The organism is Skermania sp. ID1734, assembly GCF_007489285.1.
In the GTDB taxonomy this organism is placed as follows: domain Bacteria; phylum Actinomycetota; class Actinomycetes; order Mycobacteriales; family Mycobacteriaceae; genus ID1734.
The window spans coordinates 1-56,542 of record NZ_VLIY01000008.1 but is presented as its reverse complement, the minus strand read 5'-3'; the positions used below and the strand labels follow the sequence as shown (position 1 = coordinate 56,542).

Below are 56,542 nucleotides of genomic sequence, written 5' to 3'. Positions count from 1 at the left end.
GGCCGACCGATTCCACGTACGCGCGGACTCCCGCCTCGATCTTCGGGCCGATGCGCGGCGCCGACTGCGCGTCCATTGCCGCCAAAACTGCGTCGCGCGAAGAGTTTTCGATCCGGTCGCACAACTCGATGAGCAGCGCCTCACGACCGGTGAATTCCTCGTAGAACTGGCGCGACGACAACCCGGCGTCTTTACAGATAGCGCCGACGGAACTGCTTGCATAGCCGTCCCGGGCAAAAACGTTCAGGCCGGACTCCAGAAAGCGTTCGCGGCGCTCTCGCTGTCGGTCCTCGATTAATTGCCCGCCGTAGGTCCGGGAACTCACCACCTGCGTCATTGGCGTAGATGGTACCCAAAGTCGCATTAAACGCCATAGTCGAGACCGGCGTTTTGTTTATTCAGCGTGTCGCGGTCGGAGTGGCTGACCCATCGCGCTTCCACACCTCGACCGTCCCGTCGGTCCATACCGGGGTGTAGGTAGCCCGAACCCATTGCTGGCTGGCGGCCGGAATCTCGAACACTTTGTTGAGCGGTTGGTGGACAACCCAGTAGTCCGGGCGATCGCGCGCCAACCACGACACCACGTCACCGCGTCGCAAATCCTGGACAGAGTTGGCAGAGAGCAGACCCAGATAGTCGACCATGTCGCGATGGCTTTCCCAGCCGAGAATTCCAATCTCCATGCACGCGACGGTTGCGTCCGAGCGAGTGTTCGCCGCGATCCATTGACCGGCGTCCACATAGCTCGGCGACCCCGTCCCGTGCGGTGTCTGTCGCCACCCCAACCAAAGAACTGGAATCGTTGCCGCCAGCGCTACCGACGCACCGATCGTCAGGCCGGACGAAGCGTTCATCAACCGCGAAACTCGGGTGGCGAGCCAATCCACGCTGACCCCAGCGCAGAGGGCTATGGCAACCAATTGCGGGCCGAAGTACCAATGATATGCAGGTGGTCTGATGACGACCGCATACGCAATCGAAACGCCCACCGTACTGACAAAGAATGGAAACAAGGGCCGCCATAGCGAGTGATTTCGCCACTTAGCACAGAGCACTGCGAGCCCCGCCAGACCGAGCAGGCCGGACACCACCGCCCACGCGGTGAAACCCAGCCAGACGGGCATTGCAAAGAATCCGCGAACATAATTCGAGTGCGCCCAGAACCCCGAACGACCCTGCGCAATTTTTGCCTCTAGCGTGCCCGGTAAGAGCGGAATGTCGATCCACAGCGAAATCGCCGCCCACACTGCGGCAACAAACAGCGTGCCGACCGTGAATCGCGTGGGAAAGCGTCGCTCACGCCACACCACGATGGCAGCTGCGACAGACAGGAACACGAGTCCATCTGCGCGCACCAAGGTTGCAGCAGCGAACAACCCCGCCGCTAGCAGCGAATTTCCGCGGTCGAGCAACACGGTTCCGGCAAGCAGCAGACACACAAAGAGCGACGTCTCCATTCCCTCCGTCGCCAGCAACCACGGATTTATCACAAGCAAAGCAGCTGCCGCGACAGCTCCAGCCAGCAGTCCGCAGCGACGCAATAGGGCAAACGCCAAGTAACCGGAAATCGCCGTTGTCGCGAGAAAGAGCAGAATGGCACCGAGCTTTACATTTCCGATAATCAGACCGATCCCGGCGAGTGCGAGCGTGTAAAGCGGTGCCGATGCGGCGTCGGTGGTCGGATGAGCATAGTTGTATATCCAGCCGAACCCATCTACAAGGTTCTGCGCATAGCGCAACGTGATGAATCCGTCGTCGGGAATATAACCGTCGAGGCGGATAACAACTGCAATAGCACCGAGTAGACAAGCCGCGGCAGCGACAAGGTGACCGACCGGCCCGGCCATGACGCCGGCCGGCAATTGCCGAATCGATTGTTTCTTGGTCGCCGAGTAGCTCACTCAACGGATGCTACGGGAGGCAGCGCACCGGCCCCGCCACTCATTGGGCAGGCGGCCCATATCCCGGCGGCGGCCCGTAACCCTGCGCCGCCGCTGGCTTGCGCCGCCCGCGAAGGATCAGAAACACGATCGCCAGCACGCAGATCGCGGCGACGACAACCGCCAGCACAATCCAGTACCAATTGTCTTGCAGCCACGACACCGGTCCGCTGTCGCTCGTCGCACCCGCTACGGCGTCGATCTTCGCCTTGCCGTTTTTGTCGGTAGTGAACTTCACGGTGTGGTCATCATTGCTCAGGGTTCCGGTCGTCGACTCGATCTTGCCGGGGAAGGTGAACGTCAGCCGCACATCGGAATCGGCCAGCGCGGCACCGAAGTCCGGCGTGTCCTGGTCCGTCTGTTCGCTCCCGCGCGACAGGTCGATCGACCCCCGGAGCACGAACTTGTCACCCTCGCGCGTCAGCGAGAGCGGGTCCTCTTCGGATTTGGCGGCCTTGGTGAAGTCGGCCAGCGAAACGTTGCTGAATTCGCATTTCAGTCCGGTGTAACCGTCCTGGTCGTAGGGTGTTTGCTTGGCCCCTGGGATATCGCAGCCGCCTTGCGACGTGGTGCTTTTGAAGAATGCGTCCCGGCCTCCCGGCATCATCGATATCAGGTTCTTGTCGACGCCGATCACGATCGAACCAGTCACTGTGTTGTCGCTGTCGACGTCCGCATCGACAACGAGTCGCAGGCAACCCGAAAGCAGCAAAGGGAGCAAGGCGATCAGCGCCGCCAGCGCGGCCCGCCGTCCCCGTCGAGACCTGGTATTCATCGGACAATTCTGGCAGTCGGTTGCGCACATTACGGACGAATCGGCAGCAAAAAGACCGGCCACCCGCACTCGGGTGACCGGTCTTTTTATTTGAAGCGCGGACTTAGAAGTCCATGCCGCCCATGCCACCGGTCGGGTCGCCGGCGGGTGCGGCGGCCTTCTCCGGCTTGTCGGCGACAACGGCCTCGGTGGTGAGGAACAGCGCCGCGATGGACGCCGCGTTCTGCAGCGCCGAGCGGGTGACCTTGACCGGGTCGGCAACGCCGGCGGCCAGCAGGTCCTCGTACTCACCCGTCGCGGCGTTCAGGCCCTCGGTCAGGCCCAGGCCGCGCACCTTCTCCGCGACGACGCCGGGCTCAAGGCCGGCGTTGAACGCGATCTGCTTCAGCGGAGCCTCGAGCGCCACGCGGACAATGTTGGCACCGGTGGCCTCGTCGCCCGACACGGTCAGGTCGTCCAGCGCAGGAGCCGCGTGCAGCAGAGCCACGCCACCACCGGCGACGATGCCCTCCTCAACCGCAGCCTTGGCGTTGCGGACGGCGTCCTCGATGCGGTGCTTGCGCTCCTTGAGCTCGACCTCGGTGGCGGCGCCGGCCTTGATCACCGCAACACCGCCGGCCAGCTTGGCCAGACGCTCCTGCAGCTTCTCGCGGTCGTAGTCGCTGTCGCTGGCCTCTATCTCGGCGCGAATCTGGTTGACCCGGCCCTTGATGGCCTCGGGGTCACCAGCGCCCTCGACGATGGTGGTCTCGTCCTTGGTGACGACGACCTTGCGGGCCTGGCCGAGCAGCTCGAGGGTCGCGTTCTCCAGGGTGAGGCCGACCTCCTCGCTGATGACCTCGCCACCGGTGAGGATGGCCATGTCGGCGAGCTGGGCCTTGCGGCGGTCACCGAAGCCGGGGGCCTTGACGGCAACCGACTTGAAGGTGCCGCGGATCTTGTTGACCACCAGGGTGGACAGGGCCTCGCCCTCGACGTCCTCGGCGATGATCAGCAGCGGCTTACCGGCCTGAATGACCTTCTCCAGCAGCGGCAGCAGGTCCTTGATGGCCGACGCCTTGGAGCTGACCAGCAGGATGTACGGCTCCTCGAGCACGGCTTCCTGACGCTCGGGGTCGGTGACGAAGTAACCCGAGATGTAGCCCTTGTCGAAGCGCATACCCTCGGTGAGCTCGAGCTGCAGGCCGAAGGTGTTGGACTCCTCGACGGTGATGACGCCTTCCTTGCCGACCTTGTCCATGGCCTCGGCGATCAGGTCACCGATGGACTGGTCGCCGGCGGAGATGGCCGCGGTGGCAGCGATCTGCTCCTTGGTCTCGACCTCCTTGGCGACGTCGAGCAGGCGGGTAACGACGGCCTCGACGGCCTTCTCGATGCCGCGCTTGAGACCCAGCGGGTTCGCGCCCGCGGCGACGTTGCGCAGACCCTCGCGAACGAGCGCCTGGGCGAGCACGGTGGCGGTGGTGGTGCCGTCGCCAGCGACGTCGTCCGTCTTCTTGGCGACTTCCTTGACCAGCTCAGCGCCGATCTTCTCGTAGGGGTCCTCGAGCTCGATCTCCTTGGCGATGGAAACACCATCGTTGGTGATCGTCGGGGCGCCCCACTTCTTCTCCAGAACGACGTTGCGACCCTTGGGTCCCAACGTCACCTTTACTGCGTCGGCGAGGCTGTTGAGGCCCCGCTCGAGGCCGCGGCGGGCCTCTTCGTCGAACGCGATGATCTTGGCCATTGCGAAGTGATCCTCCGGATATGGGGGTGAGTTGCGCTGCTGGCCAGGCTCGGTGCCCGCGACGGACGACCGGGTGTGGACCCGTTCTCACCGTCCCGACCTGGCACTCAATGGTTCCGAGTGCCAAGTGCCTTTTTAGCACTCGAGGGTGGTGAGTGCAAGGTTGGATCGGTGGAGTTCAAAGAAGGCTGTAGCGCGCACCGATCGCGTCGTACGCCGGTCGGGCCCTGCGGTCCCGGGTAATCAGGTTGAACCCGTGATACATAGCGCTTGCCGCGACCAATCCGTCGTAAACGGCGCCGCCACGAATTCCGGCCTGCGCCAACTTCGCGATCAGCGGCCGGTATTCGTCGGGTGGCAATGCGCAGGTCTGCAAGGCGATGCCCGCGACCACCTCGGCGGCGGTGTGCGGGGCGAGCCGGTGCGGAGACGGCAGGCGCGTCAAGACGCTGTAGGTCTCCAGCAGGACGTGAACAGGAATCGTCGCCACTCGTTCCCGGACCGCCCGGCGCGAGGAGTTATGCGCTGGGTGCCACGACAGCACGGCCGGGACCAGGACGCTGGTGTCGCACGTTTCGCTAGCCGTCACCGTCGCGTCGAATCGAGCGTGTCGCGAACCTGATCGTCTGTCAGTTGCGGGAGGTCATCGGTCGGGGTAACGAGCGGTAAGCCGCCCTCGATTGCCACGGCGACCTCCGCGGGCGCGAGTTCTATTTCGATTCGCCCATCCACATAGACCACGTCGATAGCCCTCCCCGCCTCCAGACCCATCGCCTCGCGCACGGCCTTCGGGACGACGATGCGGCCGGCAGAATCGATGGTAGTTCGCATGGTAGAAAAATACCATTCATGTCGGCGAGTTCCATGGATCTACGAGTTGGATGCCAGTTCCTTCGAAGTGCCGCGTATTGCGAGTCGCGAGGGTTGCGCGGCGGCAAGCCACAATGCCAGCGATCTGCACATCGCGAATCTCGACCGTTCGCCCGGCACGTTGGCGGCTTGCGGCGATGGTCCCAGCCGCCAGTGCGGCCGAGATGTCGAACGACTGCACACGACCGTCCAAATCGTCGGCCAACAACTGCGAAAACATCTCATCGAGTTGCTTGCGTCGACGGCCGCGCTCCAAAAGACCGATGCCAGTGCGGATCTCGAAGACGGTTATCGACGTAGTCCAGATCGACTCGACCGGCTGGTTGTCGAGCCACGCGACCACGGCCGGATCAGGCACTTTCCCCATCAACGCGGAAAGCACATTCGTATCCAGCAAGATCATGATTCGAACTGCGCAGGCCGGACAGACTGACCTCGCAGTTCGGGAATCTCACTTTCGAGCCCGACCTCGGCGAACCGCGAGGCGATGCGCGAACCCAGGCGTTGCGGCGGATCGTCGACATTCCGCACGGCGCTGCGCAAGATTTCACGCACTTCTTCCTCGGTGCTGCGGCCGTGCTGACGGGCCAGTCGTTGCAGCTTGCTTTTCGTGTCGTCGTCGAGTTGTCGGATCAGTATTTGCGCCACACGTGAATGATATCGTGCTATCACTCAGGGAGTCTGCTTCGTTATGCATCAACTAGGTATGGCTGGCGGTCAGGACCGCACCGTCTCCTGCAGCCGAAAAAGGCGGTCCCCCAATTCGGTTCGGTCGGCACCGCCGCCGGACAACTCAGCCCAACACTGCGCAAGCAGGTCGTATCCCCACTGCAGGACCTCGGCATGACGGGTCCACTGCTGCCTGGCCCACGGCCGCTCGTTGTGCGCCGCGTCAGACCCGCTCAACGCACATCCGATCAACTCGAACTGCAGATCGCGTCGCAACACCATCGCCGCCGGGTGGTCGGCCGGAACATCCAAAGCCATGAGTCGACGTCCCGCGCGCAGCACCCGTGCCTCCGTCCACCCGAACGTCCGCCGGTGCGAGCGCGGCAGGACGCCCCACAACGCGGCCAGTGCAACGGCTATGCCGAGCAGTGTTTCGACGAAACGATCACGAACCACCGGCCCCACCGGCGATCCGGGATGCGCGCCGACAATGATCAACAGCGCCAACGGCGTAATGAAGATGACCGCGAGCCCGTAATTGCGTGCGACAAACAATTCGACCAGGAATTGCAGCACCATTAGCACCAGGACCAGCACATATCCGGTCGGCGAAAACGCGTGAATCAACGCAAACAAACCCAGCCCGATCACTGTGCCGATAAACCGGTGCAGCCCACGCACCGTCCCCTGCACCCGGTCGAGTCCTTGATGCAACACCAGCACGGAGGCAACCACTGCCCAGTCCGGACGGTCCAGCGACAGCGCCAGACTGATGGCGCCCGTCGCCGCAACAGCCACGCCGATGCGGACGGCGATCGCGCTGGCATGGGAATGCACCGAAAACGACCGGCGCAAGCGATACCACACCGTGGGACGCGCCAGCGGCATCTGCGGCCGGGGCAAGAGCACCTCCCGGTCGACGGCGGCCCACCGATCGTCGACCTGCACGCCGGCGAACCGCTTGTGCGCCGCGAGCAACTCGCTTACCAGCCCGGATTCGGGTGCGCGCTCGGGCAGTCCGGCGTCGTACACAGCGGACCAGCCGTCCCAGATCGCTGCACCAGCGGCATGCCGTGCCTCCACGGTCGTCGAATCCGACAACTGTGCATAGTCCTCGACGGCCTGCACGGCCGCGCGCACCACCATTCGCTCCGGCTTACTGCGGTCGCGCACGATGCCGGCCATCGACACCAGCACCGACGAGCAAACGCCGATCGCGGTACAGATCAGCACGGTTCCCAATGGCACCCCGGAGCGGGCCAGCACCATCGAGACACCCGTAACGAGCACAAAGAAAAACGCACCCGGCGGCCCCAGCCGCGCCGCATCGACCGAATAGGCACCGACCATCGCGACGACGGTCAGCAATGCCACCTCGACGACGCCGGATTCATCGATGGTTTCGACCCACCCGCCGAGCGCGACAGCCACGACCAGGCCGGCACCGGCGGTGAGCACCACCCGCCAGCGGACCCGATACGGCCGGCGCTCCCCGTAGAGCACGGCGAACCCGCCGACGGTCATGAGCAGCGCTTCCTGCGAATACCCGAGTCCCACGGCAATCAGTGCGGGAATGCCCGGCGCGAGCGCCGCGCGCAAGGCACGACTCCATCGACGATCCGTCGGGCTCAGGCCGAAAAGCAGCTTCCGCCACTGCTGCAGGTGCCTGATCAGATCGCTAGGCAAGCGCGGCCTCACCAGTTCCGCGAGCGAGCGCGACGGCCGCAACCACCATGGCGACAAGCGCGGCCAGCAGCAGCGCCGTCAGTTCCTTATCCACGTCCAGATATTCGCCGAGCACCAGAAAGCCCAGCATGCTCGCCACCACTGGCTCCGCGACTGTCGACGCCGGCAACGATGCCTGCAGATCACCGGCTTGATACGCGCTCTGCTGCAAGCACAATGCAGCTACGCCGACCACCACAAGCGCCCACGTTTCCGGCGACAGCAATACTGCCAATCCACCATGGCGGGCGGTTGCCATCACCCCCTTGGTGAGCACCGCGGCGACCCCGAACAGCGCGCCGGCGACGACGCCGAGCAGCAATGCGCGCCGATGACCCGGCCACGCGCGAGCCGCGAGCAGGCAGGCCCCCAGCGCAGGTACTCCGAACGCGGCGACCAGGGCCCAGTGCAAGGCCTCCGCATGCTCGGCACCGTGTCGTGGATCGCCCACCACCACCAGAATCGCCACGGCAACGGTGAGCGTTGCAGCCCAGGCCCATTCGCGCGGCTTGATCATCCGGTCGCCGTACCAGGCGCCGATCGGCAGCGCGAAAAGCAACGACAGCACCAGCAGAGGTTGCACCAGTAGCAGTGACCCGCGCGCGAGCGCGGCCGCCTGAAACGCGTAGCCCGCCACCCCGACAGTGATGCCGAGCCACCAGGCCGGTTGCCGTGCAACAGTACTCATCACGTCGGCGACTTCGCTGACCGGAACGGCGGCGGCCGCACGCTGACGCACGACTGCACCCACCGCGATGCACAGCGCCGACAACAGCGCCAGGCAGATGGGCAGCAGATGATGGGGCATCAGTGGATCCGGCGCTGCCAGTCGGCCGGCACCCGGCCGGCCGGCCCGGGAACCGGTTGCTCGATCGGATGGTGGGTGGGAGCCGCCAGCTCCGGACCCGAAACCGCTTGCTGGGTCTGAAAGTTCCAGAACCAGTCCTCGCCGGGTTCGTAGCTCTGAATGAACGGGTGGCCGGTCTCGGCTGCGTGCGCGCTCGCATGCCGGCTCGGTGAGGAATCACAGCAGCCCACGTGGCCGCACTGCGCGCAGCGGCGCAGATGTACCCACCAACCGCCGGCGGCGTCACACTCCACGCAGCCGGGGCCGCTGGGCGGCACTGACGGGTCAATCCCCGGAATCGGCTGGATCATCGCGCTGCTCCTTCGGCGGGGTGAGCGGTATGCGGACAATGAATCGGGTGTTGCCGGGCTCGGATTCGACACGAATGTCGCCGTGGTGCTTGTTCACGACGATGCGGAACGAGATGTCCAGTCCCAGCCCGGTGCCTTCGCCCACCGGCTTGGTGGTGAAGAACGGCTCGAAGACCCGGTCGCGCACCGCTTCCGGTACACCCGGACCGGTGTCGCACACTTCAATTGCCACACAATAGTTTTCGCGATAGGTCCGTAGGGTCAGCGTGCCGCGACCGGCCATCGCGGAAACCGCGTTGTCGATCAGGTTGGTCCACACCTGATTGAGTTCGGCTGCGTAGCACGGCAGGTCAGGCAGGCTGCGGTCGTAGTCCTTGACCACCTCGATGTTGTCGCCGATCTTTCGCGCGAGCATGACGAGCGTGCTGTCCAGTAACTCATGCACATCGACCACCTGGAACGGTGCCCGGTCCATCTGCGAGTACTGTTTGGCCGCGCCCACCAACGTCAAGATGCGCGCGGTGGAGTCGGCGATCTCGTTCATCAGCAGCTCGGTCTCGACCGTGTAGTTCAGCCACCGGATCGCGCCTTCCAACACTTCCGGGGTCGTCTCCCCCACTGTGCCGGACACCTTTTCCAGCCAGTCGATGTCGATACCGGCTTGCACGAAGTTGGGGGCCAGATCCCAGCTGCCGTTTATGCCATGGTCGTCGAGCCAGTCACCGATCTCGTCTTCGCGCTCGGATTCCTCCATCGGCGTCAACGTCGGGGCCTTGGCCACTAGAGCGACCGCCTCCTCTTGGAACAGAATCAACGTCTCGAGGGTGGCCGCGTCGAACTTGCCCTTGGCGACCATGGCCAGCTTGTGCCGCATCCCGGCCACCCGTTCGCGCAGCGACGCCGTCGCCCGAACGGCTGCGGCCGCAGGGTTGTTCAGCTCGTGGGTGAGTCCGGCGGACAGCGATCCGAGGGCCAGCAACCGCTCACGCTGGTCGATGATCTGCCGGGCATTGCGATTACCGTAGAAGACGCCCTCGAGCAGATGCACGGCCATCGGAAACCACTCGTTGATCATCCGGGCGAACGTGCCGCCGTCGAGCACGAAGAACCGCGACGGCTTGGTCACATACATCGACGCGCCATAGTTTTGTTCGACGCGGTCACCGAGGTAGCTCTGCCAGGCGCCCGCGTAGGCGCCCTTGTGATCGCTTCGGGTGGTTTCGATTTCCTCGCCGCCAGAGAGCTTGGTCAACACCACCTCGCCATCCATCAGGACGTAGAAGCAGGTGGCCGGCTCGCCCTCGGCATAGACCTTTCCGGGTTCGAGCACTTGGATCCGGCCGTCCCGGCACAGCCAGGCGAGCTGGTCGTCATCGAGTTTCTCGAAGAGGAACAGTTCCCGCAGTTCGGCCGGGTCGCAAAGAATTTCGGAACTCATCGCGGTGTCCTCCTAACTCCGCGCCAAGTATCGGTGCACCAACATCACTGCCATCGCTCCCTCTCCCACTGCGGAGGCGACCCGCTTGGCCGATTCGGCGTGTACGTCACCGGCCACGAACACCCCGGGCACGCTGGTTTCCAGATGGTGCGGCGGGCGGTCGAGCGACCATCCCCGCGGCTTCGCCCCGTCGAGCATGAGGTCGGGGCCGGCGAGCACGAAACCGCGCTCGTCCCGTTGCACCACGCCGTCGAGCCAGTCGGTGTTCGGCGCGGCGCCGATGAACAGAAAGAGCCAGCTGGCATCAACGCTGTCGGTCGAGCCAGATGCATTGTCGCGCAAGGTGATCCGGTCGAGGTGGTCGCCGCCCTCGACGCCGATCACCTCGCTGCAGGCACGCACGCGAATGTTCGGGATCTCGGCGATCTGCTGAATCAGGTAGTGCGACATGGATTGCTGCAGCGACGGTGCGCGCACCACGATCGTCACCGACCGGGCGTGCCGCGAGAGGTACACGGCCGCCTGCCCTGCCGAGTTCGCGCCACCGACGATGTAGACATCCTCGTTCGCGCAACGCGGCGCCTCTGTCATCGCAGAGCCGTAAAACACACCGCGCCCGGTGAATTCGTCGATCCCCGGGGCCGAGTGCTGCCGGTACATCACCCCGGTGGCAACGATCACCGTGTGCGCGTCGAGGGTGTCGCCGTCGGCGAAGCGGACGGTCCGCGCCGACCCGTTGACCTCCAGCCCGATCACGTCGCGGGTGGTGATCAGTTCGGCGCCGAACTTGGTCGCCTGCCGACGCGCGCGATCGGCTAATTGCGAGCCCGAAACGCCATCGGGGAAACCGAGGTAGTTCTCGATCCGCGAACTTTGGCCGGCCTGGCCGCCGGTGGCCGTGCGCTCGACCAGCACGGTGCGCAACCCTTCGGATGCGCCGTACACGGCCGCGCCGAGGCCGGCCGGGCCGCCACCGATGACGATCAGATCGTAAAAGTCTTGGGCGGGGGTGGTATTCAAACCGACGTGGGCGGCCAGTTCGGCGTCCGTCGGCTGGATCAGGGCTTGGCCTTCGGTGGTGATGACCACCGGGCAATGGTCGGCGTTGGTCCCGGCGGCCTCCAGCAGGCGCGCGCCCTCGGCCTCGTCGGAGACGTACCAGCGATACGGAAGCTGGTTGCGCGCCAGAAACTCCCGCACCTGCGAGGACCGCGCCGACCAGCGGTGTCCGACGATCTTGGTTTCGGTCACCGGACGGTGGTCCGCCGACAACCACGCCGCGAGTAGGTCGTCGATCACCGGGTACAGTTTTTCCTCGGGCGGATCCCACGGCTTGAGCAGGTAGTGGTCGAGGTCCACCACGTTGATGGCATCGATCGCCGCATTGGTGTCCGCATATGCGGTGAGCAAGACCCGGCGCGCGAACGGGTGCAGATCCATGGCCTGCTCGAGGAATTCGATGCCGTCCATGCCGGGCATTCGGTAATCGGCGACGATCACGGCCACCGGCTGGCCACGCAGCTTGATGTCACGGAGCACTTCGAGCGCTTGATCGCCGGATTCGGCTCGGACGATTCGGTATTCGCCGCCGAACCGCCGTCGCAGATCACGCACCACCGCGCGGGACACACCGGGATCGTCGTCCACGCTGAGGATGACTGGCTTGATCGACGCGGGAGCGGCTGAGGTCACCCCTCAAAGTATGCCCACCCGCGGGCCGCACCGTCAGACGCGGTGATGCAGCACCATGTCCATCTCGCGCGGTGTCAGCAGTCGCTCGAGCTTCTCGCTGGACCACGACTTCGGGTTGCCACGCATGCGGGCGGATTCGAGCAGCGGGACGGGTTGTCCGTGGCCGCGACGCAGGATCGAATGTAGTTTCATGACCGATCGCTCCGTGTCAGGTTTTCACTACTTTCATCGCTGATGATGCCTGCTCGGTTACCTGTTGCCCGTGAGACTCGCGGGAAGATTGTTAATTCACGCAAGAAGTACGATGCGGAAATGACGAACACCCTTGAAGCGAGCATCGACATCGACGCCAGTCCCGAGAAGGTTTGGGCGGTGGTTTCCGACCTGCGGCGCATGCCGGAATGGAGCCCCCAGTGCCGCAAAATGTTCATCCCCGGTCAGGTACGCGAGGGTGCGCGCACCCTGAACATCAACCGGGACGGCTGGAAATTCTGGCCGACGACGGCCCAGGTTGTCCGGTTCGACCCGAACAAGGCGGTGGCCTTCAAGGTCGACACGAACCGCTCGATCTGGTCCTACGAACTGGAACCCACCGCGACCGGGACGAAACTGATCGAACGGCGCGAGACCCCCAACGGGTTGTCCTGGATCTCCACCTTCACCGTCGAGAAGACGCTGGGGGGCGAGGAACGCTTCGAAAAGATGCTGGTGCAGGGCATGAACGAGTCGCTCGCCAAGATCAAGCAATCGGTCGAAGCGGCGGTGTGATTCCGCCCGATCAGTTCGAGATCGGCGGCAGCTTGACCACCTGCCCGGCATAGGCCAGGCCAGCACCGAAGCCCATCAGCAACGCGGTCTGGCCCGGCTTGGCCTGCCCACTGGCGAGGAGTTGTTCCATCGCCATCGGGATCGAGGCGGCCGAGGCGTTGCCGGACTCGATGATGTCCTTGGCCACGATGATGTTCGGCGGCAATTTCAGCGCCCGGACCAGCACATCGGTGATGCGCAGGTTCGCCTGGTGCGGAACGAGCACGTCGAGGTCTTCCATGGTCAGCCCGGCCTTGTCGACGGCCGCGTGACACGCCTTCTCCAGGAACGACACGACCCAGCGGAAGACAGCGGTGCCTTCCATCCGAATGTAGGGCCGTTCCGGCCGCTCGGCGTTGTTGGCGACCTCGTCGAAGTAGGTGCCGAAGTCTTTGTCCTGGCGGATCGCGTGCCACTGACTGCCGTCGGAACCCCAGGCGACCGGGCCGATGCCGACCTCGTCCGACGGTCCGACCACGACCGCACCCGCACCGTCGGCGAAGATGAACGCACACGTCCGGTCCGCGCGATCGAGCAGATCAGACAGCCGTTCGACCCCGATCACCAGCACGTGGCGGGCGGTCCCGGCCCGGATCATGTCCGAGCCAACCGCGAGCGCGTGATCGAACCCGGAGCACCCCGCCGCGAGGTCGAATCCAGCGCAATCGTTCATCCCCAGCTGGGTGGCGACCTGCGGCGCCGCCGCCGGCCCGAGGACCAGTCGCGACGAGGTGGCCACGATGACGCAGTCGATCTGGTCCGGCGCGAGTCCCGCGGCGTCCAGCGCTCGGCGGCTCGCCTCGACGCTCATGCCGATGATCGTCTCGTCTTCCTCGGCGAAGCGCCTCGTCTCGATGCCCGACCGCGTCTTGATCCACTCGTCACTCGAATTGATCGCGTCGACGATCTCCGAGTTCGGCACGACACGGCGGGGGCGATAGACGCCCAAACCCAGCATCCGCGTGTGCTCGACTCCCTGAGTTGACGCGATCTGAGCTGGCATGGGGTGTCTCCTTCGAGGCGATGACCGATCCGAATGCAGCCTACCGAGACGGCCCACAGACCGAGAACTGAGCCACCCTCATATTTTAGGGTGTATGGCTGCGGTGTCGCTACAAACCGGCGCATCCGCCTTTCTCTGCAGAACCTGCTTAGGGCGCGCTCGGGGGTCGGTCAGTTCCCGTAAGGTGTGAACGATCAAGCCGCTATATCTCGACGCCAAGAGGAGCCTGTGGCCCGCCGACCAATCCCTCCCGGCACTCCCGAGCACTCGGGTGTCGGGCACGTTGTCGAACTCGTCCGCGAACACATCCCGCCGCTGCACCGGGCGGGTGTGCCGTTCGTCGCCGCGCCGCTCGCCGTCGCGGTCTTAGGCCGTCGACGCAAGTGGATTCGGCGCGCCGCGCTGCTCGCTGCGGGAGCTTCGGCGGGGTTCTTCCGGCACCCAAACCGCGTTCCGCCGACCCGGCCGAACGTGGTGGTTGCCCCGGCCGACGGCCAGATCGCGCTGGTCGACAGTGCCGTTCCGCCGCCGGAGATCGGCCTCGGTGACACGCCGCTGCCGCGGGTCAGCATTTTTCTGTCGGTCCTCGACGTGCACGTCCAGCGTTCGCCGGTCACCGCAACCGTCCGCGCTGTTGCGTACGAGCGCGGCCAGTTCCTCTCCGCCGACCTCGCCGAGGCTAGTGCCGTCAACGAGCGAAACAGCATGCTGCTGCAGACGCCGACCGGCCACCAACTGGTCGTCGTCCAAATTGCCGGCCTGCTCGCGCGACGGATCGTGTGCGAGGCCACCGTAGGCGACCGGCTGCCGATCGGGGCAACCTACGGGCTGATCAGATTCGGCTCGCGGGTGGATACCTACTTTCCCGCCGGCACCACGCTGCTGGTGGAACGGGGGCAACGAGCGGTCGGCGCGGAAACCGTGTTGGCCGAGTTGCCGTGATCACCAGAGCAACGACTTCCAAGCCGATGACGCCGAAGACCATGAGTTCCAAATCCGTGACATCCAAGGGCATGACCACCAAGACCGGATCGCCGAAGCCGTCGATCAAGACGGCCGGCGAGAAGTCGTTGCGTTATCGGCCGGTACGACTGCTGCCGAGCATGGTCACCATCCTCGCGTTGTGCGGCGGACTCTCGGCGGTCAAGTTCGCGCTCGACAATCAGCTCGGCCTGGCGGTGGCGATGATCGCCGCTACGGCAATTCTGGACACTCTCGACGGCCGCCTCGCGCGGCTGCTCGACGCCACCAGCCGGATGGGCGCCGAACTCGACTCGCTCGCGGATGCCATCTCGTTCGGCGTTGCGCCGGCTCTCGTGCTTTACACGACTCTGCTGCACGGCAGTAGCGGCGGCTGGATCATCGCGCTGGTCTACGCCGTGAGCATCGTGTTGCGACTGGCCCGGTTCAATGCGCTTCTCGACGACGACACCCGGCCGAGCTACGCCCGCGACTATTTCGTGGGCGTTCCGGCACCCGCTGGCGCGCTGACCGCGTTGCTGCCGATCGCGCTGGTGCAGCAATGGGGCGATGGCTGGTGGTCGTCGTTCTATGCCGTGGCCGGGTGGATGCTGTTCGCGGCCGCGCTGATCGTGAGCACGGTCCCAACCCTGGCAATGAAGTCGGTGTCGGTGCCACCGCAGGCGGCCGCGGGATTGTTGGTGTTGGTCGCGCTGGCAGCGGCCGCGCTGGTCACCTATCCCTTCACCCTGCTGATCGTGCTGGTGCTGCTCTATCTCGCACACATTCCGTTCGCCGTTCGGTCGCAGCGGTGGGTGGCCGCTCGCCCGGAGACCTGGGATTACAAGCCGTCGGAACGGCGCGCGGAGCGGCGCGCGACCCGACGTCAACCGGGTCGGCGCTCCGCCGCGCGGCTGGGTCTGCGCCGGCCCGGAGCCCCCCGCTCGCGACGGCCAACCGACATTCCCGCCGCCTGAGCGGCCCATGCCCGAACTTGCCCTGACAGCCCGGCTGAATTCCTTGGCCGCCGACACCCGGCGCGGGGTTGTGCGGCTACACCCGGAAGCGCTCACCGCGCTCGGCCTGCGCGAATGGGACGGCATCGCACTCATCGGCGCGCGCCGCACTGCCGCCGTCGCTGCCCTCGCGCCGCCCGGAACGCCGACCGGCGTCGCCTTGCTCGATGACGTCACGCTGTCCAACGCCGCCATCAAAGAGGACGCGACCGTGGTGGTGACCCCGGTGACCGTGTACGGCGGGCGGTCGGTGACCGTATCCGGCTCCGCCCTTGCTACCCAATCGATTTCACCGGTGACGCTGCGTCAGGCCCTGCTCGGCAAGGTGCTGTCGGTGGGCGACACGGTGTCGCTGCTACCGCGCGATCTGGGGCCGGGCACCAGCACATCCGCGGCGACACAGGCGTTGTCGCGCACCTTCGGCGTGGCGTGGACCTCGGAGTTGCTGACGGTCACGGCCACCGATCCCGTCGGCGCACCCGTGAGCGTGCAGCCCAACACAGCGGTGTCGTGGAAGTCGGGCACGAGCACCGAGCCGGAACCCCCCACCCTGCCCGCGGCGCCCGATGTTTCAGAGATCCCGGTCGAGGACCTGGTGGCCATGGGCCCGCAGGTAGCCAAGCTCACGGAATGGCTCGGCCTCGCCCTCGACGAACCCGAGCTGCTGCGCACGTTGGGCGCGTCGCCGCGGCTCGGTGTGCTGATCACCGGTCCCGCTGGGGTGGGCAAGGCCACGCTCGCGCGTGCAGTGCTCGCCGATCGCCGCGTGATCGAACTGGACGGGCCCACCGTCGGCGCGTCGGAAATCGGCGCTCGGCTGCGCATGGTGAGTGAGGCGGTCGCCGCGATAACCGCACCCGGCGGAGTGCTGCTGATCACCGACATCGACGCGCTACTGCCGGCCGCCGCCGAGCCGGTGTCCACGCTGATTCTGGATCAATTGCGCGCCGCGGTCGCCCGCCCGGGTGTCGCCCTCATCGCCACGACCGCACATCCCGACGACGTCGACGACAGGCTGCGCGAGCCGGAAATCTGCGACCGTGAGTTGAGCATCGGCCTGCCCGACGCGGCCGCGCGCAAGGCGCTGCTCGAGTCGCTGCTTCGCTCTGTGCCGACCGGGGAGCTGCGCCTCGTCGACATCGCCGCACGCACACCTGGTTTCGTGGTCGCCGACCTGTCCGCGCTCTGCCGGGAGGCCGCTTTGCGAGCTGCCGCACGGGCCAGTCGCACCCACGAGAAACCCCAGTTGGACCAGGATGACCTGCTCGGCGCTCTCGAGGTGATCCGGCCGCTGTCGCGCGCGGGGTCGGAGGAACTGTCCATCGGCAGTCTGACGCTCGACGATGTCGGCGACATGGCCGAGACCAAACAGGCACTGACCGAGGCGGTGCTGTGGCCGCTGCGGCACCCGGACTCGTTCGCGCGATTGGGCGTGCAACCGCCGCGCGGCGTCCTGCTGTACGGCCCGCCGGGGTGCGGCAAGACGTTTCTCGTGCGCGCGCTGGCCAGTTCCGGTCAGCTCAGTGTGCATTCGGTGAAGGGTGCGGAACTCCTGGACAAGTGGGTCGGCGCGTCCGAGCGTGCGGTACGAGAGTTGTTCACTCGCGCGCGGGATTCCGCGCCGTCGCTGATCTTTCTCGACGAGGTGGATGCACTCGCCCCGCGGCGCGGGCAGAGTTCGGATTCCGGGGTGGCCGACCGGGTGGTCGCCGCGCTGCTGACCGAACTCGACGGCGTGGAACCGCTGCGCGACGTCGTCGTGCTCGGCGCCACCAACCGCCCGGAGTTGATCGACCCGGCGCTGCTCCGCCCGGGCCGGCTGGAGCGACTGGTGTTCGTTCCGCCGCCAGACGCGGCCGCACGCAAACAGATCCTGCAGACGGCCGGCAAGTCGGTGCCGCTGGCCGCGGACGTCGACCTCGATGCGCTGGCCGAGGATCTCGACGGCTACTCGGCCGCGGATTGCGCGGCCCTGTTACGCGAGGCCGCGCTGTCGGCCATGCGACGCAATGTGGATGCCGCCGACGTCACGGCCGCCGATGTCGCCGCGGCTCGCGCGACCGTGCGTCCGTCACTGGATCCGAAGCAGGTCGCGGCGCTGGCCGCCTATGCCGCCGAGCGCTGACCGCCAGTCCATCTCGTGCGGCACGTCGCCGGAATCGCGCGCCCAGTAGGATTTGGGTGCTCCGCCTGATCCCCGATCACAGCGATCACCTTGCCACCGAGACCGACGGAGTTCGATGCTCGCAATCTTGCTCGCCCTGGGTGCCACGGCCCTGCTGGCTCCGCTGTGCGTGCGTGCGCTGGGCAGAAACGCCTTCGTGCTGCTCGCCGCAGTGCCGTTGGGCTGTTTGGCGTGGGTGGGGTGGCACTGGAACCGTCGGTCAGCCGAGACGCTGGATTGGATCCCGGGCCTGCATCTGAGCATCAGCCTGCGCTTCGACACGCTGGCGGCGATCATGTGCGCGCTGGTGCTCGGCGTCGGCGCGTTGGTGCTGTTGTACTGCTCGCGATATTTCACCGACGATGAGCCGCGTCTGGGCCTGTTCGCCGCCGAACTGGTCGGCTTCGCCGCGGCGATGTTCGGGCTGGTCACGAGCGACAACCTGCTGTTGCTCTACACGTTTTGGGAACTGACCACCGTGCTGTCGTTCCTGCTGGTCGGCCACTACGCGGAACGGGCGACGAGTCGGCGCGCGGCCACTCAGGCGTTGCTGGTCACCACCGCCGGTGGGTTGGCGATGCTGGTCGGCATCATCGTGCTCGCCCAAGCAGGCGGCAGCTATCAGATCTCGGTTCTGCTGGCGAACCCGCCGCATGGTGCCGCCGCCGTAGTCGGTGTCGCCTTGATCCTGGCCGGCGCGATCAGCAAGTCGTCGATCGTGCCCATGCACTTCTGGCTGCCGGGCGCGATGGCCGCACCGACGCCGGTCAGCGCATATCTGCACGCGGCCGCGATGGTGAAGGCCGGGATCTATCTGATCGCCCGACTGGCACCCGGATTCGCCGAGAACCCGGCGTGGCACGTCACGATCATTCCGCTCGGGCTGGTCACCATGGTGCTCGGCGGGTGGCGGGCCTTCGGCGCGCACGATCTGAAGTTGGTGTTGGCGTTCGGCACGGTCAGCCAGTTGGGGTTCATGGCCGTACTCGTCGGAATCGGCACCCAGGCGGCGGCGCTGGCCGGGATGGCGATGCTGCTGGCGCACGCCCTGTTCAAGGCTGCATTGTTCATGACGGTCGGCATCATCGACCACACGACCGGCACCCGCGACATTCGCAAGCTCGCCGGACTGGGTCGCCGGTTGCCGGTCTTGGCGGTAGTCGCCGCCCTGGCCGCCGCAAGCATGGCGGGATTGCCGCCGTTTTTGGGCTTCGTCGGCAAGGAGGCGGCCTTTACGGCCATCGCCGATGCCCCGACATTGGCTAGTTGGGTGCAGATCGTCACCCTGGCTGCGGTCGTGCTCGGTTCGGTGTTGACGCTCGCATACAGCCTGCGGTTCTGGGTGGGCGCATTTGGTTCGAAGGAACTTACGGAGCCCTCGCCGGCGGTAGCGCGCATGCACGCGCCGGGAGCGCTGTTCCTAGCGCCGCCCGCATTGCTGGCGGTAAGTGGATTGGCCGCCGGACCGGCGGCCGCGGCGGTAGGCAACCTGCTCGAGCCGTATGCGCGGACGCTGCCCGGCGCGGCGACGCTGCACCTGCTGCTGTGGCACGGTTTCGGATTGGCGCTCGCGCTCACCGGCGTCGTCGTGGCCGGTGGTGTCGTTATGTACGCGGGTCACCGCATCGTCGACCGGCTGCGGCCACGGAAAGCATTGCTGGGCAATGCCGATCGAGCCTACGACGCGGCGTTGCGAATGATGGACCGGTTGTCGATCGAGATGACCAGCGCCACGCAGCGCGGATCGCTGCCGCTGACCCAGGCCACCATCCTCACCACCATGGCAGTGCTGCCCACCGTGCTGCTCGCGCTCGGCGCCACCGCGCAACTGCATGCGCGACTGTGGGATTCGCCCTGGCAACCAGCCATCGCCGCGGTGATGATCGCGGCAGCATTGGCCGCGACAATCATGCGCAACCGATTGGCGAGCGTATTGCTGGTCGGCGTCACCGGCTACGGCTGCGGCGTCCTGTTCGCCGTGCACGGCGCTCCCGACCTGGCGCTGACCCAGTTCCTGGTCGAGACGCTCACCCTGGTGATCTTCGTGCTCGTTTTGCGCAAGCTGCCCGCAGAGATCGAAGACGCCCGCGTCGCGGCGTTTCGGCTACCGCGCGCGGCGCTCGCCATCGTGGTCGGGGCGGTGGTCGCGGTCATCGGCGCATTCGCTTCGAACGCGCGCCGCAGCGCGCCCATTTCGGCGCAGATGCCCGACGCGGCCTACCACCTCGGCAACGGCCGCAACGTGGTGAACGTGTTGCTCGTGGACATTCGCGCATGGGACACCCTCGGCGAGATCTCGGTGCTGCTGGTCGCCGCGACCGGCGTGGCATCGCTGGTGTTCCGGCACCGCCGCTTCGGCACTGCCCCGCGCGTGTCCGACGTGCCGTCGTTTCAGCCCAGCGCCGAGGTCACCTGGCTGCGCGGCGGCGAACTCATCGACCCTCGGCACCGGTCGCTGGTGCTGGAGGTGACCACTCGACTGGTTTTCCCGACCATCATGGTGCTGTCGTTCTACTTCTTCTTTGCCGGACACAACGCGCCGGGCGGCGGATTCGCGGGCGGCCTCACTGCCGGGCTGGCGCTGGTGCTGCGGTACCTCGCCGGCGGTCGCTACGAACTCGGTGAGGCACTGCCCATCGACGCCGGACACATCCTCGGTGTGGGACTGGCGTTCGCGGCCGGCACCGCGGCGATGTCGATATTGGTGGGCGCGCCGGTATTGTCGTCGGCCACCATCGAATTCACGCTGCCGGTGATCGGCCACGCCAAGCTGGTGACGGCGGTGTTCTTCGACGTGGGGGTGTACCTGATCGTCGTCGGCCTGGTGCTGGATGTGCTGCGCAGTCTCGGTGCCCGCTTGGATTCGTCGGCCGAAGCGCAGGTCTTGGTAGGAGCCCGCCGATGAGTGCCAACCTGAGCCTGCTCGTGTTGATCGGCATCCTCGTAGCCGGGGGCGTCTACCTGATGCTCGAGCGGACCGTCACCAAGATGCTGCTGGGCATGATGTTGTTCGGCAACGGGGTGAACCTGCTGATCCTCACCGTCGGCGGCCCGGACGGTGCGCCACCCCTCGTCGGCAGGTCGAGCCTGCACGAACGAATGGCCGATCCGTTGGCCCAGGCCATGATTCTGACCGCCATCGTTATCACCATGGGCATCGCTGCGTTCGTTCTGGCACTGGCGTACCGGTCCTTCATGCTCACCACCAAGGACCGCGTCGAGAACGACCCAGAGGACGTCAAGGTGCTGCGCCGCACATCCCGGGCGGAGGCTCCCGACCAGGACCGTTCCGAAGACCCGGTGACCGGAGCAATGCGCATCACCGGCGATGCCTTCGACGCGCACGGCAACCCGATTCCCGTGACCGAGCTGCAGAACCTCGAGGACATCGAATATTACGAGGGTGTCGAGAGCTACGAGAGTGCCGAGCCGACATGACGATCGCGCACGACTGGTTCTATACCCTCGGACCGCTCCCCGTCCTGATCCCGCTGCTCGCGGCCGCGGCAACCCTGGTTTTCGGGCGGCGACCGACCTCGCAGCGAATCATCACCGTTGTCGCGCTGACCGCGGTCCTGGCGATCTCTGGACTGCTGCTGTATCTGGCCGACCGCGACGGGACCACCGCGATCCAGGTGGGCGGCTGGAACTCGCCGATCGGCATCACGCTTGTGGTCGACCGACTCTCGGCGGCAATGCTGGTGGTCAGTTCGATCGTCCTGCTCGCGGTGGTGGTGTACGCCGTCGGGCAGGGTGTGCGCGACGGCACCGAGCACCAGCCGACGTCGATCTTTCTGCCGACCTACCTTGCGCTGAGCGCAGGAATTTCCAACGCCTTCCTGGCCGGTGACCTGTTCAACTTGTACGTCGGTTTCGAGGTGCTGCTGGCCGCGTCATTCGTGCTGCTGACATTGGGCGCCAGCGCCGATCGGGTGCGCGCCGGGGTGTCCTACGTGATGGTGTCGATGGTGTCGTCGCTGGTTTTCCTGTGCGGCATCGCGTTTGCCTACGCGGCCACCGGCACTCTCAACTTGGCGCAATTGGCCATCCGCATCGGCGCTATCCCGGACGGTGTGCGCACGGCGATCTTTGCGGTGCTCCTGGTTGCGTTCGGTATCAAGGCGGCGGTGTTCCCGCTGTCGAACTGGCTGCCCGACTCCTACCCCACTGCGCCCGCACCGATTACCGCCGTCTTCGCGGGACTGCTCACGAAGGTCGGCGTGTACGCGATCATCCGGACCCACACGCTGTTGTTCCCCGGCCACACACTCGACAACGTGCTCATGGTGAGCGGTCTGCTGACCATGCTGGTCGGCATCCTGGGCGCAATCGCGCAGAGCGACATCAAGCGATTGCTCTCGTTCACTCTGGTCAGCCACATCGGCTATATGGTGTTCGGCATCGCGCTGTCGACCAAGGCCGGACTGGCCGGCGCCGTCTATTACGTCGCGCACCACATCATCGTGCAGACCACCCTATTTCTCGTCGTCGGCCTGATCGAACGGCAAGCCGGGTCGTCGTCGTTGCGCCGACTCGGCGGTCTGGCGGCAGCCAGCCCGCTGCTCGGGGTCGTCTTCCTGATTCCGGCGTTGAACCTGGGCGGCATCCCGCCGTTCTCCGGCTTCATCGGCAAGGTGGCGCTGCTGCAGGCAGGTGCGGCGCAAGCGACGCCGCTGGCTTGGGTGCTGGTAGCGGGTGGCGTCGTGACCAGCCTGCTGACGTTGTACGTGTGCGCGCGGGTGTGGACCAAGGCGTTCTGGCGATCGCGCGCCGACGCTCCGGAGGGCGCGCTGGCGGACGCGGCACCCTCGGCGTTGATCGACGAGTCGTTCGACATCTCCTTCGATGACCGGGCCGACGTCGGCCGGATGCCGGCGTTCATGGTGGCGCCGACCATAGCGCTCGTCGGCGTCGGCCTGTCGCTCACCGTGTTCGCGGGCCCGCTCATCGGGATTGCCGATCGCGCTGCGGCCGATCTGCGCGACCGCGCCGGTTATATCGATGCCGTCCTCGGCCCGGGCAGTTCATCGGGTGTGCGATGAGCGGGCAACTTCGGGTCAAGGCGTTCGTACTGGTGTGGCTGGCGATCGTCTGGGTGTGGCTGTGGGGCGACATCAGTTGGGCGAACGTGATTGCTGGACTGATCATCGGCGCGTTGATCATGGTGCTGCTGCCCCTGCCCCGGGTGCCCGTGGGCGGGCGGGTCCACCCGGTCGCCGTGCTCAAACTCGTTGTGCTGTTCGCTTATTACGCGATCGAATCCAGCGTTGCGGTGTCCTGGTTGGCAATTCGGCCAACGCCGCCGCCGGAGACCGGGCTGCTGGCCATTCCCGTATCCATTCGTTCGGACCTGGTGCTGGTGCTGTTTTCGGACGTGCTGAACATGATCCCGGGCAGCATGGTGCTCGAAATCGACAAGGAGGATCGGCTCGTGTACATCCATTTGCTCGACGCCGGCAGTCCCGCGGCCGTCGCCCGATTCCGCCGATCGATGGACCGGCTGGAGCGGCTGTTCATTCAGACCTTCGAGCCGGCACTGTGAGCACCGTTACCCTCATCGCGGGCATCGTCCTCGTCATCGCCGCGGCCCTGACGACCTACCGCCTGCTCGCCGGGCCCAACACCCTGGACCGCCTGGTCGCCGTCGACACGCTCATCGCCGTATCGATGTGCGGTTTGGCGGTGTGGGCGACCTACAGCAGCGACACGTCGGTGGCGCCGGGGATCGTCGCGCTGTCTCTCGTCGGCTTCCTCGGTTCGGCGAGCGTGGCCAGGTTCCGGGTGCGTGACGACCAATGAGCACAGTTCTCACCTGGGTTGCCGGCGTGCTGATCCTGTTCGGCGTCACGTTGGCACTCACGGCCGCGATCGGCATCGTCCGCTTCCCGGACACGCTGTCGCGCATGCATTCCGCGACCAAACCACAGGTGGTCGGCCTGCTGTTGGTGCTGGTCGGGTCGGTGATCCACCTGCGCGGCAACCCCGATGTCTGGATGCTCGTCCTGGTCGGACTGTTCACATTGGTGACTGCGCCGGTGATCGCGCACATGGTCGGCCGGGTGGCATACCGCGAGGAGCACGGCAGGAATCCGGCTGACGAGGTTCACCCGCCGAGCTGACGCAACTCCGTCAGGACCAGCCCCATGTCATCGATGCGGGCGACGATGGATTGCAGCGCCGCGGGGTCGACAGATCCGCGCAGCACAGTGCGGCCCTTTCCGCGTTCGACGGTCTCGAACTCGGGAAAGGCTGCTGTTGCGCGATCGGAAAGCTCGGCTCCGATGACGACCTCGTACGGCACTGCCCCCACCCCTCCAGGATGCGCGCACGAATGCCCGGAAACCTCACCCGACATGGATGAACTCGAGGATGAAGGTTCAGAGCAGGCCGCGTTCCAGAGCCACCGACACGGCTTCGCGGCGGCTGCGGACGTTCAACTTGCGGTAGATGCCGCGCAGGTGGGTCTTGACCGTGTTTACGGAGACGAACATGTCCGCGGCGATCTGCTCGGTGGTTCGCCAGCTCGGTAGCTCGCGCAACAATTCGCGCTCGCGCGGCGTCAACCCTTCCCCGCCGAAAACGTTCTCCGGGAACGCGTGCAGGACCCGATCTGCGAACCAGTCCACCGCGCCGAAGCGGCCACGGCTGGACTGCAGGACGTCGTGGCAGCCGTACTGCAGCTCGAGGAACGGCCAGACGATCGACTCGCCTGCGGCCAATTCCAGGGCCCCCGAAAGTGATTCGTGCGCATAGGAGGGCCGACCCTGTTCGTGCGCGATCGCCGAATCCAGCACCAGCGCCCGCACCAGCGTGATGCCGACCACCGGACGGAGTGCGCCAGAAAGGATCGGATCGAGTTCTGCCTTGCCGCGGTCGAACTGGTGCGATTGCCAGGCAATCAGCGCGCGCAGCAACGCCAGTTCGGCGACGTCACCGAGGGTCGCCTGCAGCGGCTCCAAAAGCGCAGTGATCCAATGTGGTTCGCCCACCTCGCAGAAGATGTGGGCCACGTCCGGCGCGAGCAACGCGATGAAGTGTGGCGGAACGGTGCCCGTGAGGGCATCCGGGAAGGTGTCGCGAATAGTTGAGGCGACCCGACGGCGTTCGTTGGTGGCCGGAAACGCGAGGATGGCCTCGAGGCACTCGGCGCCGCGGGCGATCGAGACGTCGGCTTCCTCGACGAGTGTCGGCAGGTTCTCGACGTAGACCTGCTCGGCCACCGGTTCGGCGCGCAGATGCGCCACCAGCGCGTCCACCAGGTGCGCGATGTGCTGGTACGTATCGTCCAGCAGGTCATGCGCGGCGCCGAAAGCGATGGCGTGGGCCGCGTGCGAGCGCGCGTCGGCCAGTCGTCCGGCGCCCAACTGCACGGCCGCCAGTCCCGTCATCGCTTGCAATGCCAGCGCATCGGACCGGGCGGCGGCAGCCTTGGTGAGCGCGCCGTCGAGGTGTGTCGCGGCGGCGTCGAGGTGACCACGGTAGAGCTCGACGTTGCCGAACTGCAGCAAGGCGAAGGCGTCCAGCAGTAAGTCTCCCGAACTGCCCGGCGACCGCGAATCGATCTGCCTCATGGTCGATTCCAGGGTGCCCGCCCGCATGCCAACCTGCATGCGCAGCGCCCGGTAGAGCACGCCGAGGTCACCGACCAGCGGTTCACTATTGTGCACCGCATCCAGCGTTGCCGCGGCCGCGTGCGGGTGCGCGCCGGCGAGCTCGGACGCCGCACGGATCAACAGCACCACCGGACACCGCCGCAGACCGGGCGGGAACTTCGCAATCAGCTCGCCGACGCGCGTGCTGCGAGCCTCCACCGCCAGCGCAGGTCCGAATCGGGACACGATTGCGGTAGTGATCGCAGAATCGCTTGCGGCCAACGCGTGTTCGAGCGCTTGCAGTGCATCGCCCATTTCCATGTACCAGTGCGCGGCTGCCCGCTGCAGACTCTGAAAGTTGCCGCCGCGCCGGGCTTCCGCGATGAGATAACTGCGTAACAACGGGTGATACCGGTACCGCGCGGGCGCGCCGTTGGTCCGCGTCAGCAGAAAATTGTTGCGCTCCAACTCATCGAGAATGCGTTGCGCGGAATCGCTGCCCGAAAGCCGTTGCGCGAGATCGACATCGAAGTGCCGCGGAATCGCCGTGGCGACCAGAAAGTCGAGCATCTCCGGCGGGATCTCGGAGAAGATTTCGGAAAGCAAGTAGTCGGCAACCGCACGCGCGTCCCCGCTGAACTCGGCAATGGCGCGGTGCAGGTCGGCGCGGCGGGACAACATCATGGCGGCCAGGCACACGCCAGCCGCCCACCCTTCGGTGCGGGCCATGACCGCGGCCAAATCCGCGTCGTCGAGGGCGACCCCGTGTTCGCCGAGCAGCGCCGCCGCCTCGCTCGAGGTGAACGCCAAGTCACGACCCGTGATCTCGGCGACGCGCCCTTCCAGAACCAGCCGCTGCAACGACGGCCGTTGCGGGGAAAGCCGCGGTTCGAAACGACCCGCCAGCAGAACGCGACACCGCTCGGGCGCCGACCGCACCAACTCCCACAGGTATTCGAGCGCGGCCGGCTCGCGAAGCAGATGCACATCATCGACGCAGAGCAGAACGGACTCGCCCGCCTGCCCCACCGAATTCATCAGGCGGCGCGGATCGCCGTGCTGACCGCTCAGTCGCAGTTGCTGAATGGCGGCGCCGAGCGACGTGCTGCCGGCGCCGAGTAAGGCCGCGGTGACGTCGGTGGCCAGCGCCGCACGTTCGTTGTCACGTGGGTCGACGGTCAGCCAGGCGACCGCGGTGTCCGCAGTGCGGTGCGCTTCCCGCGCGTAATCGAGCAATGCGACGGTCTTGCCGCTTCCGGCGGCCGCGGCCAAAAAGACGCTGCGGCTGTCGGAGCGGAGGAGCGCGCGCAGCAGGCGTGGACGGCTGACGATCGGCGCTGCGACCTCGGGGATGCGCGCCCGCTCCCCGGGTACCGCAGCGGCCGAGTGCACTGTCATCTCCAAAATTCCACCCCACCCTATTTTGGAGGAAGTCTATCCACTTTTAATATCGAAATGCCTGCAAATCGCCGATTGTTTGCTCGCCCGAGGGTTACGGTTGTGCCGTGGAATCGAGCGACATCGCGAGCGATCCAGTCAGTACCGAGAAGACCGGGGACGAGACCGCTGCGCAGCGCGGTTTCATTGCGGCCCTGGAGCCGGGAATCGTCACCGCCGACGACGGTAGCGTCGTCTGGGACAACGACTCTTACGGATTCCTTGCCGCGGACTGCCCCCCGACCGTCCACCCGAGCCTATGGCGGCAGTCGCGACTTGCGGCCAAGCAAGGATTGTTCGAGGTCTGCGAAGGCATTTACCAGGTTCGTGGGCTCGATCTTTCGAACATGACGCTGATAGAAGGCGAATCGGGAGTCATCGTCATCGACCCGCTGGTCTCGGCCGAGACGGCGGCCGCCGCGCTGGCGCTCTACCGCCGGCATCGCGGCGAGCGCCCGGTGACGGGCGTGATCTACACCCATTCGCATGTTGATCATTTCGGCGGGGTCAAGGGAGTTATTACACCTGAGGCCGTCGCCGCTGGTCAGTGCCCGGTACTGGCGCCTGCCGGGTTCATCGCGCACGCCGTTTCGGAGAACATCTACGCGGGCACGGCCATGGCGCGGCGCGCCGGTTACATGTACGGCGCCGCACTTCCGCGCGGCCCGCGCGGTGGGGTGGGATCGGGACTGGGGCAGACCACGTCGCTGGGCACCGTCACGGTGATCCGGCCGACCGTGACCATTTCCGAAACCGGACACATCGAGACCGTCGACGGCGTCGAGATCGAGTTTCAACTGACACCGGGCACCGAGGCGCCGGCGGAAATGAACTTCTACTTCCCGCAGCACCGCGCCCTGTGCATGGCCGAGAACGCGACTCACACCCTGCACAATCTGCTTACGCTGCGCGGCGCGCTGGTCCGCGACCCGCACGTGTGGTCGAGCTATCTGACCGAGTCGATCAACCTCTACGCCCATCGTTGCGACGTGCTCTTCGCGTCACACCACTGGCCGACGTGGGGAACCGCTGAACTCACCGAATTCCTGCGTCAGCAGCGAGACCTTTACGGGTACTTGCACGATCAGACGCTGCGCCGGATGAATCAGGGCTGGACCGGCAGCGAGATAGCCGAAACCTTCGAGTTGCCACCGGCATTGGCACAGGCCTGGCACACTCGCGGCTATTACGGTTCGGTCAGCCACAACGTCAAGGCGATCTACCAGCGCTACATGGGCTGGTTCGACGGCAATCCGGCGCACCTGTGGGAGTACCCGCCGGTGGAGTCGGCTCGTCGGCACATCGAATTCATGGGTGGCGCAGCAGAAGTGGTGCGTCGTGCCCGCGAGACCCTCGCGGCGGGCGATCTACGCTGGGCCGCGCAGGTTCTCAACTACGTCATCTTCGCTGAGCCCGCCGACTCCGCGGTCTACGCCGAAGCGGTTGCGCTGCAGGCCGATACTTTCGAGCAGCTCGGCTTCGGCGCCGAGAACGCCACCTGGCGCAACTTCTACCTCACGGGCGCGTACGAGCTGCGCAATGGTTCCATCGGCACACCCGCCGGGACGGGTGGAACCGACATCCTTTCGGAGCTGACCATCGAGCAGCTTTTCGACGCGATGGCCTTGCGCATCGACGGACCACGAGCCTGGGATGCCCCCGTGGTCATCGATTGGCACATCAGCGACGAGGGCACTGTGCGCCGCACCGAGCTACGCAACGGCCTGCTGGTGCATTTCGATTGTGGCGACGGAATTTTCGATCCGCCCGACGCATCATTCACGATGCCGCGCACCGTCCTGTTGGGCGTGTTGCTCGGCGGCGCGAACCTGCTCGAGGCCATCTCGAATGGCACGGTGACTGTCACCGGTGACGCGATGAAACTCGGGGAGTTGGTCGGCTACCTCGATGCGCCGGACCCTGACTTCGCGATAGTCACACCATGAGAAAGCTCCTGTGTGCCGCCGCCCTCGTCGCCTCGGTCATGGCTGTGCCTGCGATACCGGCGGACGCCGCGCCCATCTCGCCGGTGGGTACCGTGACCGCCTCGGCCCCGTTGAACCGGGCACTCTGGATTCCCGGCACCGCGGCCGCCTACCGCCTCACCTCCGTGACCACCGACGCCTTCGGACAACAGGCGCTGAGCACCGGAGAACTCTTCCTGCCCAACGGCACCGCACCACCGGGTGGCTGGCCGGTTATCTCGTGGGCACACGGCACCTCTGGACTCGGCGACAGCTGTGCACCGTCAGTCGCGGGCCCAGCCGACCGCGACCGTGATTTCGAGTACTTGAACACCTGGATCACCCAGGGCTACGCGATCGTCGCCTCCGACTACGCCGGGCTCGGCACACCCGGGCTGCCCGCCTACCTGAACGGTAGGTCCGAAGCGCACAACGTGGTGGACATGGTCAAGGCCGGCCGGGCGTATGCGCAGCAGAATCTGCCCGCGGCCCAACAGCTTTCCCGAAAGTGGGTGACCATCGGACAGTCGCAGGGCGGCGGTGCCGCGATCTACACGGCGCGCTATGCCACCGAGTTCGGCGGCGCCGACCTCGATTACCGCGGCGCGGTCGGCACAGGCACGCCGGCCTACATCGAGAACCTGGTTTCGACGCTCGCGCCGAAGTTGCCGCCGGTCGCGCTGCCCGCCGGGATGACGGCCTACCTTTCCTACATTCTCTCCAGCTTGCGTTACGTCCACCCGGAACTGGGCATCGACTCGATCCTCACCGACACCGGCCGCAAGTATCTGGCGCTGGCACAGACGCGGTGCATCTTCGATTTCGAGAACGATGTGCGCGGTGTGAACGTCGGCGACTTCGTGACCGCGCCGGTGCGGTCCCTCCCGAACTGGACCGCGATCATCGACGACTACATGGCCATGCCCGAATCCGGTTACGACAAGCCCTTCTTCATGGGCCACGGCCTGCTCGACACCGACGTGCCGTACCCGGTCACAGCGGCCTATGTCGCGCGATTGATGGCCAATCGCCAGCCGGTCACGTTCAAGACGTACCTGGCCGATCACTCCGGCACGCTGATCCAATCACGCAGGGACAGCGTGCCGTTCGTGCGAGCGCTGTTCAGCTGAGCCCCGTGCACTGAGTGTCCATTCCTGGCACCTACGCAGTCGAATCCGGCGCCAGGGGCCCCAATAGTGGACATCTGGTGCACCGGGTCCGGCTATAGATCCCTCGCCAGCGCGCGCCCCGCGGCCCGACCGGAGAAGATGCACCCGCCAAGGAATGTGCCCTCGAGCGCGTTGTAACCGTGCACGCCGCCACCTCCGAAACCGGCGACCTCGCCAGCCGCGTACAACCCTGCGAACGGCTCGCCGGCCGGCGTCATTACCTGCGAATCGAGGTTGGTTTCCAGCCCACCCAATGTCTTGCGGGTCAGAATGTTCAGGCGCACGGCGATCAACGGCCCATGCGTGGGGTCGAGCAGTCGGTGCGGTTTGGCGGTCCGAACCAGCTTGTCGCCCAGGAACTTGCGCGCATTGTGGATTGCCATGAGCTGCAGATCCTTGCTGAACGGGTTGGCCAGCTCGCGGTCGCGCGCGACGATCTGCCGCTCGAAATCGGCTAGGTCCACGTATCCGCCGCGGCCGATCTTGTTCATGCCCTCGACCAGTTCGGCGAGCGTGTCCGCGACGACGAAGTCGACGCCGTGCTGCTTGAACGCCTCGACCGGCCCGGGCGCCCCCTTGGCCAGTCGGCTCTTCGCGGCGAACTTCAGATCCTTGCCGGTGAGGTCTGGATTTTGCTCGGAGCCCGACAGCGCGAACTCCTTCTCAATGATGGTCTGATTCAGCAGGAACCACGAGTAGTCGTAGCCGGTGGCGAGGATCGCCTTCATGGTGGAGTTGGTGTCGAAGCCGGGGAAGTTCGGCGACGGCAACCGTTTTCCATTGGCGTCGAACCACATCGATGACGGCCCCGGAATGATCCGGATCGCGTGGTCCGGCCAGATCGGATTCCAGTTGATGATGCCTTCGGTGTAGTGCCACATGCGATCTCGGTTCACCAAGTTGGCACCCGCGTCCGTGCTGATCTGCAGCATCCGGCCGTCGACGTATGCCGGCACGCCCGAGATGAGCGTCTTCGGGCACGGCCCGAGTCGTTCGGTCGGCCAGTTACGGCGGATCATTTCGTGGTTGTGGCCGATGCCGCCGGAGGTCACGATGACGGCTTGGGCGCGGAACTCGAAGTCTCCCACCACCGTCCGTGACGACGCCTTGCCGCGTTCGAGGTCGGTGTCCTCGAGGACCGATCCCCGCACCCCGACCACTGCACCGTTCTCGACGATCAACTCGTCGACGCGCCGCCGAAACGCGAACGACACCAAGCCATCCCGCTCGCCGGCCAGCACTGGCTCGAGAAAGACCCGGACCACCTCCGGGCCGGTGCCCCAGGTGAGGTGAAACCGCGGCACCGAGTTGCCGTGACCGTCGGCGTTACCGCCGCCGCGTTCGGCCCAGCCGAGCACCGGGGTGATGCGCAACCCGAGGTCGTGCACGTACTGCCGCTTGATTGTGGAGGCGAATTCGACGTAGGCCTGTGCCCACTTGCGCGGCCAGTAATCCTCGCGCTCCCGGTCGAAGCCCGCCGAGCCGAACCAGTCCTGCAGCGCCAGCTCGTAGGAGTCCTTGATTCCGAGCCGGCGCTGTTCCGGGGAATCCACCAGGAAGAGTCCGCCCAGCGACCAGAATGCTTGTCCGCCAAGGTTGTTGCGGTTCTCCTGATCGATGACGAGCACCCGCTTGCCGGCCTTCACCAACTCGTGGGTGGCCACCAGGCCGGCGAGCCCCGCACCGACGACAATCACGTCCACGCTGTCGTTCATGATCCTCCTTGCACGGTGCTCAGTTCCCGCGGCGAGCTCGCGCGGAAGAACGTCGCGTAGAACCCTATTGCCAAAACGGCCAGTGCGCCCACGATCAGCGTTCCCGCCAACACCGGGTTATGCGCCATCTCGACGGCCAGGAACCGGTACGCCAACAGCAATCCCGTCAGCAGCGCCAGCCCGCCGCTGACCAACCGGATCCGGACCCAGCCCCAGCCGCGAACCGGGTCGCGCAGCGCGGCCTCGACGGTAAGGCACAAGACCGCGCCGGCAACCAGGTCGACCCCGTAGTGGTAGCCGAAGCCCAACGTCGCGGCGACCGTGCAGACCAACCACAGCGTGCCGCCCCAGCGCAGCCAGCGCGGCGCCGGATCGATCCCGTCGATGTCGCGGCGCGTATGCAGGAACACCGACAACGCCCACGCCGTGTGCATCGACGGCATGCAATTGCGTGGCGTGAACGCATCGAACCGCATCGCGCCCACGATCGAACTGTCCGGCGGCACGACGGTCGGCCAGTAATCGCCGGCGGCGAATCCGTGCCCGCCCGAACCGAACGCGAACAGCGGACCGACCACCGGAAAAATCATGTACACGATCGGTCCCAGCAGGCCCAAGACCAGAAAGGTGCGCACCAGGTAATGCCTGGGCCACTCACCGCCGGTGCCAACCCGGCGGAGCTGATACACCGCGACCACCATCGCCGCCACCGGGAGTTCGATGTACACCCAGTGCAGCACGCCGTAGCCGACCGAACCCATGGCATCGACCACCCGGCCCATGACCCACGACGGGTCGCCGAGTGCGCGGTCCGCAAGAACGACGTAGCCGTCGAGCACCGTCGGCCGCGCGATCGCAGTGAGCTGCAGCCAGGTGTCGCCGAGCTTGGTGGCGATGACCAGCAGTGCGCCCAAGCCGGCGGCGCGCAACGCCGTCACTCGTTGCGGGCCCGACCATCGCAGGCCGGCGACAACGGCTATTGCGGTCAGCACGATCAGCGGTCCATTGCCGACCGTCAGCAGCCCACCCCGCAGCGCGCGCTCGGCGGCGAAGCCGACATCCAATGCGACCGCTGCGGACACCGCAATGATCCGCTGCCGAACACTCAGTCCCACCAACGCCAGCGCCAGCCCGGCCCACGGCACCGAGGCAGATTTGGGCGTCGCCACATAGTCGCTGAGCAGCGCCAGCACCGGACCCTGCAGGTGGTCGCGCAGTGCCAAGAACTGGAAAACGACCAACATCACCGTGGACCCGGCGAGGGCAGCTGAGACGAACGTGTACCTCGACGGCGGGCGGGCTCGCAGGCGCCCCGGATCGTCGATCAGCACCGGTCAATGGTAAACGGCCAGTGAACGCGAATTCGACACCGTATGAACTTGATTAGGTATCGAGTTCGGCCACCAGCGCGTCCACCACCGCCACCAAATCCCCGCCCGACGAGTCCGCCACCTGCCGTTGCCGCTGGTAGGAGGCACCGCGACGAGGTATGTCGGCGACCATGGCCAACTCGTCTGCACAACCGAGACGGGCTGCGGTCGGCGCGAGACGATCGAGCAGCAGGTCGAGATCCTCGGTGACCAACCGCTCATTGCTGTCGTCATCGACGATGACAATCGCGTCGAGGCCGTACCGCGCCGCGCGCCACTTGTTTTCCTGCACGTGCCAGGGCGGCAGGGTCGGCAACTCTTCACCGGCCTCCAGGCGGCGATCCAGGTCGACCACCAGGCAGTGAATCAGCGCGACCAGCGCTCGCAGTTCGGTCCGGGTGGAGATACCGTCGCAGACCCGCACCTCGATGGTGCCCCACTTGGGCGCCGGCCGGATATCCCAGTGCATCCCGCCCAGTTGCTCGATCACGCCCGTCTTCATCTGGTCGTGCACGAACGCCTCGAACTGCGCCCAGTTCTCGAACTGGAATGGCAACCCGGCCGTCGGCAACTGCTGGAACATCAGCGCCCGGTTGCTGGCATAGCCGGTGTCCACGCCCGCCCACATCGGCGAGGACGCGGACAGCGCGAGCAGGTGCGGATACTGGATCAGCAGCGAGTTCAGGATCGGAAAGACCTTGTCCTGGTGCGACAACCCGACGTGCACATGCACGCCCCAGATGAGCATCTGCCGGCCCCACCACTGGGTGCGCTCGATCAATTCCTCGTAGTGCGGCGACCGAGTCAGCTGCTGTCGAGACCATTCGGCGAACGGATGCGTCCCGGCGCACAGCAGGTCGATGCCGAGCGGGTCGGTGGCGCGGCGCACGGTTCGCAGGGTTCCGGTCACGTCGTCGATGGCCTCGGCGACGGTGTCGTGCACGCCGCTGACCAGCTCGACGGTGTTGCGGAGCAGCTCTTTGGTGACTTGCGGTGTGCCGTCGTGAGCGCGCAGTTCACCGACAGCCTCGAGCACCTCCGCCGCGCTGTTGGACAGATCCCGGGAGTCGCGGTCGACGAGCGCAATTTCCCATTCGACGCCGAGGGTGTGCCTCGGCGAGCCCTTGAAATCCAGCAGGTTGCGGGATTCCGGAGAACCGGACACGGCGGCTAGCTAGGTGCCATAGGAATTACTTGAGGACGCCGCACGCCACCCGCGGACCCGAGTCGGCGTCGGCGTGGATGATCAGCGCGTGGCCACCGTCGGCCTTGATCTCCTGCACGGTGAAGGCGTCCGTGGTGGTGACAAGTTCGCCCTTGCCGTCCTGGCGGATCTGCAGGGTGGTCAGCTCGCCGCTCTCCGGAGTTCCGGTATGACCGGGTGCCTGGTAGTGCCCGCCAGCAGACATGAAGTCGCCGGGCTCGCCGCCGTTCGGCGCCGTGGAATCCGGTTCGCACTTGCCCACCTGGTGCACGTGCACGCCGTGCAGGCCCGGCGTTAGCCCCTGCGCGGTGATCTTGATCTGGACGTAGCTGCCTTCTTGCGTGAACGTCGCGTTGGCGACCGCCTTGCCCTTGGCGTCCTTCAGTTCGGTGCTGACCGATTGGCCGCCCTGGCCCGGCTCGCTGGTGACACCCGCGCTTTCGGACGGCTCGGTGGTCTCGCCGCCGCTGGCGCCGCCCGGCGCGGGCGCGCTGGTAAACACCGACGGCGTACCGCCCCCCTGCTTGTTGGAGGCCTCCTGACCGTTGCTGCACGCGGCAAGCCCCAGGGCGGCGACAGCAATGACCGGAACCACAATGCGAGACGAGAGCCGAACTGTACGCAAAGCCATCAAACCGCTCCTTCGGGAGGTGGCGAGCAGGTGGACATGATCATAACTGTGGCCGCAGTTGGCCCGTCGGCGGTTCGTTCTGCCGGTTCGTTCTGACGGTTCGGTTACGGACCCGCGAGGATGACGATCACGCCCGGCGAGGCGTTGGCGATTCCCGCGAACCGGGGTTGGGCCGAGGCGCCGAGCAACTGCGCGATGGCCTCGGCTTCCGCCTTTTCACCCGACGAATTGCTGTAGTAGACAGTCGTTTTCGGGATATCGCCGGTGCTGTAATTGCTGACCTCGGTGACGTTGTAACCCTGCGCGCGCAGCTTGTCGGCCGTGCGCGCCGCGAGCCCACTGACCGTGGTGTTGTTCAGCACCCGCACCGGTATCGACTTGTCGACGGTTCCCGTGGGCGCGGCAGTGGCGGTGGCCGATGCGCTCGCCGTCGCCGTCGCTGACGCCGACGGCACGTTCGCGGTTCCGCTGGCGGGAATGACACTCGGCGTGACAACGGCGGACGAATTGTTGGCGGTCGATTTGGACAGCGACATCGCGCCGAGGCCGCCGAACACAATTCCCAACGCAATCAGGACCATTGCCAGCGCGCGCAGCGGTGGCCCGTCGCTAGGCGAATTCGGACTTGTCACGTCCACGACCCTAGTTGACTAGAGCGCACCGGCTAGATTTCGAAGCCGAGCCGCCGCGCCGCGCGCGCCTTCTGCCTGCTGGCGCGAAGTCTGCGCAACCGCTTGACGAGCATCGGATCCGCGGCGAGCGCCTCCGGACTGTCCACGAGTGCATTCAGCACCTGGTAGTACCTGGTGGCGGACATGTCGAAGAGTTCCTTGATCGCTTCTTCTTTGGCGCCGGCGTACTTCCACCATTGCCGCTCGAAAGACAGGATGTCGTGCTCACGCCGGGTGAGGCCGTCCTCGCCGCGCTCGTTGTCGGACCGTCCCCCGTTTGCGGGCTGATTCCGGCTACGTGCCGCTGCGCCGTCCATCGCACTCCTCGAAAAGTCCGCAAAATTTGTCGTGCCCTCGCGTGTTCGGCAAACCGATCACTCGGCCGCTGGTGAATCACACGATTGTTGTTCGACGGACATTCAATCACGTTCTGCGCGGCACAAAGATCGACTTCGACGGCGCGTCGTAATCGCGGTGTGACGCGAGCGTGACGAGCAGGGCGAAAGTGGCGCGGCTAACTCGCAGTATCCTTGCCGACCATGGCGATTCTTCCCATCCGCATCGTCGGCGATCCCGTCTTGCATCAGCCCACCGAGAAAGTGACGCAGTCGCCGGAGGAGCTCGCAGACCTGATCGCGGACATGTACGACACTCTCGACGCCGCGAACGGCGTGGGATTGGCCGCCAACCAGGTGGGAGTTGGCTTGCGGTTGTTCGTATATGACTGCCCAGATCGCGACGAGAACGGCCAGCAGGTGATGCGCCGCGGCGAGGTGATCAACCCGGTCCTGGAAACGTCGGAGATCCCGGAAACCATGCCCGACCCCGAGAACGACGACGAGGGTTGCCTTTCCGTGCCCGGCGAGCAGTTTCCGACAGGGCGCGCCGACTGGGCTCGCGTCACCGGCACCGACGCCAAGGGCGAACCGGTCACCATCGAGGGCACGGGGTTCTTTGCGCGGATGCTGCAGCACGAGGTCGGCCATCTCGACGGCTTCCTCTACACCGACACGCTGATCGGGCGCAACGCCCGCGCGGCGAAAAAGGCGATCAAGCGAAACGGTTGGGGCAAGCCGGGTTTGAGCTGGGTGCCCGGGGAAGGCCCGGATCCGTTCGGGCACGACGACTGATCGGGCTCAGCCGAAGGCGATGACCTGGTCGCCCCACGCTTTGCGCACCGTTCCGTCAAGGTCGTGGTCGATCCGGTCCTGCTTGTCCATCACCAGCGTCGCTCGCTGCTCCTGATCGAACGCGGGCCACGCAGGCTCGGTGTCGGGTATTCCGTTGTGCGCGAAACTCGTCCACCGCTGCTGCAGCCGCTTGGTCAGCTTCTTCGCCGACTTCAGCCCGCCCAGCTTGTACGTGATGTCTTTCGGGCCGTGCTTGATGTTGCCCCACACATAGGCCAGTTCACTGCCGTGCGTCGCACCGATCCGCAGCAGTTTGAACATCGGTGTGGCGTAATCGAATCGGTAGAGCCAGGTCGGAGCCCGCTGGCTGTGCGCTTCGGCGATCCACAGCGTCGGCAGCCGGAAGCCGAAGTCGCGGGTGATGCCCAACCCGACCTGCAGCGGCGAGAGTGACTGGTACGCCGAGAGCAGTTGCTGTTCGGTCGGCAGCTCCAGATCCGGCTGCTCCTTGGCTATTTCGCCGAACATCGATCGGATGATCTCCGGGTCGATCGGCATGAGCGGCGACTTCATCAACCGAAACAGCGACGACTCGTCCTTGTTGCTGCCGATGATGAGCGGCACCGGATGTGCCGCGCCGGCACGGAATGCGTTGACCGGTGAGTCTGGCACGAGGTCGCCGTCGACGACCGGTGCGTACGCCAGGATTCCTGGACTGGCCTCCGGTATTGCGGTGAACAGTTCGTCGCCCGCCTTGGAGAGCTCGTCGGCCGACGCGGAACGCAACCGATCGACGCCGCCGAGAATGTGGCAGAACTTTTCGGCTACGCCCGCCGCCCTGTCGACGCCGTACATCGATGTTGCGGGCGAACTCTGCGCGATCGCCCGGTGAAACAGCCCGGCCGCGGCCGGGACGGTCATGAGCGTGGTCACCGCCCCGCCGCCCGCGGATTCACCGAACAGCGTCACGTTTGCTGGATCCCCGCCGAACCCTGCGATGTTGTCGCGCACCCATTCGAGCGCGGCGATCATGTCCCGCAGGGCGACGTTCGAGTCGAAACTGCCATCCAGCGAACTGAAATCGAGGAAACCGAACGGGCCGAGCCGGTAGTTGAACGTCACCACGACCACGTCACCGTTCTCGGCGAGGTGCGTGCCGTCGTAGAGCGGCTGGCTGCCGGCGCCGCGGAAGTAGGCGCCGCCATGAATCCAGACCATCACCGGCTTGTTCGACGCGTTGACCGGCGCCCAGATGTTGACCGACAGGCAGTCCTCGTCCATGCGGACGTCGGCGCCGAGGTCGATCACGGCCAGCCGGCCCTGGGGTTCACACGGACCGAACCTGGTCGCGTCGAACGCTTCGGTCCACGGGGCGCGCGGCTGCGGGCTACGGAATCGCAGCGGACCGACGGGCGCCTCGGCGTACGGAATGCCTTTCCAGGTAGCGACGGTTGAAGTGCTGGTTCCGCGGACCGGTCCGCTGTGCGTCTCGACTACCCCGGAACCGGCCGTCATACCGGCACGATGATTTCGAGATAGTTCGGATTCTCGTTGACGAATCGCTGCACGTAGGTGCACACCGGGCGCACCTTCCAGCCATACGCGCGTGCGTGGTCTAAAGCGCCGCGGACCAAAACTGCGGCGAGGCCACGGTGCCCGAAGTCCTCGGTGATGACCGTGTGCATGAACGACACCGTCGCGTGCCGGGCCGCCCGGCGACCCGGCGGCGAGTCGAAATCGTAATAGCCGAGTATGCCGACGAGATCGCCGTTGAGTCGCAGCTCGAACCTGCTCTGACCTTGATTGTTGCTGACTTCAGCAGTAGGGCCGTCCGCCCACATGTTCGAAGCTCCCACCGCGGTGTTCGTAACCAATATGTGACCTACGCCACTATAGCGGCGGTTGCGGCTGTTGTCGCGCGGAGCGTTTTGGACCCGGTGTTATTGGGCTAACCTGGCGACCGTACAGCCGCACACATCACACGGGGGCTCGCACCAGCGGGCTGAGAGGACGGCTAGCTCTCCCGGGCGCAAGGGCCGTCAACCGTATGAACCTGACCGGGTAATGCCGGCGTAGGGAGAGAGAGTTCATGACCATCGCAGTAGAAACCGCCGCCGGCATCACCACCGGACCAATCGAAGGCAGCACCAAGGAATACCTGGAGGTCGACGGATTACGCGTACCCGTCCGGCGTATCCACCTGACCAACGGCGAGCACCTCGACGTGTATGACACCTCCGGTCCGTACACCGACCCGAACGCCGTCATCGACCTGGAGGCGGGTCTACCGAAGACCCGTGACGAGTGGGCCAAGCCCGAGGCTATTTCCCTGGGCGAGCGCAGCGACGGGAAATCGGGTTCCCTGGGCGAGCGCAGCGACGGGAAATCGGGCACCGTCGCGGCCACCCAGCTTGCCTGGGCCCGCGCCGGCATCATCACCGCAGAAATGCGCTATTGCGCTGCGCGCGAAGGTGTTTCGCCGGAAATCGTGCGGGAGGAGGTTGCGGCCGGCCGGGCCGTCATCCCAGCCAACCACCGCCATCCCGAGTCGGAACCGATGATCATCGGCAAGAAGTTCTGCGTGAAGATCAACGCGAACATCGGCAACAGCGCGGTGAGCAGCTCCATCGCCGAAGAGGTCGAGAAGATGGTCTGGGCCTCCCGCTGGGGCGCGGACACCATCATGGACCTGTCTACCGGTAAGAACATTCACGAGACCCGCGAGTGGATTCTGCGAAACTCGCCGGTGCCGGTCGGCACCGTGCCGATCTATCAGGCGCTCGAGAAGGTCAAGGGCGACCCGACCAAGCTCACCTGGGAGATCTACCGGGACACGGTGATCGAGCAGTGCGAGCAGGGTGTCGACTACATGACGGTGCACGCGGGCGTGCTGTTGCGCTACATCCCGCTGACTGCCAAGCGCGTCACCGGAATCGTCTCGCGGGGTGGCTCGATCATGGCCGCCTGGTGTTTGGCGCACCACCGAGAGTCGTTCCTGTACACCCATTTCGAAGAGCTGTGCGAGATTCTGGCGCGCTACGACGTCACGTTCTCCCTCGGTGACGGCCTCCGGCCCGGCTCGATCGCCGACGCCAACGACGAGGCCCAGTTCGCCGAGCTACGCACTCTTGGGGAGCTCACCAAGATCGCCAAGTCCCATGGTGTGCAGGTGATGATCGAGGGTCCCGGCCACGTGCCGATGCACAAGATCGTCGAGAACGTCCGGCTGGAAGAGGAACTGTGCGAGGAGGCGCCGTTCTACACGCTCGGCCCGCTCGCCACCGACATCGCTCCCGCCTACGACCACATCACCTCGGCGATCGGCGCCGCGATCATCGCGCAGGCCGGCACGGCGATGCTGTGCTACGTCACCCCGAAGGAACACCTCGGGCTGCCCAACCGCGATGACGTGAAGACCGGCGTGATCACCTACAAGATCGCCGCGCACTCGGCCGACCTGGCCAAGGGACATCCGCGGGCGCAGGAGCGCGACAACGCGCTGTCCACGGCGCGCTTCGAATTCCGCTGGGTCGATCAGTTCAACCTGTCGCTGGACCCGGACACCGCACGCGAGTTCCACGACGAGACGCTGCCCGCCGAGCCGGCCAAGACCGCGCACTTCTGCTCGATGTGCGGGCCGAAGTTCTGCTCGATGCGCATCACTGCGGACATCCGCGAGTTTGCGGCCACCAACGGGCTGGAAACTCAGGAAGACATCGACCGCATGATCGAGCGCGGCATGGCCGAGAAGTCGGCGGAGTTCGTCGAGCACGGCAAGCAGGTGTACCTGCCGGTCGTCTCCTGACCTAGCTGGCGACCCGGGCGGGCTTGCGGTTGCGACGCTGCCGCGCAGCGCCCGCCTGGTGGCCGCGTCGTTGCGCTGAGCCGCGGCGCGGTCCGGTCGCGCTGCCGCTGCGCCGTTGGGGCGGCGTCGCTGTTTGCGGCGCGACGTAGGGCGCGGTAGGTCCGACCAAGGTGTGCAGTGCCGCCGACTCGGCGGTGACCGGTTGCGGCTTCGCGTCGATGGCCGCACGGCGCATCAGCACCGAGAGTTCTTTGCGCTGGTCAGGAAGCATCAGTGTCACCACGTCGCCGGCGCTGCCGGCGCGCGCGGTGCGGCCCGAGCGGTGCAGGTAGGACTTGTGCTCGGCGGGCGGGTCGACGTGCACCACGAGCTCGACGTCGTCGACGTGCACACCGCGCGCCGCGACATCGGTAGCCACGAGCACTCGCACGGTCCCGGCCGCGAACGCCGCGAGATTGCGGTCGCGGGCGCCCTGGGAAAGGTTGCCGTGCAGGTCAACCGCCGGGATGCCCTGCTGGGTGAGCTGCTTCGCCAGCTTCTTGGCCTGGTGTTTGGTGCGGGTGAACAGGATCCGGCGCCCCTTACCGGCGGCGAGCTTGCGCACGACGGCTTGCTTGCCGGCCGTTCCGTCGACCGCGAAGACATGGTGCGTCATGGCGGCGACCGGCGACGTCTCGTCGTCGACACTGTGCCGCAACGGGTCGCGCAGGAATCTGTTGACGAGCTTGTCGACGCCGTTGTCGAGCGTGGCCGAGAACAGCAATCGCTGTCCATCCGCCGGGGTTGCGGCGAGGATACGGGTGACGCCGGGGAGAAAGCCTAGATCGGCCATGTGGTCGGCCTCGTCGAGGACGGTGATCCGGACGTCGTCGAGGCTGACCAGTCCCTGCTTTTTCAGGTCTTCCAGCCGGCCCGGGCAGGCCACCACGATATCGGCGCCCGCACGCAGCGCCCGCTCCTGGCGTTGCTGGGGCACGCCGCCGAAGACGGTAGTGACGGTCAACTTGTGTGCGGCGGCCAGTGGTTCGATGGTGGCGGCGATCTGGGTAGCCAATTCCCGGGTGGGTGCCAGCACCAGTCCGGTCGGCCGGTTCGGCCGTCGGGGAGATCCCACAAGCCGCGACACCAGGGGAATGGCGAAGGCCAGTGTCTTGCCGCTGCCCGTGCGGCCGCGGCCGAGGATGTCGTGTCCGGCAAGGGAATCGGGCAGGGTGTCCGCCTGGATCGGGAAGGGCTCGCTGATTCCGATAGCGCTCAGCGCCTCGACGAGCGGTGCTCGCACGCCGAGCGCAGCAAAAGTTGTGGTGCTCATGTAGGCCTTTCGATGTGTGCCGGACCGAACGCGCACGTGTGGCGCAGTTGGTGGACAGCACAGGTGGGCGAGATTGCCAGGTGGCAAAATCGATCGCCGCAAAAGAAGTCGATGATTTACGACGCAACGGTGGCGCCGAAGCGCACCGGTTACCTCCACCGTAGGCGAACACCGGGCAATTGGTCCGACAATGTCGCGTGTATCACTCGGCCTGCACCACCCGGCCGGCCCGTGATCATGAGCAAATCGTGCGCGCACTCCTGGCGGATGCGTAGATTTCCTCATGATCACGGCAGAGGGTGGGGGTTCACGCTTCGCATAGGGTGACGGCTGTGCAGCTGCTTCCGCTTCCGCGCCCCGGCGACACGCCGCGCCGAGTCCTGACCATCGCCGGAACGGATTCAGGTGGTGGTGCTGGCATTCAGGCTGATTCGCGCACGATGGCACTGCTCGGCGTGCACGCTTGCGTCGCGGTAGCAGCCGTAACAGTGCAAAACTCGGTGGGCGTCAGCGGTTTTCACGAAATTCCCCCTGAGGTGGTTGCCGATCAGGTGCGCGCCGTGGTCACCGACATTGGTGTTGGCGCGGCGAAGACAGGGATGCTGGCGTCGTCGCGGATCATCGAGGCGGTCGCGGCGGTTTGTGTTGAATTGGGTATCGGCACTGATATTCCACTCGTCGTCGACCCGGTGTGCGCGTCGATGCACGGTGATCCGTTGCTGCACCCGGAAGCCCTCGATGCGGTGCGGAACGCGCTCATTCCCGTCGCCACTGTGGTGACACCGAATTTGGACGAAGTCCGCCTGATCACGGGTATCGACGTGGTTGATGACGCGTCCGCCCGCGAGGCGGCACACCAACTGCACGAGATGGGAGCGCGGTGGGCGCTGGTCAAGGGCGGCCATTTGCGCTCCGCGGCCACCAGCACCGACATTCTGTTCAACGGCGAGGAGTTCTACGAGTTCACCTCGCCCCGGATAGCTACCGGCAACGACCACGGTGGCGGTGACACGTTGGCCGCGGCAATTGCTTGCGCGCTCGCCCATGGCTATTCGGTGCCCGACGCGGTGCAGTTCGCCAAAGAGTGGGTCACCCGCTGCCTGGCTGACGCCTACGACTTGGGCGCCGGACACGGGCCGGTGTCACCGCTGTGGCGGTTGCGCGCCAACCCCGTGGAAGCAGGGGACGGCATGCGCGCGCCTACGCCTCCTTGAGCGTGAAGATCCGCAGATCCTCGGGCACTCCCTGCAGCGGCGCGGCAAAGAAGCTGCGCCGGTACGGTTTCACGGTCAGCCCCAGTTCCTCGAGCGTGTTCGGCGCCAGCGCATCGAGCGTGGCTGCCGAAATCATGAGGTTGCCGTTTCCCCCTGCCTCCATCACCCGCGCGGCGATGGTGACGTCGAGCCCGAGCCAGTCGCCGCCGATCTCTCGCGGCGTGCCGGTGTGGATACCCACCCGCATCTGCGGGTGAAATCCGTTCACGTCCACCTTCGCCAAGTTCTCGCGCGCCGCGACGACGGCCTGCACGGCCCGATCAGCCGAGGCGAACACCGCCATCACACCGTCGCCGAGGCGCTTGACGACGTGCCCGCCACGCTCGACGATGGGCGGCTCGATGGCCTTCGCCACCTCGCGCAGCAGCTCCAGCGTCGCTTCATCGCCGGCCGCGAGCGACCAACTCGAGAACGCCACCAGGTCGGTGAACACAATGGTTACTTCGGTGGTGCCTTTGCCGCGCCCAACCCGTTCGAGCGCCGCCTGCCACACCTGCAGCGCGCCGAGTCCGAGTTCCCGGGCAGCACCGGGATGGTCACCGACGAACCGGTCGGCGACACGTGCCACGGCGCGGGCACCACCGGGGCCGGTGGTGGACAGCGGGTCACCGAACGACGGATCGCCGGGCAGAATCGCACGCGCACGCCGAACCAACTCGATGATCTCGGGCCGACGGTTGGTCGCCTCCAACCATGACGAGAGCGGTCCGGGTACCCGGGTGCTCCGCCTGGCGGTGGACGTCTCGGTCACGTCACGAGCGTATCCCAGGGCCGTGACACCCCGCGCTCGTCAGGCAACGTTGCCGCGGACCCGCGCGCGGTCGCTGTGGCCGGGCACACCGTCGGGACCATCGATGGCCAGCGAATACAGGGCAATTCCGTACGCCGCCGCGCGAGCATTGCGCTGGAATTCGGCCATATCGACGCTGCCCACAGTGTCCTTTGCCGAGTGGTAGTTCGGGTCGAACGGTTCGTCGGCCTTACCGCCCCACTTGGCGGCTTGGGCCGGCGACTTCCTTTCCTCGGCGCCACTGAACACACCACCGGCGGGGATGCCGTGCTCGATGAATGCGCCGTAGTCGGACCGGCCATCGAAGTCGGTGCCGTCCGGTTGAAAGCCGGCGCGCTTCAGGTAGCCGTTCAACGTGCGCTCGATGCCCGCTGAGCCCTGTGGACCCGCAGGCGCACCCTGGTGGTCGGAATCGTCGCCGTCGTACGTGAGATAGCCGGGGTTCGGCGAACCCAACATGTCGAAGTTCAGGTACAGCGCGATGTCCAGACGCTGCGCGCTCGTCAGTCCATCGACATAGGCGTCGGAACCGATCAGCCCGCGCTCCTCGGCACCCCACCAGGCGAACCGCACCGCGTTCGCTACCGGCGGCGACGGCCCCATCTCGAGCGCGGTCTCGAGGATCGCGGCTGTCCCCGTTCCGTTGTCGTTGATGCCCGGCCCCTGAGGCACGCTGTCCAGGTGCGCACCGGCCATCACGACATTTTCGGTGGAACCGGTCTTCGTCTGCGCTATGACGTTGCGCGAGCGCATCGTCGTCGTTTCGGTCTGCAGCACCAGCCGGGCCGAGCCGGACAGCCCGGCTCCGTCGGACCGGCGGACGCCGACAATCGGGATCTTGCCGCCCCGGTCCTCGCCGAGGGTTGCCTCGCCGAGCGGATCGTCGGACGCGTTCACCACGATGACGGCGAGTGCTCCCTGCGCGGCCGCGACGCGCTGTTTTTGCGCGAAGGTGCAGACGCCTCGCTGCACCAGCGCTATCGACCCGCTGACGCCGTCGTAGTCGCGGGCGTCGCAGCCGTTGCCGGCGGCGGCCACGATCGGGGCGTCGATGCCCTGGTCCGGCGTCGGCGGAGAGTAGGCCACCGCGTCCACCGGGACCAGTCGGCCGTCGACGACCAGGCTGTGGGTGCCGACCCGGAAGTCCGAGACGTCGAATTCCGGAGTCTGCACATCGAATCCGCGTTTGCGGAGCTTCGTGGCGATGTAGTCGACACTGGCGTCGTACCCGGCCGTCGCCACCGACCGGTTGCCGTCGTGCTGATCAGCGATGCGTTGCAGATCGTGCAGATCAGCGCCCAGGGCGTCTTGCGTGATGCCGGCCGCCACCGCGTCCGCGGAGATCGACCGATTCGGTTCGCTGCCGCACGCAACGGCGAGCCCGCAAACCAGCAGGCCCGCCACCGCCACCCGCCCGACGCGCATACCGCTCAGGCGTCGCGCTTGTTCACCACGAACAGCGCCGCCCCGAAGATCACGGCCACGATCACCGCGAAATACACCAGGCTGCCCCACGGCCCCCAATGGAAATCGACGTCGCCACTGGTCGAACCCAAGAAGTGCTGGGCATTGGTGAACGGCATGAACGGCCGGACGGTCCGGCCGAAGCTGCCGAACAGTCCCACGATGCTCTCGATGAGCAGCGGCCACAGGATCAGCAACGAAATGGCCGCCGCGGACTGGCGCAGCAACGCACCGATACCGATAGCGAGTACCACGCACAGGAAGGCGTAGATCGGCAGGCCGTAGATCGCCCGCCAGGCTTCGCCGGTGTCCAGGCGCAGCGGAATGCCGGCGGTGCTGTTGGCGATGGCCCCGGCCAGCCCGACGGCGCAGAATGCCAGCACGGTGGTCAGGACCGCGCCGTACACACCGACCAGCAGCGCCTTCGCGCACAAGACTGTCGATCGGTGCGGCATCGCCTGGAAGGTGGTGCGGATGATCCCGAACCGGTACTCGCTGGTAATGGTGAGCGCGGCAAGGATCATCAAGACCATTACCCCGAAGCCGGCGACACCGTTGGTTGCCGTGGCCGGGGTCAGTCCCGGAAAGCCGCCCGAGTCCCGCGGATTGTCGACAGCCAAATTGGCGGCCCAGCCCATGAACGCTGCGAAGGCAAGGCTGATCACGATGATGATCGCGCTGCACCACCACGGCGAACGCACCGAGGTGAACTTGATTCGCTCCGCTGTCAATACGCTCATCGCAGCGCACCTCCCATGACCTGCTCGACGCCTTCACCGTGGTACTGCACCGTGTCGCCGGTGAGCTTCATGAATGCTTCCTCCAGCGAGCCATGTTGCGGGGCAAGCTCATACAGGGTTATTCCGTGGGACGCGGCAAGCGTGCCGATGTCATCGGTACTGGCACCAGTCACCAGCGCAGCGGGCGCGTCGGGCACCGAATTGTCTTCGCGCAGTTGCAGTCCCTTCGCCGTGAGGATGTTGCCGAACTCGGCCAACTGCGGCGAGCGCACCCGCACCGCCGTCTCCGAGGCACGGGCGATGAAGTCCCGCACGCTCGTGTCGGCGATGAGGCGACCGCGGCCGATGACCACGAGATGGTCTCCGGTCTGCGACATTTCCGACAGCAGGTGACTCGACACCAACACCGTGCGGCCCTCGCCGGCCAGCCGCTGCATGAAGCGCCGGATCCACAGAATGCCTTCCGGGTCCAAGCCGTTGACCGGCTCGTCGAACAGCAGCACCGGTGGATCACCGAGCAGCGCCGCAGCCAGACCGAGCCGTTGCGACATGCCCAGCGAGAAGCCGCCGGCGTTCTTGCCGGCCACCTCGGTGAGGCCGACCAAATGCAGCACGGCATCGACTCGCGACTTCGGGATGCCGTTCGATGCGGCCATCCAGTGCAGGTGCGCCCGCGCGGAACGGTTGGGGTGCACCCATTTCGCGTCGAGCAGCGCGCCGACGGTCCGCAGCGGGTGGCTGAGTTCGTGGTAGTGCTGGCCCTGGATCAGCGCCGTTCCGGCGGTGGGCCGGTCGAGGCCGAGGATCATCCGCATGGTGGTGGACTTCCCGGCACCATTGGGTCCGAGGAACCCTGTCACTCGCCCGGGCGGCACCGTGAACGTCAAGTCCTCGACCGCCCGGGTGGCACCGAAGTGCTTGGTCAATCCCTTTACTTCGATCATGGAAGACAGCATTCCTTACGTCGGCGCGAGGGGCATCAGATGTCGGGCATGTCGGACATTGGTGACGAGGCCTGCGCCCAGAACCGCTTCGGAATCCGTCCGGCCAGGCGGGCCTGACGCCCCGCCCGGACCGCGTCGGCCATGGCGGTCGCCATCAGCGGCGGATTCGCCGCCCGCGTCACCGCGCTGGCGAGCAGCACGGCGTCGCAACCGAGTTCCATGGCCATGGCGGCATCGCTGGCCGTGCCGATCCCGGCATCGAGGACCACCGGAACTCCGGCGTCGGCGACGATCATCTCGATGTTGTGCGGGTTGGCGATGCCCAGGCCGGTTCCGATCGGCGAACCCAGCGGCATCACGGCCGCACACCCAGCCTCTTCGAGCCGGCGCGCCAGCACCGGGTCGTCGGTGGTGTAGGGCAGCACGATGAAACCGTCGTCCACCAGTTGTTCTGCGGCACTGACGAGTTCGATGCCGTCGGGCAACAGGGTTCGCTCGTCCGCGATGACTTCCAGCTTGACCCAATCGGTTTCGAGCGCCTCGCGGGCCAGCTGGGCGGTAAGAACTGCTTCGGCTGCGCTGCGACAGCCCGCCGTGTTCGGCAGCACCTTGATGTCGAGGCGTTTCAACAGGTCCAGAACGCCGGTCCCGCCCGCCGCGTCGACGCGCCGCATCGCGACGGTGGTCAGCTCGGTACCCGAGGCCTCCAGCGCCTCCTCCAGAACCAGCAGATTGTCGGCACCGCCGGTGCCCATGATCAGGCGCGAACCGAAGCTCCGATCCGCAATAACGAGCCGGTCAGCCACCTTGTACCGCCGTCAAAACCTCGATGCGCCAGCCTCTTTGCACCTGCTCGTCCCAGCGCGACTTCGGAAACACCGACCCGTCCACAGCGATTGCCACGCCCCGGTCGGGTAAATCGAGTCGAGTCAACAACTCTCGCACGCTGATCGATTCGCTGAATTCGTGATCCTGGCCGTTGACGGTGATGCCCACCGGTGTACTCATCGGCGCTCCTTCTCATCGGTGAAGCGTTGCGGATCGGCGCTTTTCGCTTCCAGCAGCTGATTTCCCTCGAGCTGGGCCAGCACCGCGTCAACCGTGATCGCGGTCAGCAAGATCCCGTTGCGGCCGTGGCCCGACGCGACCACCACCCGGTCCGTCAGGCGCCCGATCAAGGGCAGGTTGTCCGGCGTCATCGGCCGCAATCCGGCGGCGGACTCGGCTAGTTCGTATTCGGCGACGCTCGGCAGGATGGCTTGGGCATCGGCGATGAGGTCACGCACTCCCCCGACGGTGACGGTGGTGTCCACGCCGGCCTCGTACTGTGTCGCGCCCACCACGACGCCGTCCGCACGGGGGACCAGGTAGACCGGTCGACCGTGCACGCGCGCCCGAATCACTCGCGACGGCCCGGGCGCCACACCGCGACGGCGACGCAGTCGCAGAATCTCGCCCTTCACCGGCCGGATCGGCAAGCGCGGCCACAGCTTCGCCGACGAGTACCCGGCCGCCAGCACAACCTGTTCTTCGGCCAGCGCGTCGATGTCGGTGATGGCCCGCTCGACCAGGTCAACGCCCGCGCCCGCGCATGCTCGCCGGAGAGCAGCCACCAAGGCCCGGTTGTCTACGGCCAGCTCGTCGGCGGCGAGCAACCCGAGGCGCGCGCTGCGGGCCAGGGCGGGCTCGGCCGCCCGCAACCCTGCCCGGTCGATGATGCGCAGTTCGTATCCCTGCCGGCCCACACAGTCCGCGATCGTGCGCAGGTCCGCCGCATCTGCACCGTCCAACGCGACGGTCAGCGACTCGCGTGCGCTGAACACGTCGATGCCCGTGGCCTGCTGGAGCCGGGCGGCAAAGTCGGGCCACCGTTGCAGCGACGCGGCACCGAGGTCGAGCACCAGTTCCTCACCGGGCCAACCCTCCGAGAGCGGCGCAAGCATTCCACCGGCGACATGGGACGCGCCGGAGCCGGGCGCGGGGTCGTACAACGTGACGCGCCAGCCTGTCTCAGCGGCACGCCAGGCGATGGCCAGGCCGATGACACCACCGCCGACCACCGCGAGAGTTGCCCGCGGGCGCATACGTTTCACCTCGCTCCCCACCGCTGCTCCTACCGCAATCTTCACGGTAGACGCTACCGTCGGAACCGTGCATGCCACCCATTCCGGCCGGTTGACGCCGCGCGAGCGTTTGGCCTCCGCGCAGCTGTACCTGTGTACCGACGCTCGGCGCGACCGCGGCGATCTGGCGAAGTTCGCTGAGGCGGCGCTCGCTGGCGGAGTCGACATCATCCAGTTGCGCGACAAGGGCTCCGCCGGGGAGCAGCGGTTCGGTCGGCTCGAGGTGAAGGACGAACTCGGCGCGCTCGCCGAGCTGCGGGCCGCCACCCGGCGGCACGGCGCCCTGCTCGCCGTCAACGACCGCGCCGACGTGGCGCTCGCGGCCGGCGCCGATGTGCTGCACCTGGGCCAGGGCGACCTGCCCGTGCACTATGCCCGGCAGATTCTGGGACCGGAGGTGGTGATCGGCCGCTCGACGCACAGCCGCGGCCAAGCCGGGCTGGCCTCGATCGAGGAAGGCACCGACTACTTCTGCACCGGACCGGTCTGGGCGACTCCCACCAAGCCGGGGCGGTCGGCCGTCGGGCTGGATCTGCTCAGGTCGACGGCGGATTCGGCACCGTCGCGGCCATGGTTCGCCATCGGCGGGATCGATCAGGCTCGGTTACCCGAGGTCATCGCGGCTGGCGCACGGAGAATTGTGGTCGTCCGGGCGATCACCCAGGCCGACGATCCCTATGCGGCCGCGCGAAGCTTGAAACAACAGCTGCTCGCTGCGCGGGGATGATTCGCCGCTACCAGGGCAGGACGTGAATGTACTGGTACGCGCCGATTTGAGACCACCGGTCGTTGTGGTAGAGCCCGTCGTAGGCGCCGTTGACGATCCGGTTGTACTCCTCGAGACGCACCTGGCCTTGCCGCGCCCCACGGCCGACCTCGGCGACGATCGCCACGTGCCCGTAGAAGCCTTCCGAGCTTTGCGCGACATCGCCCACCCGCGGGTTGCCGTCCACCGCAAGCCCGACCGCCCGCGCCGCATTGGCCCAGTTGCTGGCGTTGCCCCACCCCGGCGGAATGACCATGCGGCCGGCGATCTGATTGGCGCGGAACGCGGCGAAGTCGGTGCAGTTGCGGTAGTTGTAGCCGCCCGGACTGGCGGTGGCGCCGAACTGGGCCCACATGGAACTCGGGCACAATCCCACCGGGACGCCGGTATTCACACACACCGCGGTCTGAAATGGATAATCGTTGATACCCGCCAACGCATGGGCGGTCGCGGGCACCGGTGGCGCCAGGAACGGCAGCGCAGCGAGTACCCCAGCCGCCAGCAAGCTGCCGGCTAAGCGAGCACCCCCGAACCCGTACCGTCCCATTACCACGAACCCACCTCCACACCTTCACCCAACACGACCGCGCAGCCAAACAGAGCATGAATGGTTGCAATATCGTGATCATAGTCGGCTAAATGATCTTTCCGCACCCGATCGGTGGATCAATTGGCCGAAAAACGGGTCAAGAAAGCACTTCAGCGGTCGTTATCGCGACAAAATTCGCCGAAAGTGCGCTCTGCTGCAGGGGAGTTTCCGTTATCAATGCGGTCAACCCGCCCTCGATGGCGCGAATTTCCTCCGCACGCTCGATGCCCGGGATCCAGCCAAACCCCTTCTCAGGCAATGTGACCGTTCGCGGCAGCGCCGTCGCCAAGGCGCGTCGGTCTGCGCTGATATCGAGCACCAACCGCAGTTGCACCGCGCGCAATCCGGGCCATGCCACCGCGAAACCCGGATGCAGCGGCAGGCTTTCGACGTCTTCCTCGGCCACCCAGCGCAATTCCGCACTTTCCCGATTGCGGCTGGTGGCGAGCCGGCGCGAGGCATCGGCGACCACCGTCGTATAGGTCCACCCGCTCAGCGCCCGCGCTGTCACCACCTCCGCGCGCACGCGCAGGTCAGTTGCGGCGAGCCCGGCCTCTTCCTCGGCCTCCCGCACCGCAGCGTGAACGACGGTCTCGTGGCTGTCTCGGGCGCCGCCGGGCAACGCCCACGTGCCGCCCTGATGGCTCCAGACCGCCCGATGCTGTAGCAACACGGCCGGGCGGCCGTCGGGCAGCGGTGCGCGCAACAGCAAACCGGCGGCACCGTGAATGCCCCAGTGCCGACTGCCATCCGGGCTGAACGCCCAGCCGTCGCCGTCACCGCGCATGTGTCTCCTGCCGCACTGCCACTACTACCTACACCCGGAGGTGCTAGTTATGACTGTATTCGCTCCCATGCCGAAGGCTGCGGGCAAGAATGGGACTAACTGCCCAAGCAGTCGTGTGGCGAACCGGTCGGGAGGTGAGGTGTGGCAACCACTCCAGTGGCAGCCACCCCGCTGCCGAAGCGTCGCAGTTCCGAAGTCGCGCTGCAACCGCAACTGAGCGACTTGAGCCCGCGCGCCGCGGCCGCGCTGATCCGGCAACACTTCGATCCACGCGACGTCCGCGAGTTCCTGCGCTCCTCGCCGGCTCGGCTGATCGCGCTGGCGGTGCTGTTGATGGCCATCTGCGTCGCGGCGGGGATCGTCGCGTCATCGACGGTGGGCGATCGCAGTTCCCGGCTCACCACGCTGCTCGCCGATGACGAACCGTTCGCCGCCTCGTCCCAGCGCTTGTACAGCTCACTGTCGATTGCCGACGCCGCGGCGACCACGGCCTTCATCTCGGGCGGGCTGGAACCGCAGGCGGTCCGGAACAGGTACCTGCAGGCGATGGGTGACGCCGCCGCCGAGATCGCCGGCGGTGCGGCCGGAACCGAAGATGCGAACACGCCGATCCGCCAGCTGGTGACGTCGATCGCCACGCAGCTGCCCATGTACGCGGGGCTGATCGAGACGGCGCGCACCAACAATCGCAGTGGTCATCCGGTCGGCGCGGCCTACTTGGGCGAGGCTTCGAACCTTATGCATAGCCGCATCCTGCCGATGGCACAGTCGCTGCACGACAGGCAAACCCAACGAGTGGCCACCATCGAGCAGCGCTATTCGGAGCCGCCCTGGGCCGCCATTGCATTGCTCGTCTGCGCGCTCCTCGCACTGGTGCTCGCGCAGGTGTACGTGGCGCGTCGCTGGCACCGAATCTTCAACCTCGGACTCGTGGGCGCCACGGTCGCGATAGTCGCGTTGTTCGCCTGGTTCGCGATCGCGGGATCCATTTCGTCGGTCGCCAGTCAACACGCCCTCGACCACGGCACCCATCCGCTGGAAAACCTCACCACGGCGCGCATTCTCGGCCAGCAGGCGCGCTCGGCGGAGACTCTGAAGCTGGCCCGCCGCGATACCACCGGCCAGTACGACCGTGATTTCGACAGCGAGACCACTGATCTGGCCGCATTGCTGAAGAGTTATCCGCATGATTCACCGGGCGCCGACCAGATCGCCGACGCCCAACAGGCGCTGCAACGCTGGCGGCAGTCACACCAGCGCATGAACGACACCCTCGACGTCGGCGACTTCGTGGGCGCGGCGATTGTCGCCACCGGCCCCGAGTCAACCGGTTCGATGGCACAGTTCGACGCGTTGGACAATGATTTGGGAACGGCGATCGTCGCGCTGCGAAACGACCTGCGACGGAACATCTCTCGGGCAGCAGAATCGCTTCGCGAGCTTGCGCCCGGGGGGCTGGGCCTCGGGCTGGTCGCAGGTTGTTTGGCCGCCGTGGGCATTTGGCCGCGATTACGGGAGTACCGATGAGAACCGTTCGTCGGCGCTGGATTCTTTCGGTGCTCGCTGTGCCTTTGGTTGCCGGTGCGTGCGGTGCGCCGGTGGCGCCGTTGTCGAACCTGCCGTCGGTATCGGGTAACTACAGCCAACCCCCGATGCCCGCGCATGCCGAAGAACTCACCGCCGCACCGTCACCGACGCCGGCCACGGCCAGTTGTGGCAACCCGCTCGCGAGCCTGCGGCCCTTCCCCGATCCGGCTTCGCCACCACCAAGTGCCGCGCTCGACGCCATCCGTTCACACGGGCGGCTGATCGTCGGACTCGACACCGGCAGTAACCTTTTCAGCTTTCGTGATCCGGTGACCGGTCAGATCGAGGGCTTCGACGTGGACATCTCGCGCGAGATCGCGGCCGACCTCTTGGGCAGCCCCGACCGCGTTGTGTTCCGCATTATCGGTTCGAAATACCGCGAACTCGCCCTCGAGCGGCACACCGTCGATATCGTCGCCAGCACCATGACCATCACCTGCGAGCGGCGCCAGCAAGTCGCGTTCTCGACTGTGTATTTCCAGGCAAACCAGCGCATTCTCGCCCTGCGCGACTCCGGGATCAACGACCTCGCAGACCTCGCCGGCAAGCGGGTGTGCGTGGCGACTGGTACGACCTCGCTCGAACACATCCAGCAATATCAGCCCGCCGCATCGATTCTCACTGTGCCCACGTGGGCGGACTGCCTCGTCGTGCTGCAGCAGCGTCAGGTAGACGCCGTCAGCACCGACGACTCGATTTTGGCTGGAATGGTGGCCCAGGATCCCTACGTGCAGATTGTCGGCCCGAGCATAAGCCCCGAGGCGTACGGCATCGGAATCAACAAGGACGACCCCGATTTGGTGCGCTTCGTCAATGGCACCCTGCAACGCATTCGCGCCGACGGAACGTGGAATCGCATCTACAACCGGTGGCTCAGCGTGCTCGGCCCGTCACCCGGTCCGCCTGCCCCGCAGTACGAGGACTGAACCGTGAGTACGGAGAGTTCACCGGAGACTGAAGGTACCCAGCGTGCCGAGCCCGAGCAGCAAACGGAGGGCACGCTGCCGGCGCAGCTGGCAACCGCAGCAAGTAGCGGCGACACGTCTGGGCACACCAGCCCGAGCGGTCGGTCGTCGGGACGCAGTGCCCGCGCCGGGCGTACCCACCCGTCGCTGCGCAGGTTGGGTGCCGGCCTGGTGGAGCTTCCCGCAGTGGAGCCGATCGATCCCCGCAGCGCCGTGCTTACCGATCCTGTTGTGGCAGAGAACAAGCGCTATTGCTGGCGCTGCGGGAAACCGGTGGGCCGAGGCACTGCAACCAGTCCGGGAAGCGCGGTCGGTCGGTGCCCGAACTGTGATTCTCCGTTCGACTTCCGGCCGCAACTGCAACCCGGCGACATGATCGCCGACCAATACGAAATTCAGGGGTGCCTCGCCCATGGTGGCCTCGGCTGGATTTACCTGGCCATCGATCACAACGTCAGCGATCGATGGGTGGTGCTGAAGGGCCTCCTGCATTCCGGCGATGCCGAAGCGCAGGCAGTCGCCTTGACGGAGCGGCAGTTTCTTGCCGAGGTAGCGCATCCGTCCATCGTCAAGATCCACAATTTCGTGGAGCTGCCCATGCCCGATGGCACCATGATGGGCTACATCGTCATGGAATACGTTGGTGGACAATCGCTCAAGGAGCTCCTGGCCGCCCATTCGCCGCCCAAGCTACCGGTCGACGAGGCGATCGCCTACATCCTGGAAGTTCTTCCGGCACTGGAGTATCTGCACTCGGTCGGCTTGGCGTACAACGATCTGAAGCCCGACAACATCATGCTGACCGAGGACCAGCTGAAGCTCATCGATCTCGGTGCGGTGGCGGGCCTGGAGTCATACGGATTCCTGTACGGCACAAAGTGGTACCAGGCGCCGGAAATCACGCGGACGGGTCCCACAGTCGCCTCCGACATCTACACCGTTGGCCGTACGCTGGCGCTGCTGACGCTGACCATACCCACCGAAAAAGGCCGCCATGTCGACACTTTGCCGACGCCGGAGGACGAGCCGGTGCTCGCGCGCTACGAGTCGTTCAACGCGCTGCTCGAACGGGCGACGAACGTCGACCCGGCCCAGCGCTTTCGGTCGGCACATGAGATGGCGGACCAGCTCAACGGTGTGCTGCGGGAGGTGCTGTCGCAAGATACCGGCGAGGAACACCCGCGACTGTCGACGATTTTCAGCCCGCAGCGCACGAGCTTCGGCACCGACGAAGAGGTAGCGCTCACCGACTCCGCGACCGACGGGCTGGCCAGGCAGCGAAAGCTGCAGCCACGAAAGGTCGTTGAGGCGCTGCCGGTGCCACTCGTCGATCCGAACGAGCCGACGGCACCGTTGATTGCGGCTGCGGTCCACAGTGAACCACAGCAGACGTTGGATTCGCTGCACCAGTTGCGAACCAAGAAGCTTGCCGAATTCACCAGCACTGCAAGCGATGCGGCAATCGCTTCGTTCGAACGGGAAATCACGCTCGCCGAGGTGCGCGCGACCGTTCGCTATGGCGACGGTGTCGCCGCCGCGAGACTGCTTGCGGAATTGGACGACGAGACCGACTGGCGCATCGCCTATTATCGCGGACTTGTTGCTGTACTGAACGGCCGGTTCGAGGTGGCTTACGAGGAATTCGACCGCGTTCGTCGCGCGCTGCCCGGCGAGGCCGCACCGAAGTTGGCGTTGGCTGCCAGCGCGGAACTCGTTGTGCAGACTGATCCGACTGACGCCGAGCGGTGGCATGAGCTCGCAGAGCGGTATTACCGCGAAGTTTGGCGGACCGATCATGGTGTGGTCAGCGCGGCCTTCGGACTGGCGCGCCAGCTTGCCCACCGCGGCGAATACGACCAGGCAGTCGCCGCGCTCGACGAAGTGCCCGCGACGTCAAGGCATTTCAACGTCGCGCAAATGACCGCCGTGCTCATGATTCTCACGCGTTGCCCGCTCGACGAACTCGACGAGAAGACGCTGCAATCGGCCGCGGCCCGGGTTGCTGCGCTGCCGCCCGATGAAGCTCGCGCACTGCAGATTCGGGCCGTCGTGCTAGGCACTGCGTTGGCGTGGATACGACGCAATCCCGACGCGCAGTCGGTGGACAAGTCAATTCTTGGCTCGCCCTTCACCGAGCGCGGTTTGCGACAGGGCAGCGAAGGCGTGTTGCGGGCGTTGGCGAGGGCAGCGCCCGGGCGGAGTCATCGGTATGCGCTTGTTGATTTTGCGAATGCCATTCGGCCGAAGAGTTGGTTCTAGGTGGGGATTTGTCATGTCGCAGGACATCGGTGACAGTTCTGTATCTGGACATCGGTGGCGTTTTGAGTGGTTTTGGTGGTGACACTTCTGGTTTCTTGAGCGGTGCCGACCGCCAATGAACCCGTTGATCCTCGTGTCCGCCTCGCGATCGCCCAGTGGCCTGATGACGCGCCACGCGGAGCGGTGACGACATTCTGTGCCGAACACCGGATTTCCCGGAAAACGTTCTACGCGATCCGCGCGCGGGCACGAACCGACGGCGCGGCAGCGGCCCTGCAGCCGCGCAGCAGGCGACCCAAGAACAGTCC

Annotated in this window: 55 protein-coding genes and 1 riboswitch (1 of these 56 cut by a window edge); of the genes, 20 read left to right on the top strand and 35 right to left on the bottom strand. The window is 66.1% G+C overall.

Going from position 1 to position 56,542, the window contains the following annotated elements; genetic code table 11:
* The 14 genes from FOS14_RS11610 to FOS14_RS24730 all read right to left on the bottom strand — a co-directional run.
* Positions 1 to 337, bottom strand: the 5' portion of a protein-coding gene (locus FOS14_RS11610) for a TetR/AcrR family transcriptional regulator (RefSeq protein ID WP_143770666.1). Its footprint begins 293 nt before the window's first position; the window shows 337 of its 630 coding nt (coding positions 1–337); the start codon lies at positions 335 to 337; the stop codon falls past the left edge of the window.
* A gap of 61 nt (positions 338 to 398) precedes the next feature.
* Positions 399 to 1,901, bottom strand: a complete 1,503-nt coding sequence (locus FOS14_RS11605; protein WP_143770664.1) for a hypothetical protein — start codon at positions 1,899 to 1,901, stop codon at positions 399 to 401.
* 40 nt (positions 1,902 to 1,941) lie between these two features.
* Positions 1,942 to 2,715: a hypothetical protein gene (locus FOS14_RS11600; protein ID WP_143770663.1), complete on the bottom strand. Its 774-nt coding sequence runs from the start codon at positions 2,713 to 2,715 to the stop codon at positions 1,942 to 1,944.
* 103 nt (positions 2,716 to 2,818) lie between these two features.
* Positions 2,819 to 4,444: a chaperonin GroEL gene (gene groL, locus FOS14_RS11595; protein WP_143770661.1), complete on the bottom strand. Its 1,626-nt coding sequence runs from the start codon at positions 4,442 to 4,444 to the stop codon at positions 2,819 to 2,821.
* A gap of 178 nt (positions 4,445 to 4,622) precedes the next feature.
* Complete coding sequence (locus FOS14_RS11590; protein WP_143770659.1) at positions 4,623 to 5,033, bottom strand: type II toxin-antitoxin system VapC family toxin; 411 nt, start codon at positions 5,031 to 5,033, stop codon at positions 4,623 to 4,625.
* Entirely contained in the window at positions 5,030 to 5,275 is a 246-nt protein-coding gene (locus FOS14_RS11585; RefSeq protein WP_143770657.1) for an AbrB/MazE/SpoVT family DNA-binding domain-containing protein, read from the bottom strand. Before FOS14_RS11585 ends, FOS14_RS11590 begins: the two co-directional genes overlap by 4 nt.
* Before the next feature lie 16 nt (positions 5,276 to 5,291).
* Entirely contained in the window at positions 5,292 to 5,717 is a 426-nt protein-coding gene (locus tag FOS14_RS11580; RefSeq protein ID WP_143770655.1) for a type II toxin-antitoxin system VapC family toxin, read from the bottom strand.
* Positions 5,714 to 5,962: a ribbon-helix-helix protein, CopG family gene (locus tag FOS14_RS11575; protein WP_143770654.1), complete on the bottom strand. Its 249-nt coding sequence runs from the start codon at positions 5,960 to 5,962 to the stop codon at positions 5,714 to 5,716. The genes FOS14_RS11580 and FOS14_RS11575 overlap by 4 nt, the downstream gene beginning before the upstream one ends.
* A gap of 69 nt (positions 5,963 to 6,031) precedes the next feature.
* Positions 6,032 to 7,669 (bottom strand): FUSC family protein, encoded by a 1,638-nt coding sequence (locus FOS14_RS11570; RefSeq protein ID WP_143770652.1) that lies wholly within the window; start codon positions 7,667 to 7,669, stop codon positions 6,032 to 6,034.
* Positions 7,662 to 8,516, bottom strand: a complete 855-nt coding sequence (locus FOS14_RS11565; protein ID WP_143770650.1) for a DMT family transporter — start codon at positions 8,514 to 8,516, stop codon at positions 7,662 to 7,664. Before FOS14_RS11565 ends, FOS14_RS11570 begins: the two co-directional genes overlap by 8 nt.
* Positions 8,516 to 8,866, bottom strand: coding sequence for a UBP-type zinc finger domain-containing protein (locus FOS14_RS11560; RefSeq protein ID WP_143770648.1), 351 nt, complete (start codon positions 8,864 to 8,866; stop codon positions 8,516 to 8,518). Before FOS14_RS11560 ends, FOS14_RS11565 begins: the two co-directional genes overlap by 1 nt.
* A complete protein-coding gene (locus tag FOS14_RS11555) occupies positions 8,841 to 10,304 on the bottom strand; it encodes an ATP-binding protein (RefSeq protein WP_143770646.1) in 1,464 nt (487 codons plus the stop codon). The genes FOS14_RS11560 and FOS14_RS11555 overlap by 26 nt, the downstream gene beginning before the upstream one ends.
* Before the next feature lie 12 nt (positions 10,305 to 10,316).
* Positions 10,317 to 11,996 (bottom strand): FAD-dependent oxidoreductase, encoded by a 1,680-nt coding sequence (locus tag FOS14_RS11550; RefSeq protein WP_143770644.1) that lies wholly within the window; start codon positions 11,994 to 11,996, stop codon positions 10,317 to 10,319.
* Between the two features lie 33 nt (positions 11,997 to 12,029).
* Positions 12,030 to 12,188: a hypothetical protein gene (locus FOS14_RS24730; RefSeq protein WP_185981733.1), complete on the bottom strand. Its 159-nt coding sequence runs from the start codon at positions 12,186 to 12,188 to the stop codon at positions 12,030 to 12,032.
* Between the two features lie 120 nt (positions 12,189 to 12,308).
* Between FOS14_RS24730 and FOS14_RS11545 the strand changes: the two genes are divergently transcribed.
* Entirely contained in the window at positions 12,309 to 12,764 is a 456-nt protein-coding gene (locus tag FOS14_RS11545; protein ID WP_143770642.1) for an SRPBCC family protein, read from the top strand.
* Positions 12,765 to 12,774: 10 nt separating this feature from the next.
* Here the strand turns inward: FOS14_RS11545 and FOS14_RS11540 are convergent, their stop codons facing one another.
* Positions 12,775 to 13,806 (bottom strand): beta-ketoacyl-ACP synthase III, encoded by a 1,032-nt coding sequence (locus tag FOS14_RS11540; RefSeq protein WP_143770640.1) that lies wholly within the window; start codon positions 13,804 to 13,806, stop codon positions 12,775 to 12,777.
* 228 nt (positions 13,807 to 14,034) lie between these two features.
* On the opposite strand from FOS14_RS11540, the gene FOS14_RS11535 reads away from it, so the two are divergent.
* From FOS14_RS11535 to mnhG, 9 genes are all read left to right on the top strand, one after another.
* A complete protein-coding gene (locus FOS14_RS11535) occupies positions 14,035 to 14,748 on the top strand; it encodes a phosphatidylserine decarboxylase (RefSeq protein WP_143770638.1) in 714 nt (237 codons plus the stop codon).
* Positions 14,749 to 14,909: 161 nt separating this feature from the next.
* Positions 14,910 to 15,743: a phosphatidylcholine/phosphatidylserine synthase gene (locus FOS14_RS11530; protein WP_255450285.1), complete on the top strand. Its 834-nt coding sequence runs from the start codon at positions 14,910 to 14,912 to the stop codon at positions 15,741 to 15,743.
* A 7-nt stretch (positions 15,744 to 15,750) separates the two neighbouring features.
* Positions 15,751 to 17,907 carry an AAA family ATPase gene (locus FOS14_RS11525; protein ID WP_143770636.1) on the top strand — a complete coding sequence of 719 codons (2,157 nt, stop codon included), beginning with the start codon at positions 15,751 to 15,753 and terminating at the stop codon, positions 17,905 to 17,907.
* A 115-nt stretch (positions 17,908 to 18,022) separates the two neighbouring features.
* Positions 18,023 to 20,851 (top strand): Na+/H+ antiporter subunit A, encoded by a 2,829-nt coding sequence (locus tag FOS14_RS11520; protein WP_143770634.1) that lies wholly within the window; start codon positions 18,023 to 18,025, stop codon positions 20,849 to 20,851.
* On the top strand, positions 20,848 to 21,384 hold the full coding sequence (locus FOS14_RS11515) for a Na(+)/H(+) antiporter subunit C (protein ID WP_143770632.1): 537 nt from the start codon (positions 20,848 to 20,850) through the stop codon (positions 21,382 to 21,384). Before FOS14_RS11520 ends, FOS14_RS11515 begins: the two co-directional genes overlap by 4 nt.
* Positions 21,381 to 22,988, top strand: a complete 1,608-nt coding sequence (locus FOS14_RS11510) for a Na+/H+ antiporter subunit D (RefSeq protein WP_143770630.1) — start codon at positions 21,381 to 21,383, stop codon at positions 22,986 to 22,988. The genes FOS14_RS11515 and FOS14_RS11510 overlap by 4 nt, the downstream gene beginning before the upstream one ends.
* Positions 22,985 to 23,488 carry a Na+/H+ antiporter subunit E gene (locus FOS14_RS11505; RefSeq protein ID WP_143770627.1) on the top strand — a complete coding sequence of 168 codons (504 nt, stop codon included), beginning with the start codon at positions 22,985 to 22,987 and terminating at the stop codon, positions 23,486 to 23,488. The genes FOS14_RS11510 and FOS14_RS11505 overlap by 4 nt, the downstream gene beginning before the upstream one ends.
* Complete coding sequence (locus FOS14_RS11500) at positions 23,485 to 23,745, top strand: monovalent cation/H+ antiporter complex subunit F (RefSeq protein ID WP_143770625.1); 261 nt, start codon at positions 23,485 to 23,487, stop codon at positions 23,743 to 23,745. Before FOS14_RS11505 ends, FOS14_RS11500 begins: the two co-directional genes overlap by 4 nt.
* On the top strand, positions 23,742 to 24,065 hold the full coding sequence (gene mnhG, locus FOS14_RS11495; protein ID WP_143770622.1) for a monovalent cation/H(+) antiporter subunit G: 324 nt from the start codon (positions 23,742 to 23,744) through the stop codon (positions 24,063 to 24,065). The genes FOS14_RS11500 and mnhG overlap by 4 nt, the downstream gene beginning before the upstream one ends.
* On the opposite strand, the gene FOS14_RS11490 is transcribed toward mnhG, so the two are convergent.
* Positions 24,050 to 24,256: a hypothetical protein gene (locus FOS14_RS11490; protein ID WP_255450254.1), complete on the bottom strand. Its 207-nt coding sequence runs from the start codon at positions 24,254 to 24,256 to the stop codon at positions 24,050 to 24,052. The genes mnhG and FOS14_RS11490 overlap by 16 nt on opposite strands.
* Before the next feature lie 67 nt (positions 24,257 to 24,323).
* A complete protein-coding gene (locus FOS14_RS11485; RefSeq protein WP_143770619.1) occupies positions 24,324 to 26,936 on the bottom strand; it encodes a LuxR C-terminal-related transcriptional regulator in 2,613 nt (870 codons plus the stop codon).
* 107 nt (positions 26,937 to 27,043) lie between these two features.
* Here FOS14_RS11485 and FOS14_RS11480 point away from each other — a divergent pair, with 107 nt between their 5' ends.
* Together FOS14_RS11480 and FOS14_RS11475 are read left to right on the top strand one after the other, a co-directional pair.
* Positions 27,044 to 28,921, top strand: coding sequence for an alkyl/aryl-sulfatase (locus FOS14_RS11480; RefSeq protein ID WP_370512211.1), 1,878 nt, complete (start codon positions 27,044 to 27,046; stop codon positions 28,919 to 28,921).
* Positions 28,918 to 30,069, top strand: a complete 1,152-nt coding sequence (locus FOS14_RS11475; RefSeq protein ID WP_143770615.1) for a lipase family protein — start codon at positions 28,918 to 28,920, stop codon at positions 30,067 to 30,069. The genes FOS14_RS11480 and FOS14_RS11475 overlap by 4 nt, the downstream gene beginning before the upstream one ends.
* Positions 30,070 to 30,161: 92 nt before the next feature.
* Here the strand turns inward: FOS14_RS11475 and FOS14_RS11470 are convergent, their stop codons facing one another.
* The 6 genes from FOS14_RS11470 to FOS14_RS11445 all read right to left on the bottom strand — a co-directional run bounded on the left by FOS14_RS11470 (position 30,162) and on the right by FOS14_RS11445 (position 36,016).
* Positions 30,162 to 31,823, bottom strand: coding sequence for an FAD-binding dehydrogenase (locus FOS14_RS11470; RefSeq protein ID WP_143770613.1), 1,662 nt, complete (start codon positions 31,821 to 31,823; stop codon positions 30,162 to 30,164).
* Positions 31,820 to 33,154 carry a DUF5933 domain-containing protein gene (locus FOS14_RS11465; protein ID WP_370512210.1) on the bottom strand — a complete coding sequence of 445 codons (1,335 nt, stop codon included), beginning with the start codon at positions 33,152 to 33,154 and terminating at the stop codon, positions 31,820 to 31,822. Before FOS14_RS11465 ends, FOS14_RS11470 begins: the two co-directional genes overlap by 4 nt.
* A gap of 52 nt (positions 33,155 to 33,206) precedes the next feature.
* A complete protein-coding gene (locus FOS14_RS11460; RefSeq protein ID WP_143770611.1) occupies positions 33,207 to 34,358 on the bottom strand; it encodes a glutamate--cysteine ligase in 1,152 nt (383 codons plus the stop codon).
* Positions 34,359 to 34,383: 25 nt separating this feature from the next.
* The gene (locus tag FOS14_RS11455) at positions 34,384 to 35,028 is read right to left on the bottom strand and encodes a superoxide dismutase family protein (RefSeq protein WP_143770609.1); all 645 of its coding nucleotides are present in this window, start codon (positions 35,026 to 35,028) and stop codon (positions 34,384 to 34,386) included.
* A 104-nt stretch (positions 35,029 to 35,132) separates the two neighbouring features.
* Positions 35,133 to 35,660, bottom strand: a complete 528-nt coding sequence (locus FOS14_RS11450) for a LytR C-terminal domain-containing protein (RefSeq protein WP_143770607.1) — start codon at positions 35,658 to 35,660, stop codon at positions 35,133 to 35,135.
* 32 nt (positions 35,661 to 35,692) lie between these two features.
* Positions 35,693 to 36,016: a DUF3263 domain-containing protein gene (locus tag FOS14_RS11445; protein ID WP_143770605.1), complete on the bottom strand. Its 324-nt coding sequence runs from the start codon at positions 36,014 to 36,016 to the stop codon at positions 35,693 to 35,695.
* A gap of 222 nt (positions 36,017 to 36,238) precedes the next feature.
* On the opposite strand from FOS14_RS11445, the gene FOS14_RS11440 reads away from it, so the two are divergent.
* Complete coding sequence (locus FOS14_RS11440; RefSeq protein WP_143770603.1) at positions 36,239 to 36,829, top strand: peptide deformylase; 591 nt, start codon at positions 36,239 to 36,241, stop codon at positions 36,827 to 36,829.
* 6 nt (positions 36,830 to 36,835) lie between these two features.
* On the opposite strand, the gene FOS14_RS11435 is transcribed toward FOS14_RS11440, so the two are convergent.
* On the bottom strand, positions 36,836 to 38,344 hold the full coding sequence (locus FOS14_RS11435; protein ID WP_143770601.1) for a carboxylesterase/lipase family protein: 1,509 nt from the start codon (positions 38,342 to 38,344) through the stop codon (positions 36,836 to 36,838).
* Positions 38,341 to 38,670 carry a GNAT family N-acetyltransferase gene (locus FOS14_RS11430; protein ID WP_143770948.1) on the bottom strand — a complete coding sequence of 110 codons (330 nt, stop codon included), beginning with the start codon at positions 38,668 to 38,670 and terminating at the stop codon, positions 38,341 to 38,343. Before FOS14_RS11430 ends, FOS14_RS11435 begins: the two co-directional genes overlap by 4 nt.
* Before the next feature lie 130 nt (positions 38,671 to 38,800).
* A riboswitch (TPP riboswitch) is annotated at positions 38,801 to 38,925 on the top strand.
* On the opposite strand from FOS14_RS11430, the gene thiC reads away from it, so the two are divergent.
* Positions 38,919 to 40,634 (top strand): phosphomethylpyrimidine synthase ThiC, encoded by a 1,716-nt coding sequence (gene thiC, locus FOS14_RS11425; protein ID WP_143770599.1) that lies wholly within the window; start codon positions 38,919 to 38,921, stop codon positions 40,632 to 40,634. Its footprint overlaps the riboswitch before it by 7 nt.
* A gap of 1 nt (position 40,635) precedes the next feature.
* Here thiC and FOS14_RS11420 read toward each other — a convergent pair whose 3' ends face one another.
* Positions 40,636 to 41,946, bottom strand: a complete 1,311-nt coding sequence (locus FOS14_RS11420) for a DEAD/DEAH box helicase (protein WP_143770597.1) — start codon at positions 41,944 to 41,946, stop codon at positions 40,636 to 40,638.
* A 332-nt stretch (positions 41,947 to 42,278) separates the two neighbouring features.
* Here FOS14_RS11420 and thiD point away from each other — a divergent pair, with 332 nt between their 5' ends.
* Complete coding sequence (thiD, locus tag FOS14_RS11415) at positions 42,279 to 43,160, top strand: bifunctional hydroxymethylpyrimidine kinase/phosphomethylpyrimidine kinase (protein WP_143770595.1); 882 nt, start codon at positions 42,279 to 42,281, stop codon at positions 43,158 to 43,160.
* On the opposite strand, the gene FOS14_RS11410 is transcribed toward thiD, so the two are convergent.
* The 7 genes from FOS14_RS11410 to thiO form a co-directional block, all read right to left on the bottom strand.
* Positions 43,147 to 43,911: an adenylate/guanylate cyclase domain-containing protein gene (locus FOS14_RS11410; protein WP_370512221.1), complete on the bottom strand. Its 765-nt coding sequence runs from the start codon at positions 43,909 to 43,911 to the stop codon at positions 43,147 to 43,149. The two genes, thiD and FOS14_RS11410, sit on opposite strands and share 14 nt — an antisense overlap.
* A 99-nt stretch (positions 43,912 to 44,010) precedes the next feature.
* Complete coding sequence (locus tag FOS14_RS11405; protein ID WP_143770591.1) at positions 44,011 to 45,435, bottom strand: M28 family peptidase; 1,425 nt, start codon at positions 45,433 to 45,435, stop codon at positions 44,011 to 44,013.
* Positions 45,436 to 45,440: 5 nt separating this feature from the next.
* Entirely contained in the window at positions 45,441 to 46,214 is a 774-nt protein-coding gene (locus FOS14_RS11400; RefSeq protein WP_143770589.1) for an ABC transporter permease, read from the bottom strand.
* Positions 46,211 to 47,158 carry an ABC transporter ATP-binding protein gene (locus FOS14_RS11395; protein ID WP_143770587.1) on the bottom strand — a complete coding sequence of 316 codons (948 nt, stop codon included), beginning with the start codon at positions 47,156 to 47,158 and terminating at the stop codon, positions 46,211 to 46,213. Before FOS14_RS11395 ends, FOS14_RS11400 begins: the two co-directional genes overlap by 4 nt.
* A 35-nt stretch (positions 47,159 to 47,193) precedes the next feature.
* Positions 47,194 to 47,964 (bottom strand): thiazole synthase, encoded by a 771-nt coding sequence (locus FOS14_RS11390; protein WP_143770585.1) that lies wholly within the window; start codon positions 47,962 to 47,964, stop codon positions 47,194 to 47,196.
* On the bottom strand, positions 47,957 to 48,166 hold the full coding sequence (gene thiS / locus FOS14_RS11385) for a sulfur carrier protein ThiS (RefSeq protein WP_143770583.1): 210 nt from the start codon (positions 48,164 to 48,166) through the stop codon (positions 47,957 to 47,959). Before thiS ends, FOS14_RS11390 begins: the two co-directional genes overlap by 8 nt.
* Complete coding sequence (thiO, locus tag FOS14_RS11380) at positions 48,163 to 49,242, bottom strand: glycine oxidase ThiO (RefSeq protein ID WP_143770581.1); 1,080 nt, start codon at positions 49,240 to 49,242, stop codon at positions 48,163 to 48,165. The genes thiS and thiO overlap by 4 nt, the downstream gene beginning before the upstream one ends.
* 67 nt (positions 49,243 to 49,309) lie before the next feature.
* Between thiO and thiE the strand changes: the two genes are divergently transcribed.
* Positions 49,310 to 50,008: a thiamine phosphate synthase gene (gene thiE, locus FOS14_RS11375; RefSeq protein ID WP_185981732.1), complete on the top strand. Its 699-nt coding sequence runs from the start codon at positions 49,310 to 49,312 to the stop codon at positions 50,006 to 50,008.
* Between the two features lie 7 nt (positions 50,009 to 50,015).
* On the opposite strand, the gene FOS14_RS11370 is transcribed toward thiE, so the two are convergent.
* A complete protein-coding gene (locus FOS14_RS11370) occupies positions 50,016 to 50,594 on the bottom strand; it encodes a CHAP domain-containing protein (RefSeq protein WP_143770577.1) in 579 nt (192 codons plus the stop codon).
* Between the two features lie 139 nt (positions 50,595 to 50,733).
* Positions 50,734 to 51,423 (bottom strand): NUDIX domain-containing protein, encoded by a 690-nt coding sequence (locus FOS14_RS11365; protein WP_143770575.1) that lies wholly within the window; start codon positions 51,421 to 51,423, stop codon positions 50,734 to 50,736.
* Positions 51,424 to 51,564: 141 nt separating this feature from the next.
* On the opposite strand from FOS14_RS11365, the gene FOS14_RS11360 reads away from it, so the two are divergent.
* From FOS14_RS11360 to FOS14_RS11345, 4 genes are all read left to right on the top strand, one after another.
* A complete protein-coding gene (locus tag FOS14_RS11360; RefSeq protein WP_143770573.1) occupies positions 51,565 to 52,950 on the top strand; it encodes a hypothetical protein in 1,386 nt (461 codons plus the stop codon).
* Positions 52,947 to 53,936 (top strand): glutamate ABC transporter substrate-binding protein, encoded by a 990-nt coding sequence (locus FOS14_RS11355; protein WP_143770571.1) that lies wholly within the window; start codon positions 52,947 to 52,949, stop codon positions 53,934 to 53,936. The genes FOS14_RS11360 and FOS14_RS11355 overlap by 4 nt, the downstream gene beginning before the upstream one ends.
* Positions 53,937 to 53,939: 3 nt before the next feature.
* A complete protein-coding gene (locus FOS14_RS11350; RefSeq protein WP_143770570.1) occupies positions 53,940 to 56,234 on the top strand; it encodes a serine/threonine-protein kinase in 2,295 nt (764 codons plus the stop codon).
* A 147-nt stretch (positions 56,235 to 56,381) separates the two neighbouring features.
* A partial coding sequence (locus tag FOS14_RS11345; protein WP_255450283.1) for a helix-turn-helix domain-containing protein occupies positions 56,382 to 56,542 on the top strand: 161 nt, incomplete at its 3' end.

What these genes read in the sequence shown, in the direction of transcription:
- FOS14_RS11560 (WP_143770648.1), bottom strand. Translation starts at nt 8,866, where the DNA reads ATGATCCAGCCGATTCCGGGGATTGACCCGTCAGTGCCGCCCAGCGGC.
- FOS14_RS11395 (WP_143770587.1), bottom strand. Translation starts at nt 47,158, where the DNA reads ATGATCGAAGTAAAGGGATTGACCAAGCACTTCGGTGCCACCCGGGCG.
- FOS14_RS11445 (WP_143770605.1), bottom strand. Translation starts at nt 36,016, where the DNA reads ATGGACGGCGCAGCGGCACGTAGCCGGAATCAGCCCGCAAACGGGGGA.
- FOS14_RS11370 (WP_143770577.1), bottom strand. Translation starts at nt 50,594, where the DNA reads ATGGGACGGTACGGGTTCGGGGGTGCTCGCTTAGCCGGCAGCTTGCTG.
- FOS14_RS11585 (WP_143770657.1), bottom strand. Translation starts at nt 5,275, where the DNA reads ATGCGAACTACCATCGATTCTGCCGGCCGCATCGTCGTCCCGAAGGCC.
- thiS (WP_143770583.1), bottom strand. Translation starts at nt 48,166, where the DNA reads ATGAGTACACCGGTGGGCATCACCGTCAACGGCCAGGATCACGAATTC.
- FOS14_RS11580 (WP_143770655.1), bottom strand. Translation starts at nt 5,717, where the DNA reads ATGATCTTGCTGGATACGAATGTGCTTTCCGCGTTGATGGGGAAAGTG.
- FOS14_RS11435 (WP_143770601.1), bottom strand. Translation starts at nt 38,344, where the DNA reads ATGACGGCCGGTTCCGGGGTAGTCGAGACGCACAGCGGACCGGTCCGC.
- FOS14_RS11525 (WP_143770636.1), top strand. Translation starts at nt 15,751, where the DNA reads ATGCCCGAACTTGCCCTGACAGCCCGGCTGAATTCCTTGGCCGCCGAC.
- FOS14_RS11365 (WP_143770575.1), bottom strand. Translation starts at nt 51,423, where the DNA reads ATGCGCGGTGACGGCGACGGCTGGGCGTTCAGCCCGGATGGCAGTCGG.
- FOS14_RS11565 (WP_143770650.1), bottom strand. Translation starts at nt 8,516, where the DNA reads ATGCCCCATCATCTGCTGCCCATCTGCCTGGCGCTGTTGTCGGCGCTG.
- groL (WP_143770661.1), bottom strand. Translation starts at nt 4,444, where the DNA reads ATGGCCAAGATCATCGCGTTCGACGAAGAGGCCCGCCGCGGCCTCGAG.
- FOS14_RS11405 (WP_143770591.1), bottom strand. Translation starts at nt 45,435, where the DNA reads ATGCGCGTCGGGCGGGTGGCGGTGGCGGGCCTGCTGGTTTGCGGGCTC.
- FOS14_RS11510 (WP_143770630.1), top strand. Translation starts at nt 21,381, where the DNA reads ATGACGATCGCGCACGACTGGTTCTATACCCTCGGACCGCTCCCCGTC.
- FOS14_RS11520 (WP_143770634.1), top strand. Translation starts at nt 18,023, where the DNA reads ATGCTCGCAATCTTGCTCGCCCTGGGTGCCACGGCCCTGCTGGCTCCG.
- FOS14_RS11400 (WP_143770589.1), bottom strand. Translation starts at nt 46,214, where the DNA reads ATGAGCGTATTGACAGCGGAGCGAATCAAGTTCACCTCGGTGCGTTCG.
- FOS14_RS11505 (WP_143770627.1), top strand. Translation starts at nt 22,985, where the DNA reads ATGAGCGGGCAACTTCGGGTCAAGGCGTTCGTACTGGTGTGGCTGGCG.
- thiC (WP_143770599.1), top strand. Translation starts at nt 38,919, where the DNA reads ATGACCATCGCAGTAGAAACCGCCGCCGGCATCACCACCGGACCAATC.
- FOS14_RS11485 (WP_143770619.1), bottom strand. Translation starts at nt 26,936, where the DNA reads ATGACAGTGCACTCGGCCGCTGCGGTACCCGGGGAGCGGGCGCGCATC.
- FOS14_RS24730 (WP_185981733.1), bottom strand. Translation starts at nt 12,188, where the DNA reads ATGAAACTACATTCGATCCTGCGTCGCGGCCACGGACAACCCGTCCCG.
- FOS14_RS11355 (WP_143770571.1), top strand. Translation starts at nt 52,947, where the DNA reads ATGAGAACCGTTCGTCGGCGCTGGATTCTTTCGGTGCTCGCTGTGCCT.
- FOS14_RS11430 (WP_143770948.1), bottom strand. Translation starts at nt 38,670, where the DNA reads ATGTGGGCGGACGGCCCTACTGCTGAAGTCAGCAACAATCAAGGTCAG.
- thiO (WP_143770581.1), bottom strand. Translation starts at nt 49,242, where the DNA reads ATGCGCCCGCGGGCAACTCTCGCGGTGGTCGGCGGTGGTGTCATCGGC.
- FOS14_RS11455 (WP_143770609.1), bottom strand. Translation starts at nt 35,028, where the DNA reads ATGGCTTTGCGTACAGTTCGGCTCTCGTCTCGCATTGTGGTTCCGGTC.
- FOS14_RS11515 (WP_143770632.1), top strand. Translation starts at nt 20,848, where the DNA reads ATGAGTGCCAACCTGAGCCTGCTCGTGTTGATCGGCATCCTCGTAGCC.
- FOS14_RS11475 (WP_143770615.1), top strand. Translation starts at nt 28,918, where the DNA reads ATGAGAAAGCTCCTGTGTGCCGCCGCCCTCGTCGCCTCGGTCATGGCT.
- mnhG (WP_143770622.1), top strand. Translation starts at nt 23,742, where the DNA reads ATGAGCACAGTTCTCACCTGGGTTGCCGGCGTGCTGATCCTGTTCGGC.
- FOS14_RS11420 (WP_143770597.1), bottom strand. Translation starts at nt 41,946, where the DNA reads ATGAGCACCACAACTTTTGCTGCGCTCGGCGTGCGAGCACCGCTCGTC.
- FOS14_RS11555 (WP_143770646.1), bottom strand. Translation starts at nt 10,304, where the DNA reads ATGAGTTCCGAAATTCTTTGCGACCCGGCCGAACTGCGGGAACTGTTC.
- FOS14_RS11530 (WP_255450285.1), top strand. Translation starts at nt 14,910, where the DNA reads ATGGTCACCATCCTCGCGTTGTGCGGCGGACTCTCGGCGGTCAAGTTC.
- FOS14_RS11540 (WP_143770640.1), bottom strand. Translation starts at nt 13,806, where the DNA reads ATGCCAGCTCAGATCGCGTCAACTCAGGGAGTCGAGCACACGCGGATG.
- FOS14_RS11440 (WP_143770603.1), top strand. Translation starts at nt 36,239, where the DNA reads ATGGCGATTCTTCCCATCCGCATCGTCGGCGATCCCGTCTTGCATCAG.
- FOS14_RS11470 (WP_143770613.1), bottom strand. Translation starts at nt 31,823, where the DNA reads ATGAACGACAGCGTGGACGTGATTGTCGTCGGTGCGGGGCTCGCCGGC.
- FOS14_RS11545 (WP_143770642.1), top strand. Translation starts at nt 12,309, where the DNA reads ATGACGAACACCCTTGAAGCGAGCATCGACATCGACGCCAGTCCCGAG.
- FOS14_RS11600 (WP_143770663.1), bottom strand. Translation starts at nt 2,715, where the DNA reads ATGAATACCAGGTCTCGACGGGGACGGCGGGCCGCGCTGGCGGCGCTG.